Source organism: Streptomyces sp. NPDC051677 (genome assembly GCF_044453465.1).
Classification (GTDB): Bacteria; Actinomycetota; Actinomycetes; order Streptomycetales; family Streptomycetaceae; genus Streptomyces.
The window spans coordinates 1-56,938 of sequence record NZ_JBITCT010000049.1; the positions used below are offsets into that span (position 1 = coordinate 1).

The window sequence follows — 56,938 nt, forward strand, 5'->3', positions numbered from 1 at the left end:
GGGCAGAACCCGCCCGTGACGGCCAACTGCCCGCTACACTCCCACCGCTCGACGTTTCCCCAGGTCAAGCCACGAAGTACTGCTGGAGTACTAGCCGAGCGAGGTTGGGCGAGCGCCTGCGTCGATTTCCCGGGCGAGGCGCTGCGCGTACTTGGTGAGAACGTGGCGCAGGTCTGCGTAGTGGCGCAGCGGATCGGGGCGGGAGTACTGGAACCATGCGGTGTTTCGCCGTGCGGCCCATTGCAGCTGGATTTCGGTGGGTTGTGTGGCTTCGAGCGGGCGCGGAGCGAAAAGGTGCTCGCCTCGCGTCACCAGCGTCCAGACGAACACCGAGGCATCCTGACGCTTGCGGTCGTTGGTCAGGGTGCGGAACTGGGTGAGGGTGGGCGGGAGTTCTCTGACCAGGGCATTCCAGGCGTCGATGCTGAGTACCCACTCGTGAAGTGCTTGTCGCCTGCGCCGGTAGTCAACTGGTGGTTGACGTGGTGATTGAAGCTCTGAGGCAAGAGCGCGGAGAGCCCTGTCCACCTCAAGAGGGTCGCAGCCTGCCCGTGCTGAGCGCCGATTTGCGCGTCCGGTGAGCAGGTGCGTCGGGACGGGCGTGATCCCGAGGAACTCCGCGGCGTCGTCGTATGTACCACCCATGGCCCACTGAACCAGTCGGACGGCGGCCGCTCTCCGCACGGTCTTGGATTCTGAGCCCGCGCAGCTGGCCAGGTAGCGCTGATACCAGTCCGGCTCCAGGAATGCCGGAATGTGCTCGGCTTGGTAGCCGTTTCGCTGCGGTGCGCGCGTGCCCCCGCGGCCGTTCACTCGGGGGAACACCCGGGTTGCGGGCTCAGCGGCGTGCCGAAGTCGCTCAGAGCAGTCGTTCTTGTGCTTGTCATAGAGAACTGCCCATGGTGTTCGGCTTGAGGGCATGCCGAAGGCGGTGCGCGTGATCTCCGACAGGAAGTCAGGTAGGTCGTCTCTGGAAAGCAGGCGATCTGCGGCCATCATCAGAGCTCCGCAGACAACGGGGTCGCGCGGCGGCGTGTCGCGGACTTGCTGGTTGCGCCACCCGCCTGATCCGTCATGCAGTTTCTGCGAGTTGGAGTCGATTCGCTCAGCGGTCTTGGCGTCGAGGAGGTACCGGCTATGAGGCCATGTCGTGCTGATCAGTGCGGTGGCCAGTCGGAGATCCGTGAAGTACTCGGACGCGTCCGAGGTGCGAGTCGGTGATTTCAGGCGACCACGGAGGGATCTCTGGAAGCGGAGGATGTCCGCAGTCGGTTGTGGCCGGTCACGCGCAGGGGCGGTGTGGTCGTCGAGTCTGCCGGCGCAGGCGAATGACTTCCTCCTCGGCGTCTGCGCGGCGACCGTCCACCGGCATTGCGCCGGATGCAGCGTATGGTCATTGGCTCGTTGGACCAGAGGGCCCTGCGCGTCGTGCGGCTGGCCGCAGTGCGGGCATTCGGGTTCCAGATACATCCGATGCTTGGTGCAGACGAAGACGATGGGCAGGTGCCAGAGCTTGAGCCATGGCCCGCCGTGTAATCGCTGGGCCGCGGTGCCGTCGCCCGCCAGGCAGGAGGGGCAGAAGCGGGGCGAGCCGACATAGAGCCATGCGTCTGGTCTCATCAAGCGCCCTGGCCCGGGCAGAGACCGGGCGATCGGAGGATATCGGTCCCGCCACTGCGCCAACGTCAGCGCGGAGACTTCCCTGGCCGTCTGTCCCGTGAGACGGGCGAATGCCTCGGCCTGCGGCTTGGGAAGGTCCAGCAGCAGACTGCCCGGGAAGCGATTGGGGGTGTCTGGCCTGATCCAGCCCGCCGCGCGGATCAGGTGCAGAGGCGAGAGGCCGAGTCGGTGCCCGAGCCGAAGCAGATAACTGACCAGGGATTCTCCCGATAGCGGTTCGAGACTCCGGGGCAGTGGACGCATCACGGCGCCATCCGTCAGGCACCCGCGCGGGCTGCCGGGCCAGGGTCATCGAAAACCTTGTTCCGGGGTCGTTTTGCCTGCGTAGTCTTCTTGGCGGCGGTCTGCGGGTCGGGCGGGATGACGGGTTCGTCCGGAGGTTGCTCGGGCTCGTCGCGGCGGAGCACGATCTCGTCCAGCAGGCCCTCGTCGATCATTTCCTTCCCGGACTCCATGGCTTCCTGGGCGCCGTCTTCGAGCAGGCGTCCCAGCAGGCCGATGACACCGCCGGTGCGACGCATCAAGTACTCCGGCATACCGCCGCCGGTGAGCATGCCCTGCGTCGCGTTCATCAGCCGCAGGTGCTTCTCGATTCCCTTCAGGTGATTGACGAAGGCCGCGATCTGTTTCGGGGTGGTGTAGCGGAACCGGTCGATCTCGATCAGCTCGAAGCGGTGTTCCGTCTGGGTGACCTCCAAACCGTGGATGCGGGTCGACTCCAGCGGTGGCATCTCCCATTGCAGGGTCTTCTTGTTCCACTTGGCCTCACGTAGCAGCCCGATGCCGGAGATGTTGACCCCGGTCAGGATCAGAGTGACGTCCAGGCTCATAAAGGCCCGCATCAGGTCGAGGACGTCCTGGTCGTCGGCTCGGTGCATTCGCAGCCGGCTGATGTCGTCCAGAATCAGAGCTTTGACGCCATGGTCATAAAGGGAGTCGGCGACCTGCCGTACCAGTTCCGGCAGCGTGGCCGACTTGCGCGTCGGGGCCCGGAAGAAGCCTAAGAGCGATGCGCAAAGGCTTTTCGGGGTTGCTGTCACCGGGGTCGAGACATAGACGACCGGTGCGTGGAGATCACGGGTGCCCGGCAGAGCCTGGGGGTTGAGGTGGCCGTGCAGTTCCAGCCACTGCTTTTCGAAGACGGCCCCGGCTGAGCAGACGGACGCGGTCTTGCCGTAGTTGCCCCAACCGCTGATCATGACGCCGGCGCGGGTCGGGTCGTTTTTCTTCCTCGTGTTGCCGCTCAACCGGCGCCGGATCAGCTTGCCGACCTTGTCGTGCATGGGGGTGTCCTGCAGCGGGAGGTTCGCATTCGTCAGCTCCCGGTAGAGGTCGTAGTCGTACTGGCGGCTCGCCGGGAGCATCGACCACCGCTGCGGGGAGATCGCCGCAGCGGGGACGAGTAGGTCGTAGTGGGTGCGGTAGTGCTGCCAGCCGACGTAGGTGTCCAGGGGCGGGCGGCTGCCCAGGATCAGCTCGGCGATCCTGGCTCGTGAAGGCAGACCGTCCAAGGGATCATCGTAAGAGATGGCTCGGGTCACGTGTCGTCCTCCTGGACAGGTGTATCGGCTTCCGAGTCGTCGGGGGGCGGAAGCCGGAACATGGGACGCCGGTTCAGGGCCTCGTGCAGCGTTGCCGGGGCCACGGGCTTGACGTCGGCGAGGGCTTTTTCGCGTCGTCGACGGCGGTCGGCGTCGACCGCGTGGTCGATCGTGCGGGCGTGCTCGGCCCAGGCCGCGGGCATCCCAGCCGGAGCCGGCTCATCCGCGATGACGGGTGCGGCGGGGCGGTCAGCGGCCGCAGCCTGTGCGCGGGTGATCTCGCGGGCCTGGGCGACGCGCTGCTTCTTGCCGGCCTTCTTCTTGGCCTGGCTGGGCCATTGGTCGACTGGGGTGACCGAACCGAGGATCCCGAGCAGATGTTCCAGGAGCTCGCTCTCGGAATGGATCCTGATCTTGTTCTCCCTCACATGTGTCAGCAGGGCGTCGGCAGTCTTGTCCGAGAACGCAGGGATCTCACCTTCGGGCGGCAGTCCTCTCCAGCGCAGAATGTGCCAGGTCTCGTGGTCGGCAGGGTCCTGGAAGAACACCTGCCGGCGGTCCCTCCGGTCACTGCGGACCACCCACTTGCCCGCGTGCTTGCCGCCCCGGGCGGAGGGCTGCTGGAAGCGCGGCTCGTCGAAGACCGGGTGGTGATACCAGAGCCCGAGGATCTTCACCCCGCGACGGGGATGGATCTTCACGTGGTGCTTGCGCAGGACCTTGTAGTAGAAGCTCGGTTCGGGGAAGTCCAGGTCGAAGCCGCCCTGCTCCATCGCGGCAGCGAACAGGGCGTTGGGGCTGTGGTCCTCGCCCGGCGCCCAACTCGGGGCGTATTCACCCAGTTTACGGTTCTGCCAGATCTGGACGATCCAGGTCGCGATGATGTGCTCGGCTTGCGTGAGCGTGAGGCTCGCATCGCGTTCCGGGTCGGCCCCGCGGTCCGCGACGTCACCGCCGGTGAATCCCAGCAGGTGCTCGAAGAGCATGGTCTGGATGGTGAGGAACTGGCGCTCGACCGCGAACTTGTCGGTCTGCCGCAGGACGCGGGCAGGCAGGATCCGGCAGCCGATCTCCGTCTCGGCTTCCACCAGGTCGTGATTCTTGTAGGGGCCGCCGTGGTCGGTGGTGACCGTCTCCGGGGCGAAGAACGGCAGAGCGGCGACCCGGTGTCCGGTGAACTCGGCGATCACCTCGGCCGGCACTCCTGCGTAGGGCCATTCCATGTCCTCGCCCCAGCCGTCCCGCATCGGAAGCGGCAGCATCACGTCCCGCAGCAGCATCGCGATGTCGACCGAGGTGTCGGACTGGAGCGTGAGCCGGAAGGCCGGCAGCCCGTGCGTGTAGAGATCGAGTGCGAGGGTCAGCGTCGCGGTGATCGCGTCGCCGAACACGGTCTCGCGCAGCTTCACCGGCATCGGGGTCGAGTCCAGCACCAGAACCTGGCCCGGCCGGTGGACCACCATCCGGCCGGAGACCCCGGCCTCCGCGGCCGCCTCCGCAGTCCGCCCGTAACGCGGCCGGGCTCCGCCGTGCCCGAACCACTCCTTCCAGACGGCCGCGAGCGTCCAGCGGGAAGGGATCTTCTCAGCGGGAAACGTCGGGAACCGCTCACGCATGTACTGGTGCATCAACCGGTGCTTGGCACCCTGGCTCAGGCGGGCGCGGGGGCCGCACTCGGCCTTTACTGCGAAGATCGCCTCCCGGACCTCCTTCGTGATGGTGCGGTGCCCGCTGCGTCGCCGTGTCCAGCGCCCGTCCGCGCAGGCCAGCAGGAGACTGTCGCCCGCCAGTCCCGACAGACGTACCAGCGTCCGGTAACTGAGGTGCTGCAGACCGCACCGGACCGCCTCCGGACGGGGCATCGCCTCTATCTCCGCAGCCTTCGTGTACCGACGCTGAGTCAACGTCGTGCGGACCGGCTCGTAGGCCAGCCGGGGCTCACCCGGCAGGGCCCGAGCCGGGTGGCCCTCCCGGAACCCCGTCTCGGCTTCCAGCACGTGCGCCGCCCGCAGCCGGGCCCGCTCTAACTGGTCCTTGGTCAAGTCGGCCAGTGTCCTCGGCTGCCGGGCGACCGGTGGCGGGCGCCCCGACTCGACTGCCGGAAGAAGCCGCAGGTCAGCATTGTTGATGAGCCACCGGAACGAGCGGGTCTCCGTGCGACCGTCGTCATCCACGAGGACTAGCCGGCCGAGTTGGCCGTGGACGTCGTCAACCGTCCACTCGACGCCATTGAGCGCGACCCGCCTACCCGGCGCGATCTGCAAGAACCCCCTCGCTGCCATCACACCGCCCAGATCAGTGAGCTGTCGCGCAAGGGACTGCCCAGGTCAACGCCGAGCTCGCGGTGCCAGAGCAGCCGGACGATGTTCGCCCGGCCCACGGAAGGCACGCTGGTCGCCTCCGCCAGCTCGGAGAACGCCATCGCCCGCCCCTGCTGCCCGCTGATAGCGGTGAGCAGCTGCTCGCGCATGCCGAGAAGGTCTCTCACCGGCCGCCGGCGCGAGGACAAGTGATCAAGGACGCTCCAGACATGCGGTCGCCAGCCCGCGACCACCGAGTACCGCCAGCCGCAGGCAGCCGCCACTTCCCTGGCCGCCGCGAACTTCAGCGCGTCCTCTTCCTTGATCAGCTCCATCGGGCGGACGTCCAGCAACCACATCCCACCGCCGATCACAGCCAGGAAGTCCGGGATATGCCAGGCGCGCCCGCCCACATGCTCGAAATCCAGACGGAACGGCTGCGACAGCACTTCCGATGCCCTCAAGAAGTCCAGCGCGACCAGCAGGCTCACTTCCTTCAGCGACTCGAAGCCATGCTTCCCGCCCGCTGACGCCATCGCCTCCAGGCCGGGGCGGTGCCGCTGCTTCGCCCGCCACGTGAACCCCCGCATCGGCCGGGACGACATCACCGGTACGTGAGCCATGTCCCGGACCGGCCAGCAGGCCTCGTCGGCGCCCACCTGCCACGTCGAACTCCACCGACGCGGCCAGTCGTCCCCGAGCCGCAGCCGATTCCGCAGTCCGGCGTCCCCGTCGTACGCCGTGACAAGGTGGTCCAGCTGACTTGAATCCGACGGGATCTTCGCTCTCGCTGCCTCGCCCACTCATCCAGAGAAGCACCACTCGACCGGCGACGGGGGCGTTTCGCCGGTACTGCCCGCAACGCAGCGTGACGGGACCAAGATTTGCCAACCAGCGTTCTCCATGTGCCAACTAAAATTCTCCGTCGCACCCGCAACGCAGCGTGACGGGACCAAGATTTGCCAACCAGCGTTCTCCATGTGCCAACTAAAATTCTCCGTCGCAATGCCAGGCGCGCCCGCCCACATGCTCGAAATCCAGACGGAACGGCTGCGACAGCACTTCCGATGCCCTCAAGAAGTCCAGCGCGACCAGCAGGCTCACTTCCTTCAGCGACTCGAAGCCATGCTTCCCGCCCGCTGACGCCATCGCCTCCAGGCCGGGGCGGTGCCGCTGCTTCGCCCGCCACGTGAACCCCCGCATCGGCCGGGACGACATCACCGGTACGTGAGCCATGTCCCGGACCGGCCAGCAGGCCTCGTCGGCGCCCACCTGCCACGTCGAACTCCACCGACGCGGCCAGTCGTCCCCGAGCCGCAGCCGATTCCGCAGTCCGGCGTCCCCGTCGTACGCCGTGACAAGGTGGTCCAGCTGACTTGAATCCGACGGGATCTTCGCTCTCGCTGCCTCGCCCACTCATCCAGAGAAGCACCACTCGACCGGCGACGGGGGCGTTTCGCCGGTACTGCCCGCAACGCAGCGTGACGGGACCAAGATTTGCCAACCAGCGTTCTCCATGTGCCAACTAAAATTCTCCGTCGCACCCGCAACGCAGCGTGACGGGACCAAGATTTGCCAACCAGCGTTCTCCATGTGCCAACTAAAATTCTCCGTCGCACACGGGCGATCTTATGCGCCCCCACCGGATTGTATAAACGTGCATAGCGACGTATAGTCATGCCATCCAAGAGGAGGGTGGACATGGCGGTACGTGCGGCGGTGGCCGGAGCGAGCGGGTACGCGGGCGGAGAGGTGCTGCGCCTGCTCCTCGCGCACCCCGAGATCGAGATCGGCGCCCTGACCGGCAATTCCAACGCGGGCCAGAAGCTGGGCACGCTCCAGCCGCACCTGCTGCCGCTGGCCGGCCGCGTGCTCGAGGAGACCACCCCCGAGGTCCTCGCCGGCCACGACGTCGTCTTCCTCGCCCTCCCGCACGGCCAGTCCGCCGCGGTCGCCGAGCAGCTCGGCCCGGACGTGCTCGTCGTCGACATGGGCGCCGACTTCCGGCTGCGGAACCCGGCCGACTGGGAGCGGTTCTACGGCTCCGCGCACGCCGGAACCTGGCCCTACGGCCTCCCCGAACTGCCGGGCGGCCGCGCAGCGCTGGAGGGGTCCAAGCGCATCGCGGTCCCCGGTTGCTACCCCACGGCCGTCTCGCTGGCCCTGTTCCCCGCGTACGCGGCAGGCCTGGCCGAGCAGGAGGCCGTGATCGTCGCCGCCTCCGGCACCTCCGGTGCCGGCAAGGCGCCCAAGCCCCACCTGCTGGGCTCCGAGGTCATGGGCTCCATGTCCCCGTACGGCGTCGGCGGCGGCCACCGGCACACCCCCGAGATGATCCAGAACCTCAGCGCGGCGGCGGGCGAGCCGGTCACCGTCTCCTTCACCCCGACCCTCGCGCCGATGTCCCGCGGCATCCTCGCCACCTGCAGCGCCAAGGCGAAGCCCGGCGTCACCGCCGAGTCCGTCCGCGCCGCCTACGAGAAGGCCTTCGCCGACGAGCCCTTCGTCCACCTGCTTCCCGAGGGCCAGTGGCCGGCCACGGCGTCCGTCCACGGTTCCAACGCCGTTCAGGTACAGGTCGCCCACGACGAGGCGGCGGGCCGCATCATCGCGATCAGCGCCATCGACAACCTGACCAAGGGCACCGCGGGCGGCGCCCTGCAGAGCATGAACATCGCCCTCGGACTCGACGAGACCACCGGGCTTTCCACGATCGGAGTCGCACCGTGAGCGTCACGGCAGCCAAGGGATTCCAGGCTGCGGGCATCGCCGCCGGAATCAAGCAGAACGGCAACCCGGACCTGGCCCTCGTGGTCAACGACGGGCCCCGCCGCGCCGCCGCGGGCGTCTTCACCTCCAACCGCGTGAAGGCCGCGCCGGTCCTGTGGTCCGAGCAGGTCCTCAAGGGCGGCCAGGTCTCCGCGGTGATCCTCAACTCCGGCGGCGCCAACGCCTGCACGGGCCCGAAGGGCTTCCAGGACACCCACGCCACCGCAGAGAAGGTCGCCGACGTGCTCGGCCACAACGCGGCCGAGGTCGCCGTCGCCTCCACCGGCCTCATCGGTGTCCTGCTCCCGATGGACAAGCTGCTCCCGGGAGTCGAGACCGCCGCGGCCCAGCTCTCCGAGCACGGCGGCGAGAAGGCCGCCATCGCCATCAAGACCACCGACACCGTCCACAAGACGTCCGTCGTCACGAAGGACGGCTGGACCGTCGGCGGCATGGCCAAGGGCGCGGGCATGCTCGCCCCCGGCCTCGCCACCATGCTGGTCGTCCTCACCACCGACGCCGACCTCGACAGCGAGACCCTGGACAAGGCGCTGCGCGCCGCCACCAGGGTCACCTTCGACCGGGTCGACTCCGACGGCTGCATGTCCACCAACGACACCGTGCTGCTGCTCGCCTCCGGCGCCTCCGACGTCACCCCGGAGTACGAGGAGTTCGCCGCGGCCGTCCGGACCGTCTGCGACGATCTCGGCCAGCAGCTGATCCGGGACGCCGAGGGCGCCAGCAAGGACATCAAGGTCGAGGTCGTCAACGCGGCCGGCGAGGACGACGCCGTCGAGGTCGGCCGCGCCATCGCCCGCAACAACCTCCTCAAGTGCGCCATCCACGGCGAGGACCCCAACTGGGGCCGCGTGCTCTCCGCGATCGGCACCACGAAGGCCGCCTTCGAGCCGGACCGGCTCAACGTCGCCATCAACGGCGTCTGGGTCTGCAAGAACGGCGGCGTCGGCGAGGACCGGGACAAGGTCGACATGCGCTACCGCGAGGTGCACATCGTGGCCGACCTCGCCGCGGGCTCCGAGACCGCCACCGTGTGGACCAACGACCTCACCGCCGACTACGTCCACGAGAACAGCGCGTACTCCTCATGAGCAACGTCACGCGGAAGCACACCGCGCTCCCCAAGGCCCAGATCCTCATCGAGGCGCTGCCCTGGCTGACCCGGCACAACGGCAAGACCGTCGTCATCAAGTTCGGCGGCAACGCCATGATCGACGAGGAGCTGAAGGCCGCCTTCGCACAGGACGTCGTCTTCCTGCGGCACGCCGGCCTCAACGTCGTCGTCGTGCACGGCGGCGGCCCGCAGATCAGCGCCGCCCTCGACAGGCACGGCATCGTCAGCGAGTTCAAGGCCGGCCTGCGCGTCACCACCGAGGACGCCATGGACGTCGTACGGATGGTGCTGGCCGGGCAGGTCCAGCGCGAGCTGGTCGGCCTGCTCAACCAGCACGGGCCGCTCGCCGTCGGCCTGACCGGCGAGGACGCGCACACCATCACCGCCACCAAGCACCGGCCCGAGATCGACGGCGAGTTGGTCGACATCGGGCGGGTGGGCGAGATCACCGCGATCGACACGGGCGCCATCGAGGCACTGCTCGCCGACGGCCGCATCCCGGTCGTCTCCTCGATCGCCCGTAGCCAGGACGACGGACATGTCTACAACGTCAATGCTGATACGGCGGCTGCGGCACTCGCTGCTGCTCTGGGCGCCGAAACCCTCATGGTCCTCACGGACGTCGAGGGCCTCTACGAGGACTGGCCCCACTCCGACGAGGTGATCAGCCGTCTCACCGCTTCCCAACTGGAGAAGCTGCTGCCGGAGTTGAGCTCCGGCATGGTGCCGAAGATGGAGGGCTGCCTGCACGCCGTGCGAGGCGGCGTGAACACGGCCCGGGTCATCGACGGCCGGGTCCAGCACTCGATCCTGCTGGAGATCTTCACCGACGAGGGCATCGGCACGATGGTCGTGCCCGACGAGAAGCCGGACGCACAGCCGGACGCACAGCCGGACGCGGAGTCGCACGCACAGGGGGAGCCGTCATGAGCAACGAGGAACTGACCGCGCGGTGGCAGACCGCGCTCATGCACAACTACGGCACGCCGCTGCTGCCTCTGGTGCGGGGCGCGGGCGCCAAGGTGTGGGACGCCGACGGCAAGGAGTACCTCGACTTCGTCGGCGGCATCGCCGTCAACGCGCTCGGGCACGCCCACCCGGCCGTCGTCGACGCCGTGAGCCGGCAGATCGGCTCCCTCGGCCACATCTCCAACTTCTTCATGGCCGAGCCGACCGTCACGCTCGCCGAACGGCTCCTGGCGCACTTCGGCCGGGACGGCAGGGTCTTCTTCTGCAACTCGGGCGCCGAGGCCAACGAGGCCGCCTTCAAGATCGGCCGGCTGACCGGGCGCACCCACGTCGTCGCCACCGAGGGCGCCTTCCACGGCCGGACCATGGGCGCCCTCGCGCTCACCGGCCAGCAGGGCAAGCGGGAGCCGTTCCTGCCGCTGCCCGGCGACGTCACCCATGTGCCGTTCGGCGACGCGCAGGCGCTGGCCGCCGCGGTCACCGAGGACACGGCGCTCGTCGTCCTCGAGCCCATCCAGGGCGAACTGGGCGTCGTCGTGCCGCCCGTCGGCTACCTCAAGGCCGCCCGCGCGATCACCGCCGCGACCGGCGCGCTGCTGGTCCTGGACGAGGTGCAGACCGGCATCGGCCGCACCGGGCACTGGTTCGAGTACCAGGCCCACGAGGGCGTGCTCCCCGACGTCGTGACACTGGCGAAGGGTCTCGGCGGCGGGCTGCCGCTGGGCGCGACCGTCGCCTTCGGCCGGGCCGCCGAACTGCTCCAGCCCGGCCATCACGGGACGACCTTCGGCGGCAACCCGGTCGCCTGCGCCGCCGGACTCGCCGTCCTCGACACCATCGAGAACGAGGGGTTGCTGGAGAACGTCAAGCAGCAGAGCGAGAGGTTGCGGGACGGAATCGAGGGTACCGGCCACCCGTTGATCGATTATGTCCGGGGCGCGGGCCTCCTCCTGGGTATCGTGCTCACCGAGCCCCTCGCGCCCCAGGTGCGCGCGGCGGCTCAGGAGGCCGGCTTCCTCGTGAACGCGCCCGCCCCCGACGTCGTCCGGCTGATGCCGCCGCTGAACCTCGGCGACGACGAGACGGAGGCGTTCCTCGGGGCCCTGCCCGGCATCCTCGACGCAGTGAACGGGGACGGATCCGGAGAATGAGACGACGATGAGTCAGGCGCAGGACCATGAGCAGGCCGGGGTCAACGGGCCGGCCGTGCCGCAGACCCGCACCGCGCGTCACCGCCGGATCGTGGACATCCTCAACCGGCAACCGGTGCGGTCGCAGAGCCAGTTGGCGAAGCTGCTGGCCGACGACGGGTTGAGCGTCACCCAGGCGACGCTGTCGCGCGACCTGGACGAGCTGAACGCGGTGAAGATCCGCAACAACGACGGCGACCTCATCTACGCGGTGCCCAGCGAGGGGGGTTTCCGGACTCCCCGGGCACCGCTGGGGGAGTCGGCGAAGGAGGAGCGGATGCGGCGGCTGTCGCAGGAGCTGCTGATCTCCGCGGAGGCCTCTGCCAACCTCGTGGTCCTGCGCACCCCGCCCGGGGCGGCCCAGTTCCTTGCCTCGGCGATCGACCAGGCCGAGCTGCACGACATCCTCGGGACGATCGCGGGCGACGACACGTTGCTGCTGATCAGCCGGGAGCCGACCGGGGGCCAGGCGCTGGCCGACCACCTGCTTCGGCTGGCTCAGAACGGCCACTGACGGGGGCGGTCACGTGGGTACGCCGACTGCGCCCCTAGGGAGTCGCAGTCGGGCGCGCTGCCAGGCGGCGTGGTGGGGCGCAGGCGGTGCCCTGCGAGCGGGGGCGAGCGAAACTCACCCCCGCCCAGCCTCAACCCACCCCGCCGGCCTCAGCTCACCCGAGGCGTCCCGCCAACCCTCCGGTGCAGCGCACCTCGTCGCCCGCGGTGATGAGCAGTGCCTCCACGTCCGGCAGCGACTCCAGCCACCCCAGCGCGTCCCGCGACCCCATCGCAAAGGCGGCCGTGGCCCAGCAGTCCGCCCAGGTCAGCTTGGGCGCGACCACCGTGACGGCCACAAGATCCGTCACCGCGGAGCGCCCCGTGCGCGGGTCGACGATGTGCGCGCCCCGCTCCGCCGTACCCGACGTGGCGACCGCCAGCTCCTGCGCGCCCGCCGCCGACACGACCGCCGCCAGCCCGCCCGGCCGCAACGGATCGGACACCCCGACCCGCCACGGCCGCTCGGGCCCGGGAACGCCCAGCAGCTGCACATCGCCGCCGCCGTTGACGCTCACCCCGCTCACCCCCGCCGCCGCGACCAGCCGGGCCGCGCGCTCGGCGGCCCAGCCCTTCACGATGCCGGTCGGGTCGAGACGGCCCTCGTAGCGCATGCTGAACCAGCCGTCGCTGAGCCGTTCCGCCTCGGCGCCCAGCTCCAGCACCTCGGCCACCTCGGGATCGCACTGCCCGACGGTCAGCTCGCCGCGCACCAGCCGGGAGACCTGGCTGTCCTCGCGGTAGGTGCTGAACACCTCGTTCACCCGGTGCAGCGAGGCGATCGCCTCCTCCAGTGCCGCCCGCACCGCCCTGGCCTCTCCGCCGCGGACGTCGAAGGAGAAGACGGTCCCCATGACCTCTTCCGCGTGACGGACCACGGCGGGAGCCTGCGCCGACTCGGCCACGGTGTCCGTCACCGGGCCTGGTCCAGCGCCGACTGCAGGGATTTCTTGTAGCCCTCGCTGGTGTAGGTGGCGCCGGACACGGAGTCGATGTCGGCGCTGCCGGCCGCGACGGCTTCCTGGTTGAGCTTGGGGACGGAGAGCGCGGTCTTCTGGTCGCTGGTGCCGCCCTTGGGGGCCTGGACGGCCTCCGCCTTGGTGATCTTCCCGCCGGCGACGGTGATCCGCACCTGGACCGGACCGTACTGCGTCTGCTGGACGCTGCCGGTGACGGTCTTGGCCTGCGCGGCGCCCGAAGCGGACCCCGAGCCGGACGACCCCGAGCCGGACGACCCCGAGCCCGATGCCGAACCCGAGCCCGACGCCGAACCAGACCCCGCGCTCGCCTTCGCCTTGTCCAGCGCCGACTGCAGGGACTTCTTGTAGCCGTCGCTGGTGTAGGTGGCGCTGGACACGGAGTCGATGTCGGCGCTGCCGGCCGCGACGGCTTCCTGGTTGAGCTTGGGGACGGAGAGCGCGGTCTTCTGGTCGCTGGTGCCGCCCTTGGGGGCCTGGACGGCCTCCGCCTTGGTGATCTTCCCGCCGGCGACGGTGATCCGCACCTGGACCGGACCGTACTGCGTCTGGACCGCGTCCCCGGTGAAGCTCCCGGCGGCCTGCGCGCTGCCGGACCCGGAGCCCTGGGAGGAGCCCGCGCTCGCGTTCGCCTTGTCGATCGCCGACTGCAGGGACTTCTTGTAGCCCTCGCTGGTGTAGGTCGCGCCCGACACGGTGTCGATGTTCGGGCTCTGCTTGGCGACCACGGCCGCGTTCAACTGGGGGACGGCCAGCTTGGTCTTCTCGTCGCTGGTGCCCCCCTTGGGCGCCTGGACGGCCTCCGCCTTCATGATCTTGTTGTTGACGACGGTGATGCGGACCTGGACGTTGCCGTACTGCGTCTGGACCGCGTCCCCGGTCATCGTCCCCGTCACGGGCGCCCCGGCCCCGCCCTGGGCCGCCTCCTGCGCCGTGCCCGAGCCCGAGCCCGAGCCCGCCGCCTGCGCGGAGGCGGGGTCGGAGGACGGCTTCAGCGACAGCAGCAGCACGATCCCGGACACGGTGGCGGCGGTGGCCAGCACGACGCGTCGAAGAGGGTGGCTCTTCCTCATCTCTTCCTGAGCTCCTGATTCCCGTTGGCAGCGAGGTTCCCGTACGTGCGGGTCGCTCACATCTCGAACGACTCGTGATGGATACGGCGGGCGGGGACCCCGGCGCCGCGCAGTGCCTCGTACACCCCTTGGGCGAAGCCGTTCGGTCCGCACATGAAGACGTCGTGGCTGTCGATGTCGGGGATCTTCCGCTGCAGGGACTCCGTCGAGATGTCGGGACGCTCCCCGTCGGGGCTGTTGACGGCGTACATCAGCCGTGCCCCGCGCTCGTCGGCGATCTTCGCCAGCTCGTCCCACAGGGCCAGGTCCTGGGTGCTGTTGGCCCGGTAGAGCAGGGTGATGTCACCGGGCGCGCCCGGCAGCGTCTCGAACAGCGTCCGCATCGGGGTGATGCCCACACCGCCGGCGACCAGCAGCACCTTGCCCTGGCTGCGCCGGGAGGCGGTCATCGCGCCGTACGGGCCCTCGGCCCAGACCTTCGTGCCGGGCCGCAGCTCGCGCAGCGCCGCGGTGTGGTCGCCGATCGCCTTGACCGTGATCCGCAGCAGCTCGGGGCGAGGGTTCGCCGACAGCGAGTACGGGTGGGAGCTGAACCGCATCCCCGGCGCGAGGAACCGCCACCGGAAGAACTGACCGGCCTCCGCGCCGATGCGGTGCAGCTTGCGCCCACCGATCAGGACGGACACGATGCCGGGCGTCTCCTCGATGACCGCCTCGACGTACATGCGGTGACGCAGGTTCAGCCGGAGCGGGACGACGATGCGGTACCAGACGACCAGCGCGGTGACCGACCCGTACAGCGCGTACCAGACGGTCTTCGCGGTCGGCTCGATCGCGAAGTCGTTGCCGGTGGTGATCTGGTGCCAGAACGTCAGGAACACGGCCCCGTACGTCAGCAGGTGGATGTGGTACCAGGTGTCGTACGGGATCTTGCGCCGCACCGGGCCGATCGACACCAGCCCGATGAGCAGGAACAGGCCGGTGCCGATGGCGGCCTTGCCCATGTCCGGCAGCTGGTTCACGGAGTCGATCGTCTGCTGGACGATGTCGCCGAGCGACTTGCCGGCCTGCAACGCGTAACCCCACATGATGAGGAACACGTGCGCGAAGACCAGGCAGAGCGTGTACCGGCCGCTCATCGCGTGCCAGCGCGCGACCCGGTCCGAGCCCACCCGCCGCTCCAGCGCCGGCACCCGCGCCATCTGCAGCACGACGAGCGCCATCAGGTACCCGGCGAGCAGACCGGTGATCCGTCCCGCGTTGAGGATCTTGCTGTTGGTGTCCGCGATGTTCGGCGTGTTGGCCCACCACAGCCACAGCACGCCTGCCGCGCCCGCCCATACGGCGAGCAGCAGCGGGACGGCCGGGGATCGGCGCGGGCGGATGCGGCGCATCGTCTGGCGGCGGGCGGCACGTCCGCCTGCGATCGTGGTGGTCACGGTTCCTCCGTGGGACTTGACCCTTGACCCACAGATACGGGCGCAAGCCGCGGAGTGTTCAGCCGATCACCCGGAGGACGCGCACGCGGACACCGGGACCACCGACGTCACCGAACGGCCGGGCACAAGCGTCCGCTTCTCGCCCTCCACGCGCAGCACCACACCGTCCGGTCCCGAGCCCAGCAACTCCCCGCAGCGTTCCCCGCCCGTCGTCGTCACGACCCGCACCAGATGGTCGGGCTGAGTGCCCGTCGTGGTCCAGACGACGACCACGGCGGCGGTCACCAGCGCCACCCCGGTCACACAGCACACGGCGGCCCACCGAAGCGAACGCGTCACCCGTACGATCTCCCGCCGGGTCCACGCGCGCAGCGCCTGCCCGGCCAGCAGCACCTGCTCGCCGGGGCTGCCGTGGGCGGCCCGCACCGCCAGGACCGAACCGGCCACCAGCAGCAGGAAGGCGAGCCCCACCAGAGCGCCGGCGGTCTGCCGCGCCACGTCGGGAACCTGGTTGAGGTCGTCCCGCCCCTTGAGCGTGACGAGGACCGCCACCAGCGCCGCCAGCCCGGTGAGGCCCGCCCGCCACCCTTCGGCCTGCCGCCTCAGCTCCGGCAGCTGGTGGAACTCCAGCTCCCGGGCGAGCTGCGTCCAGCGCCGGTCCGACTGTGCGCTCATCCGCCGTCCGCCACGCTCAGCGCCGCCACCCGCCAACTCGCCCCGCAGCCCACGAACGGGGCCTCGGCGGGCAGGTCGGGATGCGGGTGGCCGCACTCGCAGTAGTGCACCTCACGGAGCAGCGCGGCCTCCTCGCTCTGCGCCTGCGCGGACGCCGGGTCCGTCCCTCGTCGCCGGGAGAAGATCCCCTTGGCGCCGGTCCCGGCGAGCCCGTACGGGTACTCGGAGACGGTGCCTCCCTGGCAGCGCGGGCAGGTGCCCTCGATCCGCAGCCCCGGCCCGCCCTCGGCGGCCCGCCGGACGAAGACGCCCGTGGCCAGGCCCACGTAGGTCTCCAGATACGCCGTGCCGTGGTCGTGGTTCACGTGCGGTGCCTCACCCATCGCCGTCACCGTCCCCCTCGATGTCCTTCTCGACGTCCGTCTCGTTCTCGTCGACGACCAGGTCGAACATCGGCGCGTACAACCGCAGCCGCCCCGCGATCCACTCCTCGCTCTCACCGGTGGCCGCGGCGGCCCGCCGGACGTGCCCCCGGCTCACCCGTCCTCGGAGCGCGGGCAGCATGCCGTCCAGGTCCTCCGTGAGCAGGACCAGGTCCTGCCAGTGCGGGAGGACCTCGGGCACGGGCGGCAGGACGCGCGGCTCCGCGCACAGCGGAAGGTACGGGGTGATGCGCTCGACGGTCCGGGGCAGCGGCTCGCCCAGCCGGCCGGCGATGCTCACCAGGTCGAGCGCGCAATAGGGGTCGCGCTCGCCCGTCACCCGGTGATCTTTCCCCAGTGCGACGAGGTCGTGCTCGGCCGGCATCAGGTCCTGCAGCGCGACCCGCGCGTCGGCGGGGAGTTCGGGGACGAGAGCGCCGATCGAGCGCAGCGGCAGCAGGCGCTCGTAGGCCGCGGCCGCGTCGGACGCGAGCCGGCGGGCGTAGGCGGCCAGATTCAGGGGGGTGAGACGGCTCCAGCGCGCGGTGGCGGTGGAGCTGGTGCGATCGTCGATCGGGTGGCTGAGGAGAGCGATGGTCATGCCTCTGGTGGGGCGCAGGTCGGCGAGGGCTTCGGGCAGCGACGGCATGGTCAGCCCGTAGCGCTCGGCGTACTTGTCGGCTGTCGTCCAGACCTCGCGGAGTGTCTCGTTGAGGCGTTCCGCCGAGTAGAAGAGGGCTCCGGAGGTGATGTCCGAGGCGGGGTTGTCCTCTTCCTCCAGGGAGGGCTCCTTGCCCGAGAGGATGTAGCGGTCCCGCAGCGGCAGACGATTCCAGTCGACGGCGAGGGCGATGTCGTCCGGGACTCGGACTCCTGCCTCCCGCAACTCCTCGACCGCGACGGAAGGCTCCCACTCCTGTCCGGGGACGTGGCCGGGGACGTCGCGGGCTATGGACAGCGATTCCAGGTCCACACCCCGCTCCAGGGCGCAGTCGATGGCCTGGAGGCGCCGGACCAGCACCGCCGCGTCCCAGGACGGCTCGACCCGGCCCGCCGCGGTGTCCTCCTCGTAGCGCCGCTCGTACCGCAGGCCGAGCTTGTCGGCCTGCTGCGCGAGTTGCCGCTCGGCGTCCGCGAGATCGGTGTCCATGCTCTCGGCGAAGTCCACGGTCGCCGCCCAGAGCAGCTCACGGCCGCCCTCCGGGAGCCTGACCGTGAAGAGGCGGACGACGTCGTCGAGAATCTCGTCGTCGGCGAGGACGGCCCACGGAGCCACCGCCTCGCTCGTCGGAGCGGTCCAGCCCAGCCAGGCGAACTCGGCCAGTCGCCGCAGCACTTCGTCCACCGGCCGGCCGGACTGCTCGGCGACGTCGCAGACGAGCAGCGGTTCGTCGGCCAACTGCCAGACGGGTTTGGCGTGCGGCGGGGACGAGCGGTGGAAGACGCTCTGAAGGTCGTCCTGAGTGCAGACATGGTCCTGGAAGGCGTGGGGGACCTCCGGGGCGGGGGACGGCAGCAGGGGAGCGAAGCGGCCGAGGCGTTCCACCAGCTCGCCCAGGGGCGCCGAGAGCTGGAGCGACGCCAGGATCAGACCACCCCAGTGACGGGAGCCGTCGCCGTCCGACACCTGCGCCCCGTTGTCACCCGCCAGGGACTCCATCAGGACGCGGTCGCTGTCGTCGGGTATCCAGTCCAACGACTCGAGTCCGCGGGGGAGCGGCGCGAAGGTGCGGTGTACGACGCGCAAGGCCCTGCGCCGGCGCTGGACGTCCTCGACGCTCGTTCGCTGTGTCGCCGAGAGGGACACCACCTCGCACCAGGTGGCCAGTGGCGACCTCACCAGTTCGGCGTCCCCGGCGGCGGGGACCGGGTACCCGGTGAGTTCCACGGGTCCTGCGGCGCGACGGTTGTCGGGCGGCAGCCCGAGGGCCACGGCTCGCCAGGGCACGCACAGGGCCTGACGGCCCGTCAGGCGAACCTCGCCGACGATGTGCTGGTCCAGGTGGAACCAGCCCACGTGGTCGAAGTCCACGGGTTCGCCGTCCCAGTCCTGGACGTGAACGCCCTTTCCCCGCCACTGCGCATCGAGAACCCGCGCCGCGGCCTGGTTCTGGTCGTCGAGCTGCCCCAGCCAGGCCAGGGACAGCGTCGGCCATGCCGCGAGCTTCGCCGCGCCCTGCCGCCACAGCGACTCGACCCACTCCGCGTCGAAGTCCTGCAGCTCCTTGCGGCTCACGCTGAGCCTGCCCGCATGGGGTCCCGTCAGGTTGACCACATGGCCGAACGGCGTCCGGTCGGTCACGATGCCGTCGCACAGGATCGCTCCCGGCCCGTTCACCCACCACAGCGCGCCCGGTACGGCCTCCAGGGCGTCGGCGGGGTCGGTCCCGAGGGCGGGCTGCAGGACTCCCGGTTCCCAGACGTGCTCGTGTCCCGTGCCCTCCCGCGCCTCCAGGGGGAACTCGCTGACCCGGACCAGCTCCCGGAGCACCGTCACGCACGACAGCCGCCGATTCCTGCTGTCGTCGTCGCGCAGATACAGCCGCACGCGGGTGCCGCCCTCGGCGACGCCGTCGTCCGAGCCGTCGTGCTGCTGGATGCGGAAGAGGCTTCCGCTGCTGGGGATCTCGACCCGGAACGCGTGCTCCGCCGGGATGCCGTCCGGGCTGACCTGCCGGGTCACGAGGGTCATCTCGTCGGCCAGCATGAAGTAGCTGAACACGCCGATGCCGAAGCGGCTGTTGGGGTACAGCCGCAGGGCCGGGTCGTGGCGCAGCCACCGGGACTGCTCCTTGCGGAACGACGCGGACCGCTCGAAGCGGCTGCCGGCCCGCGTGAAGGTCTGCTTGAGCTGCTCGGCGCTCATGCCCACGCCGTTGTCCCGGCACTCCACGTACCGGCCGCGCTCGTCGCTGCCCTGGGTGAAGACGATCCGCCCGGTCCAGTCGGCCGGCCGGCGGCCGGTGCTGCCCAGGTACTCCCAGCGCATCGCCCGGTAGCGGCAGGCGTCCATGGCGTTCTGGTACAGCTCCCGTAGCGCCAACTGCGGTTCGCCGCCGTAGAGTTGCTCGCCCATCAGCAGGTCCCGCACTTCGGTCTGCGCGAGATGGAAACGCAACAGGGGCACCTCGTACGCCGGTTGCCCGCCGCTGCGCTGCGGCTGCAGATCGCGGTCGGTGACCCGGCCGGGCACGGCGGCCAGCAGCCCGGCCTCGGACTCCGGCATCCGGTCGGCCGTCTCCCCGATGCGGGCGGCCAGTTGGTCGGCCGCGTCGACGGTCTCCAGGAGCGCGGCGTGCACCGCCTGATGCGGACAGGGCGCGTCCAGATGCAGGGCGCTGCCCTCGCGGTGCCAGCTCAGCTCGTGCGCGATCGCCACCGTCTGCTGCGGCAGCACCGGGTCGGAGACGGCCAGATGCTCGGCCACGATGTCCGCGAGGGCGCGCACGTCCAGCGCCAGGGTCGCGGCCAGGCGCAGAAGTGCGGCCAGCGGGCGGATGCGCAGCTGCTGGTGTCCACCGGGCAGCAGCACCTTGCGCGGTGTCCAGCCGGCCAGTTCGTCGAGGGGTTCGTCGGGGCCGACCGCGCCGGCCGCCGCTCGGAGCAGCTCCGCGAGATCCTGCACCCTGCCGTCGGCGACGCCCAGCCGCGCGGCCAGGGCCTCGGCCGGCGGTGCGGGCACGACCTGGTCGTCGGTCTGGAAGCGGTCCGCGATCCAGCGGTGCACCAGCCACATGGTGAGCGCCGCGCTGTCCTGCGTGCGGTCGCGGGCCTGGCAGTCGGCGAGTTTGCGCGCCACGCGGCCGTACTGTTCGACGATCTGCTCGTAGTGCCGTCGATGGGCGTTCGCGGGCGTGCGCCGCCCGAGCGTGTCCGGGCCGAGCTCCGCCGCCTGGCTGAGCCGCTCGGCCCAGGCCACCTCGTGCAGGAACGGGGCGGCGACCAGGGTGACCACCTCGACGGGGGACAGCGTGGCCCCCTCGGGCAGCAGCAGGGGCAGCCGGTCGCACAGCAGCCTGACCGGGAAGGCGTCGTCGGACCACGGGTCCGGGCAGGGCATGCGCCGCTGGGCCAGATGGACCGTGCGCGCGCAGCCCTCCACGAACTCGCTCAGCGCGTCCTGCAGACCGTCCACGTGGGCGGTGGCCTCGGGCGCCAGATGCCGCCACAGCGGTGTGGTGCGGGCGGCGTCCAGCCACGCTTCGAGAAGGGGACGGCCCTCGCAGATCTCCGTCTTCCTCGTCTGCTCCTCGGCGTGGCTGCCGTAGTGGAACAAGGGGACCTGGGGCACCCGGTGGCGCCACGCCGCCTCGGTGGTTCTCGCGCGGGCGGCGGCGAGCACGTCCTCGACCGTGCGGGCGGGCGTGAGCGGCCCCAGGGCGTCGGCCAGGCCTCGGGCGAAGAAGCTTCCCTCTGAGGTGTAGCCGCTGCGCTGGCCGGCCGAGCAGCCGGCCATCACCGCGAACCCGCCGCTCGGCGGGCCGGTGTCGGCGCGGTTGGCGAACGCCTCCCCGTCGCTCGCGGTGTCCGTGCGGCAGGCGTCGATGAACCACAGCACGGTCCCCGCGGAGCAGTCGCCGAGGAGCGGGTTGATGTTGACGGGCAGCAGCGAATCCAGGTACGGCTCCCGCCAGTTGCCGTCGGTCGGGGGTACGGCGTCCGCGGGGACGAGGTAGTCGGTGCGGTTGACGCGCAGGCCGTGCCCGGTGAAGTAGAGCAGGAGGGTCCCGCCCGGCGGGCACTCCCGGGCCGCCTCGTAGATCGTCGACCTGATCTGGCTGCGCCCGGCGTCGTGGAGGGTCTCCACCTCGTAGCCCGAGGCCTTCAGGGCGGTGCTCAGCAGCCGCAGGTCTGCCTCGACCGGTTCGGCCAGTGACTCCAGGTCGGTGACCGAGGGCGTGTCCCCGATGCCGATCAACAGAGCCCTGCGTGCCGCTTCCATGTCCCCGTTCCCCTCCCCGAGCAGGAGAACATGATGGCACCGCGCACCGACAACCACCCTGCGGTGGCTCAATACCGGCTGATCGCCGTGGGGCCGCCGGCCGTGCCGATCGCGATGTGCGGCCGCTCCCACGGCCTGGCCCAGGCCAGCATCCGCCGCATCGCCCCCTCCGGCACGGACACACAACCGGCCGTCGCCCCACGGCCGTTGACATGCAGGAAGATCCCGGCCCCGCGACCCCGCACCGGCGCACCGTAGTTGAACCCGATGACCAGCGCGTACGCGTACTGCGTGCGGTACGTGACGAGGTGTTCGGACTCGGCGGCACGGCAGTCGGCCGGCCGCGGCTCGGTCCACCGGTTGTAGGCACGGGAGCCGTTGTCCTGGCACCACCAGGAGCCCTGGCGCACGGGACGGTACGGGTACGACGTCCCGCGCGGCGCCGCCCGGATGCCGAAGGCGAACGGCAGGCCGTACAGGCCGGTGGGCGTGGTGTTGGTGCCTTGCCTGCGCGAGGCTCCCTCGACCAGGCCGTTCGCGCCGAACCGGGCCGGCGTGGAGCCGGTCGGCGTCCATCGCCCGTGCCGCAGGTCCCACCAGGTGAGCGTGCCCGCCGTGGCGCCGGCCCCCGGGGCCACGGCGGTGATCAACTGCGTGCCGCCGCCGGTGTCCGCCATCCGCGCGGGCAGCGGCGGCTGAGCGCCGGTGCCCGGAGCCGCACCGAGCAGCAGGAGGGACGCACAGACGGCGGCGGCGACGACACGAGGGCCCATGATCCAGACGCTAGAGGGGGCCGGCGACGCCGGCAGGCCGGACTGGGCCGACCGTGCGCGGCGCCGCCTGTCCCGTCAGGTCACCGGACCCAGCGGGTTGAGCTGGTCTGCCCGGCCCTCGAAGGCGTACAGCATCACGTCGGTCATCTCGAAGACGTCGTTCGCGTTGCGCTCCTCGACCGGGCTGAGGAAGGGACGCCAGAAGGGGTCGCGCACGATCGAGTGCCGGCTGCCCTCCATGGCGCGGTGGAACACCTCGGCGACGATGCGGCCGCCGACGCCGGTCAGCTTCCCGCCGCCCTTCACCTCCGATTCGCGCAGAACGTAGAACCACAGCGGGGCGTGCTTGGCGACGGCGTCCACGAGCCCGGCGGAGAGCTGCGCACCGCCGCCCTGCGCGAAGTCGGCCTTGGTGAGCGGCTCCACGTCGACCTTCCGGTCGATGAAGTGCTCGGCCATCTGCTGTCCCGTCGCGAGCCGCAGCATCGACGCCCGGGTGAGGTTGCGGAAGGCGAGGTTCAGCTCGATCTCCGGGGGCGCCGGCTGTCCCCGGCCGCCGAAGGAGCCGAGCGGCAGGTTGGCGAGCGGATTGACGAGCAGACTGTCGATGCGCTTGGCGAGGTTGAACTGCGCCTCGGGCACCTGGAGATCGGCCCGGTCCGGTACCGCCTCCTGGAAGGCGAACAGCCGCCGGAAGTCGGCGATCCAGTTGGTGGGCAGGCGCTCGAAGTCGCCCGCCTCCGGGTCCGCCGCGTCGGCGGGAGGCGGCGAGAGGATGCCGCTGGTGCCGCTGAACCGGAACAGCAGCTCCAGCGTGCCCCGGCCCTGGTCGAAGATCCGGTTCCAGTTGTAGCGGCCGCGGACCATGCTGTGGCCCAGCCGGTAGGCGGCCACGGAGAACTCGATCGGCATGGTCGGCAGGTCCTGCTCACGCGGCGCCGGCTCGAACACCCGCCGGCCGTTGCTGAACACGTCGTCGACGATCTCGGGGTCGACGATCCTGCGCAGGAAGTCGTGACGCAGCATCCACTGGTAGTGCTTGACGACCGTCTCGCGCGCCGACTCGAACAGGACCGCGCTCGACACGCCCTTGCCGACCAGGTCGGCGACCACCCGGTTGTGGAACCGGATGAAGGCGGTGTGGATCTGGGCGACGATCAGGTTCTCGTCGTTGCGCGGGTCCGGGATCAGCGCCCGGCGCCGCTCGGACTTCAGCGAGCCCGTGCCCGCCCGGGGCAGGTCGAACCCGGCGAGGGGCCGGCCCACGATGGAGGTGTCGTTCGGCACGCCCTGGGTCGTCCCGGTCTTCAGCCTGAGCCCGTCGTCCTCGTAGAAGCGGCGGTCGAAGCGGTGCTCGGGCCCGAGGCCGTAGAGGGAGTCGAGGTCGAGGGCCGGGGAGCGGCCCTGCAGGAGCTGGCGGACCGTGATCTCGTCCTCCAGGCGCACCGCGGTGGCGTCCAGGGTGAGGTCGTGGTCCACGAACTGGCCGAGGTAGGTGAACCCCGACGGGACGCCCGGCTGGTCGGGCTGGTCCCGAGCGGGGTCCGTCATCGCCTTGGCCAGCTCGGTGCGGGCGGCCCGGTCGAGCTGGTGGGCCGGCCTGGACTGGGGGCCAAGCCGGGAGAAGCGGAACTTGCGCAGGTCCGCCACGGTGGAGGCGGTCAGCGGCTGCGCGGGCTCGCCGTCCTGCGACTCGGCGAGGATGCCCTCGCCGACGACGTAGAAGGAGGAGCGGACATGGCGTTTGCTCTGTGGTTCGCGTGCGGGTCGGAACATGAATCCCCCATGTTGTTCACACCTGCGCACGTGCGCGCACGTGTGAGGCCACGCTAGGGGACGAGAGCGGCGGAAGGGGGAATTCCGTCAAATCGGACGCAAGGGCAACGGCAGTCCGGGCAGTCCGGGCAGTCCGTCCAGGCTCATGGCGATGTGCTCCTCGCTCTCGAAGGACGCGTTGAGCGATGCGTCGTACGCTATGAAGGACACCGCGAACCCGCACGTCGAGTACGGCGGACGAGCCCTTGAGGCCCTTGGTGGAACGCCACAGCGGCCGCCCCGGCCGGCGCTTCTCGGGGCGGCCGCTGTGCCTGTCACGTCACTTGTTCAACGTGCAGGCGGCCAGCGCGTCGAGACCCTGCGGCTTGGTGCCCTTGCGACCGATCGAGATGGCGATGCGGTCGATCGTGGACACGCGCTTGTCCTTCAGCGGGCCGAGAATCGCGTTCTGCACGAAGTTGGCGCCACCCTGGCCGACGGTGTTCTGGAGCCGGGTGTTGGCCTCGTTGATCTGCGTCTGGAGGAGCGCCAGGTTCCGGTCCACCTCGGCCTGTGCGGTGGCGGGGATCGCGGGCAGCTGCGAGGCGACGTCGGGGCAGCTGATCGTGCCGACGCCGGCCGCGTCGCCGCCGGCATTGCCGGCATCGCCGGCCGCGTTCCCCGCGCCCTCGCCCGCCGCGTCGTTCCCGGTGGCCGGCGCGGTGGCTGCGTCGCCCGCGCCCTGGCCGGCGCCGGCTTCCGCGCCCGCACCTGCCTCGGCGCCCGCCCCGGTGCCGGTGTCGGCGACACCGCCCGCGTTGAGGGTGCACGGGGCGAGCGCCTCAAGGCCCTGCGGCTTCTCGGCGGTGCGGCCGATGGCCGTGGCGATGCGGTTGACGGTCGAGATCCGCTTGTCCTCCAGCGGGCCGAGGATCGCGTTCTGCACGAAGTTCGGGCCGCCCTGCCCCACGGTGTCGACGAGCCGCTTGTTGGCCTCGTTGATCTGCGTCTGGAGCAGGGCGAGGTTGCGATCGACCTCGGCCTGTGCGGTGGCGGGGATCGCAGGCAGCTTGGAGGCCACGTCCGGGCACGTGATGGTGCCGGGGCTGGCGAGGGTCTTGGCGTTGGTCGTGCTGCCGCTGTCGGACGACTCCCCGGCGAGGGCCTGGTTCACGACCACCGCACCGGTCAGGGCCAGAGCGGCGGCGCCGCCGATGATCGCCACGCGACGCTTGTTGTACTTGGGAAGAGCCCTGGACATGGGGATGCCTCACTTGGGTCAGGAGTGGGTTTACAAACGCGGCGCCAGCGTCGGTGTGAAGTACGGGCAAGCGGTTGCCGTTGTTCAAGGAGGCTTCGAATTCTCTTACCGAACTTTGCCGGGACCCTCAGAATTGACGAATCATGCATAACTCTGCATAATCATGCAGGACGTTCAGTGCGGCGATGAGGAGCAACGCAAGTGAGCAGCAACAGCGGTGACGTACGGCTCTGGGGCGGCCGTTTCGCCGACGGTCCCGCCGAGGCCCTGGCCAAGCTGTCCGCGTCCGTCCACTTCGACTGGCGGCTCGCGCCCTACGACATCGCCGGTTCGCGCGCCCACGCGCGCGTGCTGCACAAGGCGGGCCTGCTCACCGAGGACGAGCTGACCCGGATGATCGCCGGACTCGACCAGCTGGAGGCGGACGTCGCCGACGGCTCCTTCGTGGGCACCATCGCCGACGAGGACGTCCACACCGCCCTGGAGCGCGGCCTCCTGGAGCGCCTCGGCGCCGACCTCGGCGGCAAGCTGCGCGCGGGCCGCTCCCGCAACGACCAGGTCGCCACCCTCTTCCGGATGTACCTGCGTGACCACGCCCGGATCATCGGCGGCCTCGTGGCCGAGCTCCAGGACGCACTGATCGGCCTGGCGGAGGCCCACCCGGACGTGGCGATGCCGGGCCGCACCCACCTGCAGCACGCCCAGCCGGTGCTGTTCGCCCACCACGTCCTCGCCCACGTGCAGTCCCTGTCCCGGGACGCCGAGCGGCTGCGCCAGTGGGACGAGCGCACGGCCGTCTCGCCGTACGGCTCGGGCGCCCTCGCGGGCAGCAGCCTCGGTCTGGACCCGGAGGCGGTCGCGAAGGACCTCGGCTTCGAGCACGGCAGCGTCGGCAACTCCATCGACGGCACGGCCTCCCGCGACTTCGTCGCCGAGTTCGCCTTCATCACCGCGATGATCGGGGTCAACCTCTCCCGGATCTCCGAGGAGATCATCATCTGGAACACGAAGGAGTTCTCCTTCGTGACGCTGCACGACGCGTTCTCCACGGGCTCGTCGATCATGCCGCAGAAGAAGAACCCGGACATCGCGGAGCTGGCGCGCGGCAAGTCGGGCCGCCTGATCGGCAACCTGACCGGCCTCATGGCCACCCTCAAGGCCCTCCCGCTCGCCTACAACCGCGACCTTCAGGAGGACAAGGAGCCGGTCTTCGACTCCTGCGACCAACTGGAGGTCCTGCTCCCCGCCTTCACCGGCATGGTCGCCACCCTCACCGTCCACCGCGAGCGCATGGAGGAGCTGGCCCCGGCCGGCTTCTCCCTGGCCACCGACATCGCCGAGTGGCTGGTCAAGCAGGGCGTTCCGTTCCGCGTGGCGCACGAGGTGGCCGGCGAGTGCGTCAAGGCCGCCGAGGCCGAGGGCAAGGAACTGGACGAGCTGACGGACGAGCAGTTCGCGAAGATCTCCGCCCACCTGACCCCCGAGGTCCGCACCGTCCTCAACGTCCCGGGCGCCCTCGCCTCCCGCGACGGCCGCGGCGGCACGGCGCCGAGCGCGGTCGCCGTCCAGCTCGCCGAGGTCAAGGCCGACGTGGCGGCGCAGCACAGCTGGGCGGACGCCAAGAAGCGGTGACCACCGCGCTCGCGCGTTAACCCCCGCTCCCCGGCCGGCCGGGGAGCGGGGGTTAACGCGCGAGCGGGACTTCACGGCCCCGGTGCGCCGACTGCCGGCCCGGGGCGTACAGATCACCTACCTGGCTCAAGGACCCCGACTCGGGCCGAACCGGCGCGTCAGCCGCCACGGGTGGCCCATGACTTCGAGACCGAAGGCCGTCCTGGACAGTGGGTGATCCGTTTCCCCCGGCAGCCGCCCACGTGCTCCGTGCCGCTCGTCGATCCCGGCGCGGAAAAGGGCCGTGTAACGCCGGGAGTGAAACGGCGGGGGTGGAACGGCGGGGTGGAACGCCGGAGGCGCGGGCTCACGTTTCGTCACCGGCATGCGGGTTAGGTTGGTGGCAGCCGCAAGGAGCCACCGAACGGAGCCCGCGATGCCCTTCGCCCGCCTCGCCTCAGCGACGACCCCCACCTGCCACATCGGCCTGGGTCTCGCCGCCGTCGGCCGCCCCGGCTACATCAACGTCGGACGCGACCAGGACCTCGGCGCCGACCGCAGCGTCAACGCCCTGCGCACCCGCACCCACGAACTCCTGGACGCCGCCTACGCCCAGGGCGTCCGCTACTTCGACGCGGCCCGCTCCTACGGCCGCGCCGAGGAGTTCCTGGCCGACTGGCTGAAGGTCCGGCCCGACGTCGACGACATCGTCGTAGGCAGCAAGTGGGGCTACACCTACACCGCCGACTGGACGACGGACGCGGAGCAGCACGAGGTCAAGGACCACAGCCTCGTCGCCTATGAACGTCAGCGCGCCGAGACGGACGAACTCCTCGGCGACCGGCTCGACCTCTACCAGATCCACTCGGTGACCCCGGACAGCCCGGCCCTCACCGACAAGGAACTCCACGCCAAGCTCGCCGAAGCCGCCGCCCAGGGCCTCACCGTGGGCTTCTCCACCAGCGGCCCCGCCCAGGCCGACGCGATCCGCGCCGCCCTCGCCGTGACGGTCGACGGCGAGCCCCTCTTCCGGACCGTCCAGTCGACGTACAACGCCCTGGAGACCTCGGCCGGCCCCGCCCTCGCCGAGGCGCACGACGCCGGACTCACGGTGATCGTGAAGGAGGGCATGGCCAACGGCCGCCTCGCGGAGCCCTACGCGCCGGACGCCCTGAAGGCCGTCGCGGGAGAAACCTCCCTCGGCTGCGACGCGGTCGCCCTCGCCCTGATCCTGCGCCGGCCCTGGGCCGGCGTCGTCCTCTCCGGCGCCGCGACGGCCACCCAGCTCGCCTCCAACCTGCACGCCGCGGTCGTGGACCTCGACGACGACCAGCTCGACCGGCTGTCCGCGCTCACGGAGGACCCGAAGACGTACTGGGAGCGGCGCGGCAGCCTGCCCTGGCACTGAGAACCCCGCTCGACCGACGCATGTGAGTCACTCGCGCCTATGGTGAGACACGAATGTCTCACATGGGTTATGGTTGTCTCATGGCCGTCGACCGTGACCACGTACTCCGCAGCGCTGCCGCCCTGCTGACCCGCAAATCCACCGCGACGATGGACGAGGTCGCCAAGGCGGCCGGGATCAGCCGCGCCACGCTGCACCGGCACTTCGCCGGGCGCGACGCACTCGTCCGCGCCCTGGAGGCCCTCGGCATCGCGGAGTGCGAGCACGCCCTGGACGCGGCCCGGCTGGACGAGGGCCCGGCCGACGCCGCCGTGCGCCGTCTGGTGGACGAGATCGAGCCCGCCGCCGGCCTGCTCGCCTTCCTTTACACCGAGAACCAGCTGTTCGAGGGCGAGGAGCAGAACCAGGGCTGGACCCGGATCGACGACCGCATCTCCGCCCTGTTCCGGCGCGGACAGCTGACCGGCGAGTTCCGCATCGACCTCACGCCCGCCTGGCTCACCGAGGCGCTGTTCGGCCTGCTGGCCTCCGGCGCCTGGCTGGTGCAGAGCGGCAAGGGCGCCCCCAAGGACTTCCCGCACATGATCGCCGAGCTGCTCCTCGGCGGCGCACTACGGAGAGAGGAACCATGACCAGCACCCTGCGGCCGGCGAGCACGACCGAGGCGGTGAAGCGGCCGGACCGTTGGCTCGCGCTCTCCGTCCTCGTTCTCGCCGTGCTGCTGGTGGCCGTCGACGCGACCGTCCTCGGTCTCGCGACCCCCTTTATCAGCGAGGACCTCAAGCCCTCCGGCACCCAGCTCCTGTGGATCGGCGACGTCTACTCCTTCGTCATCGCCGGCCTGCTCGTCTCGATGGGCAGCCTCGGCGACCGCATCGGCCGCAAGCGCATCCTGCTCGGCGGCGCCACGGCCTTCGGCCTGATATCGGTCCTCAACGCCTACGCGACGACCCCGGAGACGATGATCGCGGCCCGCGCCCTGCTGGGCGTGGCCGGCGCGACCCTCATGCCCGCCACCCTCGCCCTGATCCGCAACCTCTTCCACGACCCGCGCGAACGCAGCCTGGCCGTGGGCATCTGGGGCGCGACGGCCTCCGCGGGCACCGCGGTCGGCCCCATCGTGGGCGGCTTCCTCCTCCAGCACTTCTGGTGGGGCTCGGTCTTCCTCATCAACCTGCCCGTGATGGTCGTCCTGGTCCTCGTCGGCATCAGGACGCTCCCCGAGTCCCGCACCCCGAACCCGGGCCCGTGGGACCTGCTGAGCGTGGTCCTGTCCCTGGTCGGCATGATCGGCATCGTCTACGCCGTCAAGGAGGCCGCGACGCACGGCCTCACCTGGACCTCAGCGGGCACGGGCCTGCTGGGCGCGGCGGCCCTGCACGGCTTCGTCCGCCGCCAGCTGACCCTTGAGGCGCCCCTGCTGGACATGCGCCTGTTCCGCAACCGCGGCTTCAGCGGCGCGGTCCTGGCCGACCTGCTGACCATCCTGGGCCTGTCCGGCCTGGTGTTCTTCCTCTCCCAGTACCTGCAACTCGTCCAGGGCAGGCGCCCGTTCGAGGCCGGTCTGGCCGAACTCCCCGCCGCGATCGGCGCGGTGGCGGCCGGCCTGATCGCGGGCCGCGCGGCCCGCCGCTTCTCGGTACGGGCCGTGGTCTCCGGCGGCCTCGCGGCGATCGGCCTGGCGCTGGCCGCCCTGACGACGATCACCCAGTCCACCGGCTACCCCCTGCTGGGAGCCGCCCTGCTGGTGGTCGGCGTGGGCGCCGGCTTCTCCTTCACGGTGACGGCCGACGTCATCCTGAGCTCGGTTCCGAAGGACCAGGCGGGCGCGGCCTCCGCGGTCTCCGAGACGGCGTACGAACTGGGCGCGGCCCTGGGCATCGCCGTACTCGGCTCGATCGTGACGGGCGTGTACAGGGGCTTTTCGGCCCCGGCGGGCACACCGGAGGGCGCCCATGAGTCACTGGGCGGCGCGGTGGAGGCGGCGGGTCGGCTGCCGGCCCCAACGGCCCAGGAGCTGCTGTCCTCGGCACGCGAGGCCTTCGTGGACGGCCTGACGCTGGCGGCGGGCGCGGGCGCGATCGTGCTGCTCGCGACGGCGGCAGCAGCGTGGTTCATGCTGCGCGGGCAACGGCTGGACAGCGGACGTCCGGAGCACGGCGAACTGCACGACTGACCCCGCCCACGCACGCGCACCCGCACCCGCACCCGACAACGAAACCGCTACGCCGCTTCCTTGGCCTTGGTCGCGTACATGTCCACGTACTCCTGCCCGGACAACCGCATGACCTCCGTCATCACGGAGTCCGTCACAGCCCGCAGCACATACCGGTCGCGGTCCATCCCGTCGTACCGCGAGAACTCCATCGCCTCACCGAACCGAACGGTGACCCGCCCGGGCCGGGGCATCCCCGCCCCGCCCGGCTGCAACTTGTCCGTGCCGATCATCGCGAAGGGGACGACGGGCGCGCCCGTCATCAACGTCAGCCGGGCGATACCGGTACGCCCCCGGTACAGGCGGCCGTCGGGCGACCGCGTCCCCTCGGGGTAGATCCCGAAGACCTTCCCCTCCTCCAGCACCCGTCGCCCGGTCATCAGCGCGGCCACGCCCCCGCGGCCGCCGTCGCGGTCGACCGGGATCATGCCGACCCCGGTGAAGAACCAGGCCATGAGCCGGCCCTTGAGGGTCTTGCCGGTGACGTACTCGTCCTTGCCGATGAAGAAGACCTGCCGGTCGCACACGAGGGGCAGGATCATCGAGTCGATGAACGTGAGGTGATTGCCGGCCAGGATGACGGGGCCGTCGCCTGGAATGTGCTCCGCGCCCTCGACCCGAGGGCGGAACATCAGGCGCATGACCGGTCCGAGCACTGCCTTGATGAGCGCGAAGCGGGACAACGAGCCCTCCGATGTCAAGGGAAAACGGTATGAGTCTGTGCAGGTGAGGACGATACTCGCGGCTCGGGTCCCGGCGCACATCGGGTCACCCAGGTCTTACGCACTGTTGACGTACGTTTACCTGGACGGCGCAATCCCCGCCCGCCCGTCATCTGGGTGGAATGGCGGGAACAACGCGGTGAAACCGGGGGAGTCGTGGGTGTCGTCGTCGCTCTCGCCGTACTGCTGCCGCTCGTGCTCGCCGCCTCCGTGACGGTCCTGGCGCGCAGGGACCGCCGCCGCAGGGTGCGCCTGGCGAACCGCTTTGCCGCCCCCGGAACGCTTGGCGCACTGCGCGCCCGGGACGACCGCAGCCGGTACTGACCGCCTTCCCCGGCGGCCCCCGCCCATTCCTCCCGTCCGACGGTCCGTCAGGTGGCCGTACGGCACACGCCATCCAGCGTCACCCGCGTGTTAGGACCGAGGTCTCCCGACGGTCATGTCCACGCCCCTACGATCGGGCCGCACGAACGAGGCGACGGTCAGGAGGCCCCTCATGGGAACGCAGGACACGCAGGAGTCGAACCAGCAGGCGAGCGTGAGCGGAACCGGACGGCGGGCGCTCCTCGGCGCGGCCGTGCTCGGCGCCACCGGAAGCGTCCTCGGCCTGTCGGGCACCGCGAGAGCCGCCGAGACGCGGACCGGCGGCGGCCATGGCGGCGGCCTGAAGAGCCTGCCCGTGCCGACGATCATCGGTCACCGCGGCGCCAGCGGCTACCGCCCCGAGCACACCTTCGGCTCCTACCAGCTGGCCCTCGACCTGGGCGCCGACATCGTCGAGGCCGGCGACCTGGTCCCCACCAAGGACGGCCATCTGGTCTGCCGGCACGAGCCGGAGATCGGCGGCACGACGGACGTCGCCGACCACCCCGAGTTCGCCGGCCGCAAGACCACCAAGGTCCTCGACGGCGTCTCCACCACGGGCTGGTTCACCGAGGACTTCACCCTCGCGGAGCTGAAGACCCTGCGCGCGATCGAGCGCATCCCGGCCAACCGCCCGCACAACACGCTCTACAACGGCCGCTGGGAGATCCCCACCTTCGAGGAAGTCCTGAAGTGGCAGGACGAGCAGACCCGCAAGCGCGGCAAGCAGGTCTGGATCTACCCCGAGACCAAGCACCCCACCTACTTCCGCAAGCTGGGCCTGGGCCTGGAGGAGCGGGTCGCCAAGCTGCTGCACAAGTACGGCAAGGACAAGAAGAACTCGCCGGTCATCCTGCAGTCCTTCGAGCCGACCAGCATCCAGCGCCTGAACAAGCTGGTCGACAACCCCCTCGTGGTCCTGCTGTCGGCCGCGAACACCCGCCCCTGGGACTTCGTCGAGGCGGGCGACCCGCGCACGGTCGCCGACCTGATCACCCGGGCCGGGCTCAGGGAGATCGCCGGCTACGCCCAGGGCATCGGCCCCACCCTCGACCTGGTCATCCCGAAGGACGCGGCCGGCAACCTCACCACCCCGACCTCCCTGGTGAAGGACGCCCACGCGGTCGGCCTGATCCTCCACCCGTACACCATGCGCAACGAGAACCCCTTCCTGCCCGCGAACTTCCGCAAGGGCACGGACGCCGACGGGTACGGCGACCCCTTCGGCGCCTTCCGCACCTACTTCGCGACCGGCATCGACGGCGTCTTCACCGACAACGCCGACACGGGCCTTCTCGCCCGCGCGGACTTCGTCAACGGCTGAGTCCCCGTTGGAGTGACAGTCGGCCGCCCGGGCAACCAGCCGCCCGGGCGGCCGCATCGTTCGGCATATGACGCACGACCTGCTCACCGCCCTGCGCCCCCTCCTCGCCGCGGAAGTCTCCGCCGAGGCCCACGCCACCGCCACGGAACCCGGCGACCTGGAACAGGCGGTCTGGCTCCGCCTCCTGGAGCACCTCGCCTCCGACGGCCCGCCGCCCGACCCGCAGGGCTGGCTGCGCAGGGCCGTCCGCGCCGAGGTCCGCCGCACCCGCCGTACGACCCGCCGCGAGCAGCCGTACGAGAGCGATCCCGCCGAGGACTCCGCCCGCGGTCCCGAGCAGCTCGCCCTCACCGCCGCCCGCCACCGCGCCCTGCGCGAGGCCGTGCACCGACTCCCCGGCCGCTGCTCCCGGCTCCTCCAAGCGCTTCTCTCACCCGAGGACCTCACCTACCGCGAGATCGCGGGGGAGTTGGGTATCTCACAGGGCAGTCTCGGCCCGGAACGTTCCAGATGTCTGGGATGTCTGCGGCGTTTGCTGACGCCGGAGGTTGCGGCCCACGAAGTGCGGGGATAGGAGTGAAGGACCACAGGCGATCAGGTGAGCGGGAGGCGTGCGCACATGGGCATGAGCGTGACCATCTCGGGGGCGACCGAGCAGGATGTCGAGCAGATCTTCAGGCTGCAGTACCTGTGCTTCCAGAGTGAAGCCGCGCTGTACGGCAACTACCGCATCGACCCGCTCGTCCAGAGCCTCGACTCGGTCCGGCAGGAACTCGCCACCGACTGCGTCTTCGTGGCCCGCCTGGGCGACGAGGTGGTCGGCTCCGTACGCGGCAGCCTCACCGAGGACGGCGCCGCCGCCATCGGCAAGCTCTGCGTCCACCCTCGTCTCCAGGGGCACGGCATCGGCGCGAGACTGCTGCGCGCGGCGGAGTCGGCGCTCGCCGAGGAGCGCGGCGCCAAGAAGTTCCGCCTCTTCACCGGCCACCGCAGCGAGGGCAACCTCCGCCTCTACCGCCGCGTCGGCTACGAGACGGTCGGCACCTCCGAGGGCACGGACGGCGTGCCGATGATCGTCCTGGAGAAGCAGGCGGGGGAGTACGCGGCTACTGCGTAGCGGCGGTGGCGGCGGTACGGGACCTGCGCAGCCAGTACAGCGCGGACAACGGCAGCAGCACGGGGATGAACACGTACCCCATGCCGTAGTCCGACCACACGGTCGCGTCGTGGAAGGCCGACGGCTCGATCAGGGTCCAGGTGCCGACGATCAGCACGCCCGCGAGTTCGGCGGCGCAGCACACCTGCGCCGCCCTCCGGGCCCTCTCCCCGCCCCGCACCAGCGAGTACGTGATGAACCCGTACACCACACCCGCCACCGCGGACAGCGTGTACGAAAGCGGCGCCCGGTCGAACTCCGTCGCGATCTGGTACGCCGACCGCGACACGGCTCCGACCACCATCACACCGTAGAACCACACCAGAAGCATCCCGGGCCCGCCGATGAGCCGGGCCGGCTTCGCCTCCTCCACCGCCGCCATCTCAGCCTCCCCAGATGTCATAGAGCCGCACCTCCAGCACGGCGAGCACCACACCGCCCGCGGCGACCGTCACCGAACCCCAGCGGGTGCGCTCGGCCAGCGACATGAACCCCGCCGTCGGCACACACGCGAACGCGCCCAGCAGATACGCCACGAAGATCGTCGTGCCCTGCTCCGGCTTCTCGCCCCGCGCCAACTGCACGATCCCGACCACCAACTGGACCGTGGCCAAAGCCGAGACCACGGCCATCCCGATGAAGTGCCAGTCCTTCGTCGGCTGGTCCCGGTAGGCGGCCCAGCCGCACCAGGCGGCGAGCAGCAACGCGGCGGCGCCGGTCACCAGCGTCAGGGCATCAAGCATGCAGTGACCTTATTACGGCGTAATCGACACCCCGCGGTCGGCCCCGAGGCCCGCCGGGCGACGGTGGCGTCGACCACAGGCCGCCGCGCCCGTCAGGCGCTCACGTGCGAACCGTCCACGGCTGTCCAGCATTCGGACATCGAGGTCTCGGTCAGGACCGTACGTCTGGTTTACTGATGCTCATGACCACGACGAGCAGCCGCATCCCTGCGACCGAGGCGACCATGACGCCCGGTGCTCGTTGTATGTGTCGAATGTGCGCCTTCTAGAGGGCCCCCGCACCCCCCGAGCTCGCGCCCCGAAGCGAGACGCCGTGGCACGTCCGTACGCCGCATGTCTGCCGTACAGGACACCAGCCGCGCCCCGCGCACATGTTTCTCCCCGGTTCCCCGCCACAGCGAGAACCGTGTCGCGTCCCTGACAGCCTGCCTCCGTGCGCCCGGGCACACCCACGCCCGCGCACTCGACAGTGACGGAAATCCACGTGATCACCACCACGGACCTCACCAAGGTCTACCGCTCGCGCGGCCGTGAGGTCACCGCCCTCGACGGCGTCGACCTGCACGTCCGCGAAGGCGAGGTGTACGGCGTCATCGGCCAGTCCGGCGCCGGCAAGTCCTCGCTGATCCGCTGCATCAACCTCCTGGAGCGCCCCACCGCCGGCACGGTCACCGTCGCCGGACAGGACCTCACCGCGCTCGCCGGGCGCGGACCCCGCGCCGGCAAGGAGCTGCGGCAGGCGCGCAGCCGGATCGGCATGGTCTTCCAGCACTTCAACCTGCTGTCCTCGCGCACCGTGCAGGACAACGTCGAACTGCCCCTGGAGATCCTCGGCGTCTCGGGGAAGGAACGTTCCCGCAAAGCACTGGAGCTGCTCGACCTGGTCGGTCTCGCCGACAAGGCCAAGTCCTTCCCCGCCCAGCTCTCCGGCGGCCAGAAGCAGCGCGTCGGCATCGCCCGCGCCCTCGCCGGCGACCCGAAGGTGCTGCTCTCCGACGAGGCCACCAGCGCCCTCGACCCGGAGACCACCCGCTCCATCCTCCAGCTGCTGCGCGACCTGAACCGCCAACTGGGCCTGACCGTCCTGCTCATCACCCACGAGATGGACGTCGTGAAGTCGATCTGCGACTCCGCCGCGCTCATGGAGAACGGCCGCGTCGTCGAGTCCGGCACGGTCAGCGAACTGCTCGCCACCCCCGGCTCCGAACTGGCCGCCGCGCTCTTCCCGGTGGGCGGCGAAGCCACTGGCGAGGACCGCACCGTCGTCGACGTCACCTTCCACGGCGAGACGGCCACCCAGCCCGTGGTCTCCCAGCTGTCACGCACCTACAACATCGACATATCGATCCTCGGCGCCGCCATCGACACCGTCGGCGGCCTCCAGGTCGGCCGCATGCGCATCGAACTGCCCGGCCGCTACGAGGACAACGTCGTGCCGATCGGCTTCCTGCGCGAACAGGGCCTGCAGATCGACGTCGTGGGCCAGGAGCCCGCATCCGTGCTGGTGAAGGAAGGTGCCAGGTGACCTGGTCGGAGATGCAGCCCCTGCTGTCCCAGGCGTGTTGGGACACCCTCTACATGGTCGGCTGGTCCACGCTCATCGCCGTCGTCGGCGGCCTCCCGCTCGGCGTCCTGCTGGTCCTCACCGACCGGGGCGGCCTGCTGCAGAACGTCGTCGCCAACAGGGTGCTCGGACAGGTCGTGAACGTCGCCCGCTCGATGCCCTTCATCATCCTGATGGTCGCGCTGATGAACTTCACCCGCACGATCACCGGGACGACCATCGGCCGCGAGGCCGCGATCGTGCCGCTCGCCATCGGCGCCATCCCGTTCTTCGCGCGCCTCGTCGAGACGGCTGTCCGCGAAGTGGACGGCGGGCTCGTCGAGGCCGTGCAGGCGATGGGCGGCAACACCTGGACGATCGTGCGCAAGGTCCTCGTCCCGGAGTCCCTGCCCTCCCTCATCGCCAGCACCACCACCACGATCGTCGCCCTCATCGGCTACTCCGCCATGGCCGGCACGGTCGGCGCCGGCGGCCTCGGCGACATCGCCATCCGCTACGGCTACCAGCGCTTCGAGACCGAGCTGATGTGGATCACGGTGGCGATCCTCGCCGTCGTCATCTCCCTCATCCAGTTCGCCGGCGACTACGCCGCCCGCTCCCTGCACCGCCGCGGCGGCCGCTCGGGCCCCGCGCCCAGGCTCCGTCTGCTGAAGGCGAAGGAGCCCGCGGCCGCGGACGTCAGCAAGGCGGCCGCGGACGTCAGCAAGGTCGCGTAAGCGCCCAAGAGGCGTCCCACCCCACAGACCCCCCGCTCACCCCACGCGGGGTCGCACCACCTCAGGAAAGGCACTTTTCGTGCGTAACACCGCCAAGATCACCACCGCAGTCCTCGCCGCCGGAGCCCTCACCCTCGGACTCGGCGCCTGCGGCTCGGACAAGGGCTCCGACTCCGCCTCCTCCGACGGCAGCGGCCCGCTGGTCGTCGCCGCGAGCCCCACCCCGCACGCCGAGATCCTCACCTTCGTCAAGGACAACCTGGCGAAGAAGGCGGGCCTCGACCTGGAGGTCAAGGAGTTCACCGACTACGTCACGCCGAACACGGCGACGGAGGACGGCTCGGTCGACGCCAACTACTTCCAGAACCAGCCGTACCTCGACGACTTCAACAAGAAGAACGGCACCCACATCGTGCCCGTCGTCACGGTCCACCTGGAGCCGCTCGGCCTCTACTCCCACAAGGTCAAGAGCGCCGACGCCCTCAAGAGCGGTGCGACGATCGCCGTCCCCAACGACAGCGTCAACGAGGCCCGCGCCCTGAAGCTGCTCGCCGCGAACAAGCTCATCACGCTCAAGGACGGCGTGGGCAACGACGCCACCCCCGCGGACATCACCGCGAACCCGAAGAAGCTCACGTTCAAGGAGCTGGAGGCGGCCCAGACCCCGCGCTCCCTGGACGACGTGGACGCGGCCGTCATCAACGGCAACTACGCCATCGAGGCCGACCTGAAGCCCGCCTCGGACGCCCTCGTCCTGGAGTCCGCCAAGGACAACCCCTACGGCAACTTCCTCGCCGTGAAGAAGGGCGACGAGAGCGACCCGCGCGTCAAGAAGCTCGCCACGCTCCTCACGTCCCCCGAGGTCAAGAAGTTCATCGCGGACAAGTACGCCGGCTCCGTCATCGCCTCCTTCTGAGGCGTCCGCGCGCGGGTGTGCCAGTCACCTCCGGCCGACCTGCGCACCCACGGGGTCCACTCCATCACTCGGGGTGGACCCCGTGGTGCGGTGCGGTGCTCACATGCTGCATGCTGGGCAGTTCAGCAGGCCCTGACGGCCCAGCAGGTCGGGCCCTGACGGTTTCGAAGGCTACGGAGCGGCTTCATGACGAGCACCTTCCCCACCATCTCCATCAGCACGGAGCGGTTGGTGCTGCGTCCCCTCGACGAGGACGACGTGCCCGCCCTGGCCGACATGATGAACGACGAACAGGTAGGGGCCTGGACCGCCGTGCCCCAGCCCTTCAGCGAGGCCGCGGCCCGCCGTTGGATCACCGAGTACGCGCCCGCCGAACGCAGCGCCGGCCGCGGCCTCGACCTCGCCGTCACCGAGTTCCTCACCCAGCGCCTGGTCGGCATCGTCCAACTCGCCAAGACCAACTGGCACGTCCGCTCCACCGAGCTGTCGTACATCATCGCCCCCTGGGCGCGCGGCGAGGGCTACGCCTCCGAGGCGGCGCTGGCCACCGCACAGTGGCTGCTCACCGATCAGAAGCTCGAGCGCATCGAGCTGCGCACCGCCGCCGACAACACCGCCTCCCAGCAGGTAGCCCAGAAGATCGGCTGCATCAGTGAGGGCGTGCTGCGCGGCGCCTGTATAGCGCGCGCCCGCGCCGAGGACGGCGCCTGGACCGAGGTGCGCACCGACTACATCGTGTGGAGCCTGCTCCCGGAGGACCTGGAAGGCCCCGGGGACCACTTCGCGGAGAGCGGCGGCTACCCGTCGTACACCGACTGGAACTGACCCCGAGGCCCCTGCCGGCGCCGCCGCCCGGCCCTGCCGACCAGGTACCCTCACGGAGCCCGCTACCAGCGTGAACCCCCGGGGAGACTGACGACCATGGCCGACCGCGTCACGGTGATCGGCTGGGACGGCTCGCCACTGACCGCCGCGGCCCGCTCGGCCCTGGGCGCCGCCACGCTGGTGGCCGGCGCCGCCCACCATCTGGCGCTGCCCGAAGTGCCGCCCGCGGCGGAACGCGTCCGGCTCGGCAGCGTGGCCCTCGCCGCCCGCCGCATCGCCGGCCACCGCGGCACCGCGGTCGTCCTCGCCGACGGCGACCCGGGCTTCTTCGGCGTCGTACGCACCCTGCGCGCACCCGAGTTCGGCCTGGAGGTGGAGGTCGTCCCGGCCGTCTCCGCCGTCGCCGCCGCCTTCGCCCGGGCCGGCATGCCCTGGGACGACGCCCAGGTCGTCGTCGCCCACCGGCGCACCCTGCGCCGCGCGGTGAACGTGTGCCGCGCCCACACCAAGGTCGCCGTCCTCACCTCCCCGGGCGCCGGCCCGGCCGAGCTCGGCCTGCTCATGGAGGGCGTGCACCGCACCTTCGTGGTCTGCGAGGAACTCGGCACCACCCGCGAACAGGTCAGCGTCGTCACCTCCGACAAGGCCGCCGACCACACCTGGCGCGACCCCAACGTCGTCATCGTCATCGGCGGCTCCACCGCACCGGCCGTCGCCGGCGACAGCGGCTGGATCGCCGGCCGTGACCCCGCCGCCGGCCCGCGCGGCTGGGCCCTGCCGGGCGAGGCGTACGGCGGCGGACTCGGCGAGGGGGAGTCGGAGCTGCTGCGGGCGGCCCAACTCGCCCGGCTCGGCCCGCGGGTCGGCGACCTCGTGTGGGACATCGGCTGCGGCAGCGGCGCCTTCGCGACCGAGGCGGCGCGGGCGGGCGCCGCGGTCATCGCCGTAGACCACGACCTGGACGCGTGCGGCCGCACCGACGCCTCCTCGCGTCGCCACGGCGTCCAACTGCAGATCGTCCACGGCACCGCCCCGCACGTCCTGGAGAACCTGCCCGAGCCGGACGTCGTCCGGGTCGGCGGCGGGGGAGCGGCCGTGGTCTCCGCGGTCGCCGACCGCCGCCCGCAGCGCATCGTCACCCATGCGGCGACCCGCGACGCGGCCGAACGCGTGGGCCGCGACCTGTCCGAGCACGGCTACCGCGTCGAGTGCGCCCTCGTCCAGTCCGTCGAACTCGACACGCGGGCCTGGACGGAAACAGAACGGAGCGTCGCGTTCCTGCTCACCGGAGAAATTCTGCGGCGCGAAGCGCCTCGCTGAGGGGTGGTGGTCGGGCGACGGGTGGGCACTGCCGGACCGTCGAACGTGACCCGCTCCGCCCTCCCCGTGATCCTGTTGTCGTACCGCGCGCGGTAGGCTGGCCGATCGTCGTACCGCTTCCGTTCGCCCGGCGCTTCGTCGGTCAATGTCCGGAAAACACATCCCTTTTGGGGGGTGTGTGGTACGGCAGAACCGGAGGGCGCGCAACGTGGCGCAGTCCACAGCGGAGCGTCGCGGATCAAGCTGTCGCGACGCGACGACGGCCGGGACAATGCCACTGAATGGCTTTGTCGCTTTTTCGGGCGGGTCGTTCGTGCCGCTGGGCACGGACGCTCGTTCTTCACTACGGGGCGGTCGGTGCGCCGCTCCGGGTGAGCCGGCCGCAGGAGCACTAACCGATGGGCGAGGGGTACGCATGACCGACACCGGCCAGGTCCCGGGCGAGGGGCTGCCGGAGAACGCAGGCATGGTGGAGCAGCCGGGCGCCTCCGCGCACGGTGCGTACACCTACCTCTCCGAGAGCACCGCCGAGGACGAAGACCTGTTGCTGCTGCCGGGTGCCCAGAGCGCGTGGGGCAACGAGGTGGCGCCGCCCGCGCCGGAGCCGGTGGTCGAGGCGGTGCACGAGCCGGGTCCGCACGAGACGTCCGGCCGCGACAGCGGTTCGGTCGACCTCAGCGCCGTCCGCCTTCCCGGCCCGTCGACGCCCCAGACGGCCCCGCGCCGTCCCCTGCACCTCGGCCCGCCTATCCCCGACGCCTCCGCCAGCCCGGTCCGCTCGCTCGCCGACCGCGGTCCCGCGGGCGCGCCGGTGCGACAGCCCGGCCCGGCCGCGTCCGGTCCCGAGTACCTCGACGTCCCGCCAGTGCGCGAGATGCCGCCGCAGGGCGCGGCCCCCTGGGGCGCAGCGCAGGCCACGGCCCAGGCGCCCGCCCAGGCCCAGGTCGCGCCTGGGGTGACGACTGCGGAAACGGTTGTTCCGGCAGTGGCGGTCACGGAGTCGCAGCAGACCGAGCCGGTGGGCGTGGCCCAGGCGGTCGTGACCCGCGTGGCGACCGAGGCGATCGCCGCGACCTCCCCGGAGGGGAGCGACGCCGACGGCGCCCAGCCCGCGCCCGCCGCCGAGACGTACGGAGTCGTCGACCCCGGTCAGGTGTTCGGAGCCGCGATGATGGCGGAGGCCGAGCAGGTTCCCGTCGAGGCGGTCGTCGAGGCGGTCGTCGAGGCCGGGCAGGACGCGGCCGACGTCTCCGTCCCCGTCCCCGTCTCCGGCGACGACGGAACGCCGAAGGCGCCCGCCGCGCCGGCGGACGCGCCCGCAGGGCAGGCCGTCGCCGAACAGCCGGTGGACGCGGCGCAGGCGGTACCGGAGGCGCCGGAGGCTGCGGAGGACCCGGCCGTCGCCCCCGAAACCGCGCAGACGTCTGAGCCGGTCGCGGCCGAGGCGGTCGAAGCGGCTGAGCCGGTCGCGGCCGAGGCGGCCGAGCCGGTCGCGGCCGAGGCGGCTGAGCCGGTCGCGGCCGAGGCGGCTGAGCCGGTCGCGGCCGAGGCGGCCGAGCCGGCCGAGCCGGCCGAGCCGCCCGAGCCGGCCGAAGTGGTTGAGCCGGCCGAATCGGTGGAGGCGGCCGAAGCGGTGGAGGCGGCAGAGCCGGGAGCGGTCGCTGCGACGAACCCCGTGGAGGCGCCCGTCGCCGAGGCGGCCGAGGTCGCGCAGGCGATCCCTGCCGAGGCCGAGGCGGCTCAGCCGCAGCCGCAGACGCAGGAGCCCGACGCGAGCGTCGGCGCCACGCCGGCCCCGGAGGCGCCCGCGGCGGAGCCGGTTCCGGTTCCGGATCCGGTCGCGGAGGCCGTCGTCGCACCGCAGGCCGTTTCCGAGGCCCCCGTCCCCGACCCGGTCGTGGCCCCTGAGCCCACCCCCGCCCCCGAAGCCGTTGAGGCTCCCGAGCCCGTGGCGATCGTGACCCCTGAGACGCCGGAACCGGCGACCCCCGTGGCGGAAGCTCCCGCCGTGGAGGCCGAGGCCCCCGCGCCCGAACCGGAGGTCTCCGCCGCCCCCGAGGGCGTGCAGTTCATCGACGCGCCGGCGGCCCCCGCCGAGCCGACCGCCCAACAGGCGGAGCCCGAGCCGACACCGCAGGCGGAGCCGCTGCCCGAAGCGGAGCCGGAAGCGGAGGCCGTCGACGAGTCTCCCGCCCCGCCTGTCCAAGCCGCGGACTCCGTGTCTCACATCCCGGACGCCGTTGCCCCGGAGACGGTCCCGCCGGCGGAGCCCGAACCCGAGGCCGCGCCCCCTGTCGCCCAGCCCCAGCCCCAGCCTGAGCCCGTCCTCGCAGTCACCCACGCGGAGCCGGAACCACAGCCGGAGCAGCAGCCCGTGACGAAGACGGCGGAGCCGACCGTCGAGGCACTCCCCGTGGACGCCACCCCCGCCCCGCCGGTCGCCGCTCCCCTGGACGTCCAGCCGGAGGGCCGGCCGGACCAACCGGACCTTCCCTTGGGTCAGTTCGAGCCGGTCGAGGACACGGCGCTCCCCACGGAGGAACAACCGGTCCCCGAGATGACGCCGGCCCCCGAGGAGCTCGCGGAACAGCAGCAGGCCGCGGAAACGGCCGCTGTTCCCTCGACCGGCACGGGTCCGACCGGCACGGATTCCGCCGTCATGGGTCCCACCGCCCTGGGTCTCACCGTCACGGTCCCCGCCCCGCGCGGCGCCGACCCCGCTCCCGCCCCGGCGACCCCGGACGCGGAGCACGCGAACGACATCAACGACCCCGATGTCGCACAGAGCCCGGAGGACCTGGACACCAGGGCCGCCGACCAGGAAGAGAGCCCGGCCGCTGCAGTGGAAGAAGCTCGAGAGTCCACCGGCCCCGCCGCGCCCGCGTACGACGACGCCGAGCGCGAGGCCGTACTGAAGGTCATGCGCGAGCGCCGGGACATCCGCAACGGCTTCCGCAGCGACCCGATCCCGCACGAGGTGCTGCTGCGCGTCCTGGAGGCCGCCCACACCGCCCCCTCGGTCGGCCACTCGCAGCCCTGGGACTTCGTCGTGATCCGCTCGGCCGACACCCGGCGCGCGATGCACGAACTGGCGATGCGTCAGCGCGACGCGTACGCGCTGTCCCTGCCCAAGGGCCGGGCCAAGCAGTTCAAGGAACTGAAGATCGAGGCCATCCTCGAGACGCCGGTGAACATCGTCGTCACCGCCGACCCGACCCGCGGCGGCCGCCACACCCTGGGCCGGCACACGCAGCCGCAGATGGCGCCGTACTCCTCCGCGCTCGCGGTCGAGAACCTGTGGCTCGCCGCCCGCGCCGAGGGCCTCGGCGTCGGCTGGGTCAGCTTCTTCGACGAGCGCGAGATGGTGCGGGCGCTCGGCCTGCCCGAGCACCTCGAAGTCGTCGCCTACCTGTGCGTCGGCTACGTCGACGAGTTCCCGGACGAGCCCGAGCTGATGCAGGCGGGCTGGGCCAAGCGCCGCCCGCTGTCGTGGGTCGTCCACGAGGAGACGTACGGCCGTCGCGCCCTGCCCGGCGAGGACCCGCACGACCTGCTCGCGGAGACCGTCGCCAGCGTCCGCCCGCTGGACGCCAAGGCGCTCGGCGAGGCGTGGGAGCGGCAGAAGCGCATGACGAAGCCGGCCGGGGCGCTCGGCATGCTGGAGATCATCTCCGCGCAGCTGTCCGGCCTGTCCCGGCAGTGCCCGCCGCCGATCCCGGAGCCCGCGGCCGTCGCGATCTTCGCCGGCGACCACGGCGTGCACGCCCAGGGAGTCACCCCCTGGCCGCAGGAGGTGACGGCCCAGATGGTCGCCAACTTCCTCGGCGGCGGCGCGGTCTGCAACGCCTTCGCGTCCCAGGTCGGCGCCGAGGTCTGCGTCGTCGACGTGGGCGTGGCCGCCGACCTCCCGGCGACCCCGGGCCTGCTGCCCCGCAAGATCCGCGCGGGCACGTCCGACATGACCACCGGCCCCGCGATGACCCGCGAGGAGGCCAAGCAGGCCATCGAGGTCGGCATCGAGACGGCCCGCGACCTGGTGGCGGCCGGCAACAAGGCACTGCTCACGGGCGAGATGGGCATCGCGAACACGACGGCGTCCGCGGCCCTCATCTCGGTCTTCACGGGCGCCGACCCGGCCGAGGTCACCGGTCGCGGCACCGGCATCAACGACGAGACCCTCGCCCGCAAGACCGAGGTCGTCCGCCGCGCCCTGGACCTCCACCAGCCGGACCCGGCCGACCCGATCGGCGTCCTGGCCGCGATCGGCGGCTTCGAACACGCGGCGATGGTCGGCCTCCTCCTCGGCGGCGCGTCCCTGCGTACGCCGGTGATCCTGGACGGCGTCAGCGCCGGAGCCGCCGCGCTGGTCGCACGCGCCATCGCCCCCGAGGTCCTCGCGGCCTGCATCGCGGGCCACCGCAGCGCCGAACCCGGCCATGTGGCCGCCCTGAACAAGCTGGGCCTGCGCCCCCTGGTCGACCTCGACCTCCGCCTCGGCGAGGGCACCGGCGCCCTGCTGGCCCTGCCCCTGGTCCAGAGCACGGCCCGCGCCATGCACGAGGTGGCGACGTTCGACTCGGCGGGGGTGACCGAGAAGTAGGACCCGCCGGGGGCCCGGCGGCGGCAGTCGGCGGACATACGCCGGCGGGTCTGCACCCCTGCGCGGCCCCCGGCCCCGCCGTACCCTGAGCCCACCTCTAAAATCCGCACGTCAGGGCCGCTCCAGAGCCGCAGCGCCCACCCTTGCCCGCACGAGGAGCCGCACCTCATGGCCGAACACCCCGCCTACCCCGTAGGCCTCCGCCTCACCGGCCGCAGGGTCGTCGTCCTCGGCGGCGGCCAGGTGGCCCAGCGCCGCCTCCCCACACTGATCGCGGCAGGCGCCGACATCCACCTCGTGTCCCCGGAGGCGACCCCCTCCGTCGAGGCGATGGCCGACGCGGCGGAGATCACCTGGCACCAGCGCCCCTACGCCGAAGGCGACTTGGCGGACGCCTGGTACGCCCTCATCGCCACCAGCGACCAGGAGGCGAACACCCGGGCCTCGGCCGAAGCGGAGCGGAGCCGCGTCTGGTGCGTCCGCTCGGACGACGCCGACCGGGCCACCGCGTGGACCCCGGCGACCGGGCACAGCGAGGGCGTCACGGTCGCCGTCCTCACCACGGACGCCCGTGGCCGCGACCCCCGCCACACGGCGGCCATCCGCGACGCGGTCGTCGAGGGCCTGCGCGACGGCACCCTCGTCGCCCCCCACCACCGCACCCGCACCCCCGGCGTCGCCCTGGTCGGCGGCGGCCCCGGCGACCCGGACCTGATCACGGTCCGCGGCCGCCGGCTCCTCGCCGAGGCGGACGTCGTCATCGCCGACCGGCTAGGCCCGCGCGACCTGCTCGCCGAACTCCCGCCGCACGTCGAGGTGATCGACGCGGCGAAGATCCCCTACGGCCGCTACATGGCCCAGGAGGCCATCAACAACGCGCTGATCGAGCACGCCAAGCAGGGCAAGTCGGTCGTCCGGCTCAAGGGCGGCGACCCGTATGTCTTCGGCCGTGGCATGGAGGAGCTCCAGGCCCTCGCCGCGGCCGGGATCGCCTGCACGGTCGTCCCCGGCATCTCCAGCTCGATCTCCGTCCCGGGCGCGGCCGGCATCCCCGTCACCCACCGGGGCGTCGCCCATGAGTTCACCGTGGTCAGCGGGCATGTCGCCCCCGACGACGAGCGCTCCCTGGTCGACTGGCCGTCCCTGGCGAAGCTCACCGGCACCCTGGTGATCCTCATGGGCGTCGACAAGATCGGGAAGATCGCCGAGACGCTCGTCGCGCACGGCAAGTCGCCCGACACCCCGGTCGCCCTCGTCCAGGAGGGCACGACGGCCGCCCAGCGCCGCGTCGACGCGACCCTGGCGACGGTCGCCGAGACGGTCCGCGCCCAGGAGGTCAAGCCGCCGGCGGTCATCGTCATCGGCGCGGTCGTGACCGTCGGCCCGCGGACATCCGAGTAACCGCGGGTAACACAACCGTTCCGAGCCGTTGGCACCACACCCAGGACAAGGCAGTATCACCCTGTGGCCGATCTCATCACCGTTGAGGACCCCGACGACCCGCGCCTGCGCGACTACACCGGCCTGACCGACGTCGAGCTGCGCCGCAAGCGCGAGCCCGCCGAGGGGCTGTTCATCGCCGAGGGCGAAAAGGTCATCCGCCGGGCCAAGGACGCCGGGTACGAGATGCGCTCGATGCTGCTCTCCGCGAAGTGGGTCGACGTCATGCGCGACGTCATCGACGAGCTCCCGGCGCCGGTGTACGCCGTCAGCCCGGAGCTCGCCGAACGCGTCACCGGCTACCACGTCCACCGCGGCGCGCTGGCCTCCATGCAGCGCAAACCGCTGCCCACCGCCGCCGAACTCCTGCAGACCGCCCGCCGGGTCGTCGTCATGGAGTCGGTCAACGACCACACCAACATCGGCGCGATCTTCCGCTCGGCCGCGGCCCTCGGCATGGACGCGGTCCTGCTCTCACCGGACTGCGCCGACCCCCTCTACCGCCGCAGTGTGAAGGTCTCGATGGGCGCGGTCTTCTCCGTTCCGTACGCCCGACTGGACACCTGGCCCAAGGGCCTGGACTCGGTCCGCGAGGCCGGCTTCGCCCTCCTCGCCCTCACCCCGGACGAGAAGGCCCGCAGCCTCGACGAGGCCGCTCCGCACACCATGGACAGGGTCGCCCTCATGCTGGGCGCGGAGGGCGACGGCCTCTCCACCCAGGCCCTGGTCGCCGCCGACGAATGGGTCCGCATCCCCATGTCCCACGGCGTCGACTCCCTCAACGTGGGCGCGGCAGCAGCGGTCGCCTTCTACGCAGTGGCGACGGGCCGCCCGCAGGCCTAACCCGCGGGGTCGGTCCCCAGCGGACCGTCGACGACCCACTCCGGCCGGACGTGCTGCCGCTCGTGCCCCTGTTCCTGCCGTACGACGTCGTTGTCACCGCCGAGCCCGCGCGCCGGTCCCTCGCAGCCCTGGACGAGGGCGATGCCGAGCGCGACGAGCAAAGTCACCACGACGAAGACGAACAGCCGCTGACGCAGCAGACGCGGGTTGGCGGGTCGCCGCCCGGTCCCCGTGGTCCTCGGCCCCTGTCGCCCGGCCCCGCCGCGGGGCGCCGGTCGGCTGCCGCCGCCGGGACGGGTGGGCCGGGAGCCTGGAGCCGGCCGGGCTCCGGACCGTGACGACGAGGCGCGCTCACCGCCGCCACCGCGCGGGGCGCCGGTCCCGCGGGCGGGAGCCCCGCCCCGGGACGGAACCGCACCGCGCGAGGACGGCACTCCGTTCCGCGGCGGGGGAGTGCGCGGCCCGCCCGGCTGGCGCAGCGTGCGCTCCGGGTGACCGGGGTCGGAGAGCCGTCCGGTGGGACGGTCCGCCTCGGCCGCCCGCGGCGCCGCGGGCCGCGCGTCCGACAGGCCCTGCGACTCCCGGGTCGCGATCTCCTTGAGCCGCAGGGAGAGATCGAGGGTGCTGGGCCGCTCCTCGGGATCCTTCGCCAGACAGGCCCGTACCAGCGGGGCCAGCGCGTCCGGAACGCCGTGCAGCTGCGGCTCCTCGTGCACCACGCGGTACAGCATCACCTCGGAACTGCCGTGCCCGAAGGGCGAGTCGGCCGTCGAGGCGTACGCGAGCGTCGCGCCGAGCGAGAACACGTCGGTGGCCGGAGTGACCATGGCCCCGCGCACCTGCTCCGGCGCGAGGAACCCGGGGGAGCCGACCGCCGTGCCGACATGCGTGAGCGTGGAGGCGCCGGTCGCCCAGGCGATGCCGAAGTCGATGATCCGCGGGCCCTTGGGGGAGAGCAGGATGTTGGAGGGCTTCAGGTCCCGGTGCACGACCCCGGCCTCGTGCACGGCGAGGAGCCCCTCCGACAGCGCGGCCCCGATCGAGGCGAGCTCGGCGGCCCCGAGCGGCCCCTCGTCGTTGACCTTGTCGTGGAGGGACGGCCCGGGCACGTACTGCGTGGCGAACCACGGCCGGTCGGCGTCCAGATCCGCCGCGACCAGTCGTGCCGTGCATCCGCCCCGGATCCGCCGCGCCGCCGAGACCTCGCGCGCGAACCGCGACCGGAACTCCTGGTCCTCCGCCAGATCGGGCCGGATCACCTTCAGCGCGACCCGCTGCCCCTTCTTGTCGGAGCCCAGATAGACGACGCCCATCCCACCCGCGCCGAGCCGCCGGTGAAGCCTGAACGAGCCGACGACGCGCGGGTCCTCGCGCCTCAGGCGCATCATCGCCATGTTCATCCCCGCTGCCCGGTCCGTTTGACGTGGCACAGCTTACGTTTCCACGGCCGTCGGCGCGCAGAGGCCGCGCCCTCTCGTCCCGATCGATTGTCCGTGCCGGACGGGAGACGTGAAAGGGGGTCAGGGGACCTGCGAACAGGCCTGCTTTGGCCGTTCTGTGACCTCAACCACGTGTCACAGAAGGGCGGTTGAACCGATGCGGGGGGACCGCGTCGAGAGGGACGCCGACGCCGGCGACCCATCCCGGACCTACGACGGGACGGCCTGCCAAGCGGGCCGCCGGGGGGACATGACAGCACGGCGAAGGCCGGTGGAAGTGAGCGAAGTCACTCCCGGAGCGGGCACCCTTCCGGGAAGACCCCGAGACCTAGGACCTTGTCTCCACCCAGGGGAGTACTCCGCAGGTCACGGCTCATCCTCCGGGAGGCCCGGCAATCGGTACGAAGGCATGACGCCCAGCAGCCGCCATCCGCCTAGATTTGAGGTCAAGCGGCGGGTGCAGCACTCGTCCCCCGAGGTCAGACACCCGCCGCTGCCAACGACAACTGATCAGGTCAGGAGAGGGACCATGGCCCACACGGCACCGCGGACGATGATCCGCACGCAGGGGCGCACCACACGCCCCCGCCGCACGGGTCGCCGCCACCCCCTGGTGGCGACGCTGATGGCCCTTCCCCTGGCGGTCCTGCTCCTCGTCGTCTTCGACGGCTGGGAGACAGTGGCCACACAGGCGTCGTCCGTGGGAGTGATGCTGGGGCGCTGAGCGGCGACCCCAGGCCCGGAAGAGCGGTCCGGGCGGGGACATCCACCCATGAAACCCCGTGGGGACGGGGGTGCGGCGGACGGCAAATAATGCAGGCGCAGCTGGGGAGCTGCGCCTGCATTGCTTTTCCCGGCCGCACGACCGCCCGGCGGCCTCACCTGCGTACCCTCGCGAGGAGACCGCCCGCCGTCGCCCAGGGAGCCCTGTGACCGCCCACCCCCTGCTCACCGAGCTCACCTTCCGGGCCCGAGCGCAGGCTCACCAAGCCGACGCGGCCTGCCCGTGCGGCGCGGCCACCCTCGCCGACCGCCCCGACGCCACCGTCGTCCGGCACGCCGGCACGGTCGCGAAGGCGCATGCCCCCGGCACCGACCCGGCCGACCTCGCCCCCCGCCTCGCCACGGCCGCTCGCCTCCCTGACGTCCTCCTCGCGCCCCTGGCGCCGACCCCGGTCCTTCTCCACGGCAGACCGGTCACGTTCTGGCCATACGGCGCCCCGGTGGATCCGGACGACCCGGACGCGGCCCCCTGGGAATGCGCGGGCGCCCTGCTCGCCCGGCTGCACCGCACGCCCGCCCCGACCGCTCTGCCCCCGATGCGCGGCCCCGCCAAGGCCGCGCACGCCGTGTCCCGCCTGCGCGCCGCCGGATCGCATCCCGCCGTCGCCCTCGTTCTGAACGCCTGGCGTGCGTTGCCCGCCTGGGCCCGCGCCGAGGCCCCCATGCCCGATGCGACGACCCTCTGTCACGGCGACCTCCACCTCGGCCAGCTCGTCCGTCACCCCGCTCCCGACGGCCCCTGGCGCCTGATCGACGTCGACGACCTCGGCGTCGGCGTCCCGGCCTGGGATCTCGCCCGCCCCGCCGCCTGGTACGCCTGCGGGTTGCTGCCGCCCGACGAGTGGACCCGCTTCCTGAGCGCGTACCGAGCCGGGTCCGGCCCCGCCGTCCCCGGGACCGGCGACCCCTGGCCCGCCCTCGACGTCCCGGCGCGCGCACTCACCGTGCAGACGGCGGCACGGGCTGTGACCAAGTCGGTGGCGCAGGAACGGCCGCTGGACGAGGTGGAGCAGTGTCTGATCGACGCCTGTGCCCGAATGGGCTGCGAACCCCCGCAGTTGGCGGCAGGCTTCGCGAAGTAGGGTGCAACCGACCGCGGCCGGACAGTGTCTGTCCTGGCGGTACGCGAAACAGGACCGACCGGCGAGGAGTTGAGCCGAACCATGCAGTGCCCGAAGTGTCACGCTCAGATGCACACGTACAACCGCAACGGCGTCCAGATCGAACAGTGCAGCAACTGCCGCGGGATCTTCCTCGACTACGGCGAGCTGGAGGCGCTGACCCGGGTGGAGGCCCAGTGGTCCCAGCCGGCGCCGCCGCCCCCGGCCGCCCCGCAGGCGTACCCGTCGGCCCCGGTCGCGCCCGCCTGGGGCGCCCCGCACGGCGGCGGTCACGGTGGTGGGCACTACGGCGGTCACCACGGCGGCCACAACCGGCACAAGAGCTTCGGTCACATGCTGTTCTCCAGCTGACCCGACGCACGGAAGAGCCCCCGACCGCGAAGGCGGCCGGGGGCTCTCGGCGTGTGGACGATACTGGGATTGAACCAGTGACCTCTTCCGTGTCAGGGAAGCGCTCTCCCGCTGAGCTAATCGTCCGGGATGGTGTGGTGCTGCGTGCGCGATACTGGGATTGAACCAGTGACCTCTTCCGTGTCAGGGAAGCGCTCTCCCGCTGAGCTAATCGCGCGGGACAGATCTCAGACCTTCCGGTCAAGATCCAGTGGACGATACTGGGATTGAACCAGTGACCTCTTCCGTGTCAGGGAAGCGCTCTCCCGCTGAGCTAATCGTCCTTGGAGGTGGAGACGGGATTTGAACCCGTGTAGACGGCTTTGCAGGCCGTTGCCTCGCCTCTCGGCCACTCCACCAGGAGTGTAGGGGCCCGGGAAGACCCCTTCTTCCTTCGAGCGGACGACGAGGCTCGAACTCGCGACCTCAACCTTGGCAAGGTTGCGCTCTACCAACTGAGCTACGTCCGCTTGTCGTTTCGTTCCGCTCTCGCGGCCCGGCGACGAGTTGAACTCTAGCGGATTCCGGGGCCAGTACAAAAACGCGTTTGCGCAGCGTGCTGCGCTGCGCCTGCTCGCGGACCTGGTCAGGCCCCTCGGGCGGGACAAGCGGGACATGCCCGACCCGGCCCCGACGGACTCGCCATAGACTCGACAACGTGCTCGACCTCCGTCCTCTCGCCCGTTTCGGCGGCCGCGTCGCCACCGGCCTCCTCGACGTCACCAGCGACCCCGCGGCCCTCGACTCCGCCGGTTTCTGGGCCGTTTGCGCCGACTTCGAGGGCCGTTTGACCTGCGCACGCTTCGCCGACGTACGCGAGGAGCCGGTGCCCGCTCCGGTCCCGGGGGCCTGGCGGGGCCCCGCGGCCGGTGACTGGACGTCCTCCCTCGACCGCGCCGGGTACACGGCCGGTGTGCGCCGCATCCGCGAGCACATCGCCGCCGGCGAGGTGTATCAGGCCAACCTCTGCCGCGTCCTGACCGCTCCCGTGGCGGCCGACGCCGACGTGGACGCGCTCACCGCCCTGCTGGCCCGGGGCAACCCGGCACCGTATGCCGGAACGATTCGGCTGCCTGCGCACGGCATAGAGACGGCCACCGCCTCCCCCGAGCTCTTCCTGCGCCGTACCGGGCGGGTCGTCGAGTCCGGGCCCATCAAGGGCACCGGGCGCACCGAGGCGGACCTCCTCGACAAGGACTACGCCGAGAACGTGATGATCGTGGACCTCGTCCGCAACGACATCGGGCGGGTCTGCGCCACCGGCAGCGTGACCGTTCCCGACCTGTGCACCGTCGAGAAGCACCCGGGTCTGGTCCACCTCGTGTCCACGGTCCGCGGCGAGCTGCGCGACGGCGACGGCTGGCCGCACCTGCTCGACGCCGCCTTCCCGCCCGGCTCGGTCACCGGGGCCCCCAAGTGCAGCGCCCTGGGCATCATCGACGCCCTGGAGACGGCGCCCCGCGGCCCTTACTGCGGCGGCATCGGCTGGGTCGACGCCGACCGCGGGACCGGCGAGCTGGCCGTCGGCATCCGCACCTTCTGGATCGACCGCGCCGCCGACGGCGCGGCCGTGCTGCGCTTCGGCACCGGCGCCGGCATCACCTGGGGTTCCGACCCCGAGGCCGAGTGGGAGGAGACCGAGCTGAAGGCGTCCCGACTGCTCGCGGTAGCGTCGGGAGCGTACGAGGTGAGTGAAGGGACGCTTACGTGAAGATCTGGCTCGACGGCGGGCTGCAGGACATCGAGTCCGCCCGTGTCTCCGTCTTCGACCACGGGCTGACCGTGGGCGACGGCATCTTCGAGACGGTCAAGGCGGTGGACGGCGCGACGTTCGCGCTCACCCGCCACCTCGACCGGCTGACCCGCTCCGCACGCGGCCTCGGCCTGCCCGACCCCGACCACGACGAGGTCCGTCGGGCCTGCGCCGCCGTCCTGGAGGCCAACCCGATGCCGCTCGGCCGACTGCGCATCACCTACACCGGAGGCCACGGCCCTCTCGGCTCCGACCGCGGCGACCACGGGCCCACCCTCGTGGTCGCCCTCGGCGAGACCACCCGGCGCGCCGACTCCACGGCCGTCGTCACGGTGCCCTGGACCCGCAACGAACGCGGCGCGCTCACCGGCCTGAAGACGACCTCGTACGCCGAGAACGTCGTCGCCCTGGCCCGTGCCCACCAGCACGGCGCCACCGAGGCGCTGTTCGCCAACACGGTCGGACAGCTCTGCGAGGGCACCGGGTCCAACGTCTTCGTCGTCCTGGACGGGGAGATCCACACCCCGCCGCTCGCCTCCGGCTGCCTCGCGGGCATCACCCGTGAGCTGACCGCCGAGTGGACCGGCGCCCACGAGACCGACCTTCCACTGGACGTCCTGGAGCGGGCGGACGAGGTGTTCCTCACCTCCACCCTGCGCGACGTGCAGGCCGTCCACCGCATCGACGACCGCGAACTGCCGGGCACGCCGGGGCCGGTGACCGCCAAGGCGATGCGCATCTTCGCCGAGCGGGCCGGGGACGACCTCGACCCGTGAGGCCGTGAGGCCGTGAGGCCGTGAGGCTCGCAGCGTCGAATCCGCAAGACCGCGGAAAACAGGCTGACGTGGCTCTCCACGACGGGTAGAAAGCCCCTGATGACCACGACTCTGCGGCCGACCGAGCCGCTTCAGCGCGCCGCCGACGGGGCCCTGTCACGCCACTACCGGGTGTGCGTGAACAGCCGTCCCGTCGGAGCCGTCCACCTCTTGACGTCCCCGGCCTTCGGGCCCGGCGTCGCCCAGATCGAAGACCTGCGCATCGAGGAGCCGGACCGCGGGCGCGGCCGGGGCATGGTGGCCGCGCTGGCCGCCGAGGAGGTGACCCGCGGCTGGGGCTGCAAGCGGATCGACGTCAGGGTGCCCGCAGACGCGCAGGCCGCGCTGCGGCTGGCGACGACGCTCGGCTACGTCCACCGCAACCGCGGCATGGAGAAGCCCCTCGGCGCCACCGCTCCCCGGCTGCCCGAGGGCAGCCGGGGCAGGCCGATGACGGAGGCCGAGTACGGGCCCTGGTACGAACGCGGCATCGCGGAGTACGCCCGGGACTGGTGGGAGCGCGGGGTGCCCGAGGACGAGGCGTGGGCCAAGTCGCGGCGGGACCAGGAACAGCTGCTGCTGCAGGGCCTGGCGACGGAGAACATGCTGTTCAGCGTCCTGGAGCACGAGGGCGCCCGGGTCGGGACGCTCTGGGTGTCGCTCGCCGACGACAGGGCGTTCGTGTTCGACGTCGAGACCGACGCGGCCTTCCGCGGCCGGGGCCACGGCCGCTCCCTGATGCTGCTGGCCGAGGCCCAGGCGATCGCGGCCGGCAAGCGGCTCCTGGGCCTCAACGTCTTCGCCGACAACACCCCGGCCGAGCGGCTCTACGAGTCGCTGGGGTACGTGCCGGTGAGCTACTCGATGTACAAGAGCCTGCTCTGAACCGACCTGCGCGGCGCCGGCCTCACGCCTGCTCGGCCAGCAGCCGGTCGGCGATCTCCTCGATCCGCTCCCGCAGCCCGTCCTGGCTCTTGCCGCCGTCGAGACGCTCACCGCCGATGACGTAGGTCGGGGTCCCGGTGACGCCGATCGCCTTGCCCTCGGCCTGGTCGGCGTCCACGATCAGGATGTGCCGGCCGTCGATCAGCGCGGTGTCGAACTCCTCGGCGTCGAGCCCGAGTTCACCGGCGACCTCGACCAGGAGGGGCTCCCCCTTACGGTCCAGCTCCGCCACCCGCCCCAGCACGGCCTCGACGTACGGCCACCCCTGCCCCTGCTCCAGGGCCTCCTCGGCGGCGAAGGCGTGCTGGTGCTTCTCCAGCGGGAAGTGCCGCAACCGCAGCTCCAGCCGGTCGCCGTAGCGCTCGCGCAGGGCGTGCAGGTCGTCGAGGGCGCCACGGCAGTCCGGGCACTGCAGCTCGCACCAGACGTCGAGGACGACGGCGGCAGGGGCGGGGGAGGAGGTCGGGGACGAGTCGCTCATGACGTCAGTCTCCCAGCCCCGGCCGGACCGCCCCAATCCGGATCACCGCCCGCACCCCAGGCAGACGTGCTCGTCCCCGGCCGAGCCCCTGAGGGAACCCCGAGGGAACCTTGAGGGAGGAGTACGTGCGGCACCTGCGGAGGAGTCGACCCGGAGATGTCCCTGATGTCCGGCCGGAGCATGGCCCGTGGGCGGTGTGCAGGTGCAGGATGGAAGGGACGAAGCGCCGGGCTGCCCGGCCGTGGCGCCGAGTCGCTCTGACCCTTGCCCGAGTGAGCCACGCCTGGAGGACCGGATGATCGCCGAGACAGTCTGTTCCGCCGTCGCCGCGGCCGGCCTGGGCATCGCGGTCGTCACGGCCTACCGCAAGCGCTTCCTGTCAGCCGCCCGTATCGCGGCCTACGCCCTGGTGCCGCTCGGGCTGGTGATGACCGGCGTCGTCGAATGGGTCGCCGACACCGCGTTCAGTCCCACGGCCTGGGCGGGCTTCGTCGTGCTCGGCGGCGCCTGGGCCCTGTTCGCCACGACCCGTGCCGTGGAGCGCCGCCGCGGCGGCACCCGCAAGGAGCGCAAGGCGGCGGCCCGCTCCGCACAGTCCGGGGCAGTGGCCCCCGCCGCCTCGGCGCCCTCGCTGGGCCAGGCCTCCCGCCCCGCGTCCCGTCCCGCAGCCGCACCACGGGCGACCGGCGGTTCCGACGACTTCAGCGACATCGAGGCCATCCTCAAGAAGCACGGCATATGAGGCACGCACAGAAGGCGGGGCCGGACCCGCGCCGGCCCTGTCCATGACGGCGTCAGGCTCTGCGTCCGCGACGGCGGCCTAAGGGCTGTCCCGTCATCCCTGGCGGGCGCGCGACGACAGCTACGGCTCCCCCACGCTCCGCTTCGCTCGCGCGGGAGGGACCCCCACCGCCGCGTCGTCGGAACGTCCGCATACATCCAGTATGCGGACGTCCCTCCGCCTGGCGATGCGCCGCATCTGACGCCGCACCCTGATCCACCAGGGACGACGGGACAGCCCTTAGCGTTGAAACGACACAGTCGGCCTGACCCCGCGCGGAAGTGATCACGGCCTGAAACCGACGTCACGGAATCCGGCGAACTCCCGCTCAATCCGTGCGTGTTGATCGCGCCGGGGGTCTCACCTGCGTCATCATCGCCCGCGAGATGCTGGACACGACACAGAGCGACGCCGCGCCGCCCAAGGACGAGCCGCGCGGGTGCCTCTTCGCCCTTTCCCAGCCACCGCTGATGATCTTCCTAGCGGTGATCGGGTGTCTGCTGCTCATGGCTTCGCTGCACGACCTGCTGCTGCTCTGAGCCGTACCCGCGGTCCCCGGCGTCACCCGCCGGGGCCGCGTCGGCATCCATCGACCCGGAGGACCCCCGTGAGCCTCGACGGCGCCTGCCCGGGACCCCTCAGCCCGCGGCCTCCTTGCGGCGCGCCCGGTAGGCGGCCACGTGGAGGCGGTTGCCGCAGGTGCGACTGTCGCAGTACCGGCGGGACCGGTTGCGGGAGAGGTCGACGAACGCGCGTCGACAGTCCGGGGCCTCGCAGCGCCGCAGCCGCTCCTGCTCCCCGGCCACCACGAAGAAAGCCAGCGCCATCCCGCAGTCGGCCGCGAGATGGTCGGCGACGGACGCGCCGGGTGCGAAGTAGTGCACATGCCAGTCGTAGCCGTCGTGATCGGTGAGGCGCGGCGTCGTGCCCGCGGCGGCGACCAGCTCGTTGATCAGACCGGCGGCGGTGCGGGGATCCGAGGCCGAGAAGATCGCGGCGAACCGCCCGCGGACCTTGCGCACCGCGGACAGGTCGAACTCGGAGAGCACGCCGACGTCACTGAAATCGTGCGTTCGTACGAAATTCTCGAGGGCGGCGACATCCGGCAGCGCGTCCGGGACCGTGTCGTCCTCCGGTGCGGTGTTCACCAGATCCACCACGGCATCGAGCGCACACCGGGTGTCGTGGGTGATCAGCACATTTCGCTCCCTGGC

49 protein-coding genes, 5 tRNA genes and 1 pseudogene are annotated in these 56,938 nt (G+C 71.5%); 29 read left to right on the plus strand and 26 right to left on the minus strand.

What is annotated here, in order from left to right; translation table 11 throughout:
• Positions 1-90 precede the first annotated feature (90 nt).
• The 5 genes from ACIBAF_RS39475 to ACIBAF_RS39495 all read right to left on the minus strand — a co-directional run bounded on the left by ACIBAF_RS39475 (position 91) and on the right by ACIBAF_RS39495 (position 6,793).
• Positions 91-1,923: a TniQ family protein gene (locus tag ACIBAF_RS39475; protein ID WP_399470030.1), complete on the minus strand. Its 1,833-nt coding sequence runs from the start codon at positions 1,921-1,923 to the stop codon at positions 91-93.
• A 14-nt stretch (positions 1,924-1,937) separates the two neighbouring features.
• Positions 1,938-3,221, minus strand: a complete 1,284-nt coding sequence (locus ACIBAF_RS39480; protein WP_382167926.1) for a TniB family NTP-binding protein — start codon at positions 3,219-3,221, stop codon at positions 1,938-1,940.
• Positions 3,218-5,503, minus strand: a complete 2,286-nt coding sequence (locus tag ACIBAF_RS39485; RefSeq protein ID WP_399469932.1) for a transposase — start codon at positions 5,501-5,503, stop codon at positions 3,218-3,220. The genes ACIBAF_RS39480 and ACIBAF_RS39485 overlap by 4 nt, the downstream gene beginning before the upstream one ends.
• Positions 5,503-6,324 carry a TnsA-like heteromeric transposase endonuclease subunit gene (locus ACIBAF_RS39490; RefSeq protein ID WP_382167924.1) on the minus strand — a complete coding sequence of 274 codons (822 nt, stop codon included), beginning with the start codon at positions 6,322-6,324 and terminating at the stop codon, positions 5,503-5,505. Before ACIBAF_RS39490 ends, ACIBAF_RS39485 begins: the two co-directional genes overlap by 1 nt.
• A 184-nt stretch (positions 6,325-6,508) precedes the next feature.
• A complete protein-coding gene (locus ACIBAF_RS39495) occupies positions 6,509-6,793 on the minus strand; it encodes a hypothetical protein (protein ID WP_399469934.1) in 285 nt (94 codons plus the stop codon).
• A gap of 429 nt (positions 6,794-7,222) precedes the next feature.
• On the opposite strand from ACIBAF_RS39495, the gene argC reads away from it, so the two are divergent.
• From argC to ACIBAF_RS39520, 5 genes are read left to right on the plus strand one after another with little or no spacing between them, the layout of a single operon-like run.
• Positions 7,223-8,251, plus strand: a complete 1,029-nt coding sequence (gene argC / locus ACIBAF_RS39500; protein WP_399469935.1) for an N-acetyl-gamma-glutamyl-phosphate reductase — start codon at positions 7,223-7,225, stop codon at positions 8,249-8,251.
• Positions 8,248-9,399 (plus strand): bifunctional glutamate N-acetyltransferase/amino-acid acetyltransferase ArgJ, encoded by a 1,152-nt coding sequence (gene argJ / locus ACIBAF_RS39505; protein ID WP_399469936.1) that lies wholly within the window; start codon positions 8,248-8,250, stop codon positions 9,397-9,399. Before argC ends, argJ begins: the two co-directional genes overlap by 4 nt.
• Complete coding sequence (argB, locus tag ACIBAF_RS39510; RefSeq protein ID WP_399469937.1) at positions 9,396-10,352, plus strand: acetylglutamate kinase; 957 nt, start codon at positions 9,396-9,398, stop codon at positions 10,350-10,352. The genes argJ and argB overlap by 4 nt, the downstream gene beginning before the upstream one ends.
• Positions 10,349-11,542 (plus strand): acetylornithine transaminase, encoded by a 1,194-nt coding sequence (locus ACIBAF_RS39515; RefSeq protein WP_399469938.1) that lies wholly within the window; start codon positions 10,349-10,351, stop codon positions 11,540-11,542. The genes argB and ACIBAF_RS39515 overlap by 4 nt, the downstream gene beginning before the upstream one ends.
• A gap of 7 nt (positions 11,543-11,549) precedes the next feature.
• Complete coding sequence (locus ACIBAF_RS39520) at positions 11,550-12,095, plus strand: arginine repressor (protein WP_389768755.1); 546 nt, start codon at positions 11,550-11,552, stop codon at positions 12,093-12,095.
• Positions 12,096-12,249: 154 nt separating this feature from the next.
• Here ACIBAF_RS39520 and ACIBAF_RS39525 read toward each other — a convergent pair whose 3' ends face one another.
• The 10 genes and pseudogenes from ACIBAF_RS39525 to ACIBAF_RS39570 form a co-directional block, all read right to left on the minus strand.
• Positions 12,250-12,987: an FAD:protein FMN transferase gene (locus ACIBAF_RS39525; RefSeq protein WP_399470032.1), complete on the minus strand. Its 738-nt coding sequence runs from the start codon at positions 12,985-12,987 to the stop codon at positions 12,250-12,252.
• 59 nt (positions 12,988-13,046) lie between these two features.
• Positions 13,047-14,183: an FMN-binding protein gene (locus ACIBAF_RS39530; protein WP_399469939.1), complete on the minus strand. Its 1,137-nt coding sequence runs from the start codon at positions 14,181-14,183 to the stop codon at positions 13,047-13,049.
• A gap of 56 nt (positions 14,184-14,239) precedes the next feature.
• A complete protein-coding gene (locus ACIBAF_RS39535; protein WP_399469941.1) occupies positions 14,240-15,622 on the minus strand; it encodes a ferric reductase-like transmembrane domain-containing protein in 1,383 nt (460 codons plus the stop codon).
• A gap of 66 nt (positions 15,623-15,688) precedes the next feature.
• Positions 15,689-16,297 (minus strand): hypothetical protein, encoded by a 609-nt coding sequence (locus ACIBAF_RS39540; protein ID WP_399469943.1) that lies wholly within the window; start codon positions 16,295-16,297, stop codon positions 15,689-15,691.
• Positions 16,294-16,680, minus strand: a complete 387-nt coding sequence (locus ACIBAF_RS39545; RefSeq protein WP_399469945.1) for a hypothetical protein — start codon at positions 16,678-16,680, stop codon at positions 16,294-16,296. The genes ACIBAF_RS39540 and ACIBAF_RS39545 overlap by 4 nt, the downstream gene beginning before the upstream one ends.
• Positions 16,673-21,661, minus strand: coding sequence for a caspase family protein (locus tag ACIBAF_RS39550; RefSeq protein WP_399469947.1), 4,989 nt, complete (start codon positions 21,659-21,661; stop codon positions 16,673-16,675). Before ACIBAF_RS39550 ends, ACIBAF_RS39545 begins: the two co-directional genes overlap by 8 nt.
• A 68-nt stretch (positions 21,662-21,729) precedes the next feature.
• Positions 21,730-22,434 (minus strand): L,D-transpeptidase, encoded by a 705-nt coding sequence (locus tag ACIBAF_RS39555; protein ID WP_399469949.1) that lies wholly within the window; start codon positions 22,432-22,434, stop codon positions 21,730-21,732.
• 75 nt (positions 22,435-22,509) lie between these two features.
• On the minus strand, positions 22,510-24,210 hold the full coding sequence (locus ACIBAF_RS39560) for a heme peroxidase family protein (RefSeq protein ID WP_399469951.1): 1,701 nt from the start codon (positions 24,208-24,210) through the stop codon (positions 22,510-22,512).
• An 87-nt stretch (positions 24,211-24,297) separates the two neighbouring features.
• Positions 24,298-24,435: pseudogene (locus ACIBAF_RS39565) on the minus strand (pyridoxamine 5'-phosphate oxidase family protein); the annotation flags it as partial.
• 94 nt (positions 24,436-24,529) lie between these two features.
• Positions 24,530-25,450 carry a hypothetical protein gene (locus ACIBAF_RS39570; protein ID WP_399469953.1) on the minus strand — a complete coding sequence of 307 codons (921 nt, stop codon included), beginning with the start codon at positions 25,448-25,450 and terminating at the stop codon, positions 24,530-24,532.
• Positions 25,451-25,651: 201 nt separating this feature from the next.
• Here ACIBAF_RS39570 and argH point away from each other — a divergent pair, with 201 nt between their 5' ends.
• The 4 genes from argH (at position 25,652) to ACIBAF_RS39590 (ending at position 30,645) form a co-directional block, all read left to right on the plus strand.
• The gene (argH, locus tag ACIBAF_RS39575) at positions 25,652-27,082 is read left to right on the plus strand and encodes an argininosuccinate lyase (RefSeq protein ID WP_399469955.1); all 1,431 of its coding nucleotides are present in this window, start codon (positions 25,652-25,654) and stop codon (positions 27,080-27,082) included.
• 415 nt (positions 27,083-27,497) lie between these two features.
• Positions 27,498-28,469 (plus strand): aldo/keto reductase, encoded by a 972-nt coding sequence (locus tag ACIBAF_RS39580; protein WP_399469957.1) that lies wholly within the window; start codon positions 27,498-27,500, stop codon positions 28,467-28,469.
• Between the two features lie 80 nt (positions 28,470-28,549).
• Positions 28,550-29,101 (plus strand): TetR/AcrR family transcriptional regulator, encoded by a 552-nt coding sequence (locus tag ACIBAF_RS39585; protein WP_399469959.1) that lies wholly within the window; start codon positions 28,550-28,552, stop codon positions 29,099-29,101.
• Positions 29,098-30,645, plus strand: coding sequence for an MFS transporter (locus tag ACIBAF_RS39590; protein ID WP_399469961.1), 1,548 nt, complete (start codon positions 29,098-29,100; stop codon positions 30,643-30,645). The genes ACIBAF_RS39585 and ACIBAF_RS39590 overlap by 4 nt, the downstream gene beginning before the upstream one ends.
• Before the next feature lie 47 nt (positions 30,646-30,692).
• Here the strand turns inward: ACIBAF_RS39590 and ACIBAF_RS39595 are convergent, their stop codons facing one another.
• Entirely contained in the window at positions 30,693-31,367 is a 675-nt protein-coding gene (locus ACIBAF_RS39595) for a lysophospholipid acyltransferase family protein (protein ID WP_399470034.1), read from the minus strand.
• Between the two features lie 195 nt (positions 31,368-31,562).
• On the opposite strand from ACIBAF_RS39595, the gene ACIBAF_RS39600 reads away from it, so the two are divergent.
• From ACIBAF_RS39600 to ACIBAF_RS39615, 4 genes are all read left to right on the plus strand, one after another.
• Positions 31,563-31,730 carry a hypothetical protein gene (locus tag ACIBAF_RS39600; protein WP_399469963.1) on the plus strand — a complete coding sequence of 56 codons (168 nt, stop codon included), beginning with the start codon at positions 31,563-31,565 and terminating at the stop codon, positions 31,728-31,730.
• A gap of 172 nt (positions 31,731-31,902) precedes the next feature.
• Positions 31,903-33,093: a glycerophosphodiester phosphodiesterase gene (locus tag ACIBAF_RS39605; protein WP_399469965.1), complete on the plus strand. Its 1,191-nt coding sequence runs from the start codon at positions 31,903-31,905 to the stop codon at positions 33,091-33,093.
• Between the two features lie 67 nt (positions 33,094-33,160).
• On the plus strand, positions 33,161-33,667 hold the full coding sequence (locus tag ACIBAF_RS39610; RefSeq protein WP_399469967.1) for an RNA polymerase sigma factor: 507 nt from the start codon (positions 33,161-33,163) through the stop codon (positions 33,665-33,667).
• A gap of 45 nt (positions 33,668-33,712) precedes the next feature.
• Complete coding sequence (locus tag ACIBAF_RS39615; protein WP_399469969.1) at positions 33,713-34,210, plus strand: GNAT family N-acetyltransferase; 498 nt, start codon at positions 33,713-33,715, stop codon at positions 34,208-34,210.
• Here the strand turns inward: ACIBAF_RS39615 and ACIBAF_RS39620 are convergent.
• Positions 34,200-34,631: a hypothetical protein gene (locus ACIBAF_RS39620; RefSeq protein ID WP_399470036.1), complete on the minus strand. Its 432-nt coding sequence runs from the start codon at positions 34,629-34,631 to the stop codon at positions 34,200-34,202. The two genes, ACIBAF_RS39615 and ACIBAF_RS39620, sit on opposite strands and share 11 nt — an antisense overlap.
• Before the next feature lies 1 nt (position 34,632).
• Complete coding sequence (locus ACIBAF_RS39625; RefSeq protein WP_399469971.1) at positions 34,633-34,992, minus strand: hypothetical protein; 360 nt, start codon at positions 34,990-34,992, stop codon at positions 34,633-34,635.
• Positions 34,993-35,476: 484 nt separating this feature from the next.
• Between ACIBAF_RS39625 and ACIBAF_RS39630 the strand changes: the two genes are divergently transcribed.
• From ACIBAF_RS39630 to ACIBAF_RS39665, 8 genes are all read left to right on the plus strand, one after another.
• Complete coding sequence (locus tag ACIBAF_RS39630) at positions 35,477-36,517, plus strand: methionine ABC transporter ATP-binding protein (protein ID WP_399469973.1); 1,041 nt, start codon at positions 35,477-35,479, stop codon at positions 36,515-36,517.
• Positions 36,514-37,272: a methionine ABC transporter permease gene (locus tag ACIBAF_RS39635; RefSeq protein ID WP_399469975.1), complete on the plus strand. Its 759-nt coding sequence runs from the start codon at positions 36,514-36,516 to the stop codon at positions 37,270-37,272. The genes ACIBAF_RS39630 and ACIBAF_RS39635 overlap by 4 nt, the downstream gene beginning before the upstream one ends.
• 79 nt (positions 37,273-37,351) lie before the next feature.
• Positions 37,352-38,188 (plus strand): MetQ/NlpA family ABC transporter substrate-binding protein, encoded by an 837-nt coding sequence (locus ACIBAF_RS39640; protein WP_399469977.1) that lies wholly within the window; start codon positions 37,352-37,354, stop codon positions 38,186-38,188.
• A gap of 186 nt (positions 38,189-38,374) precedes the next feature.
• Positions 38,375-39,013, plus strand: coding sequence for a GNAT family N-acetyltransferase (locus ACIBAF_RS39645; RefSeq protein WP_399469979.1), 639 nt, complete (start codon positions 38,375-38,377; stop codon positions 39,011-39,013).
• A gap of 96 nt (positions 39,014-39,109) precedes the next feature.
• Positions 39,110-40,333 (plus strand): precorrin-6y C5,15-methyltransferase (decarboxylating) subunit CbiE, encoded by a 1,224-nt coding sequence (gene cbiE, locus ACIBAF_RS39650; RefSeq protein ID WP_399469981.1) that lies wholly within the window; start codon positions 39,110-39,112, stop codon positions 40,331-40,333.
• A gap of 415 nt (positions 40,334-40,748) precedes the next feature.
• Positions 40,749-44,933 carry a nicotinate-nucleotide--dimethylbenzimidazole phosphoribosyltransferase gene (gene cobT, locus ACIBAF_RS39655; RefSeq protein WP_399469983.1) on the plus strand — a complete coding sequence of 1,395 codons (4,185 nt, stop codon included), beginning with the start codon at positions 40,749-40,751 and terminating at the stop codon, positions 44,931-44,933.
• A 168-nt stretch (positions 44,934-45,101) separates the two neighbouring features.
• Complete coding sequence (gene cobA / locus ACIBAF_RS39660; protein ID WP_399469985.1) at positions 45,102-46,334, plus strand: uroporphyrinogen-III C-methyltransferase; 1,233 nt, start codon at positions 45,102-45,104, stop codon at positions 46,332-46,334.
• Positions 46,335-46,397: 63 nt separating this feature from the next.
• The gene (locus ACIBAF_RS39665) at positions 46,398-47,216 is read left to right on the plus strand and encodes a TrmH family RNA methyltransferase (RefSeq protein ID WP_399469987.1); all 819 of its coding nucleotides are present in this window, start codon (positions 46,398-46,400) and stop codon (positions 47,214-47,216) included.
• Here ACIBAF_RS39665 and ACIBAF_RS39670 read toward each other — a convergent pair.
• On the minus strand, positions 47,213-48,616 hold the full coding sequence (locus tag ACIBAF_RS39670; RefSeq protein ID WP_399470038.1) for a serine/threonine-protein kinase: 1,404 nt from the start codon (positions 48,614-48,616) through the stop codon (positions 47,213-47,215). The two genes, ACIBAF_RS39665 and ACIBAF_RS39670, sit on opposite strands and share 4 nt — an antisense overlap.
• A 568-nt stretch (positions 48,617-49,184) precedes the next feature.
• On the opposite strand from ACIBAF_RS39670, the gene ACIBAF_RS39675 reads away from it, so the two are divergent.
• The 3 genes from ACIBAF_RS39675 (at position 49,185) to ACIBAF_RS39685 (ending at position 50,910) form a co-directional block, all read left to right on the plus strand.
• Positions 49,185-49,379, plus strand: a complete 195-nt coding sequence (locus ACIBAF_RS39675; protein WP_079663464.1) for a hypothetical protein — start codon at positions 49,185-49,187, stop codon at positions 49,377-49,379.
• 205 nt (positions 49,380-49,584) lie between these two features.
• The gene (locus ACIBAF_RS39680; protein WP_399469990.1) at positions 49,585-50,520 is read left to right on the plus strand and encodes a phosphotransferase family protein; all 936 of its coding nucleotides are present in this window, start codon (positions 49,585-49,587) and stop codon (positions 50,518-50,520) included.
• Positions 50,521-50,601: 81 nt separating this feature from the next.
• On the plus strand, positions 50,602-50,910 hold the full coding sequence (locus ACIBAF_RS39685) for a zf-TFIIB domain-containing protein (protein WP_079663466.1): 309 nt from the start codon (positions 50,602-50,604) through the stop codon (positions 50,908-50,910).
• Between the two features lie 54 nt (positions 50,911-50,964).
• Here the strand turns inward: ACIBAF_RS39685 and ACIBAF_RS39690 are convergent.
• The 5 genes from ACIBAF_RS39690 to ACIBAF_RS39710 all read right to left on the minus strand — a co-directional run bounded on the left by ACIBAF_RS39690 (position 50,965) and on the right by ACIBAF_RS39710 (position 51,419).
• Positions 50,965-51,036: transfer RNA gene (locus ACIBAF_RS39690), tRNA-Val, on the minus strand.
• A 19-nt stretch (positions 51,037-51,055) separates the two neighbouring features.
• Positions 51,056-51,127: transfer RNA gene (locus tag ACIBAF_RS39695), tRNA-Val, on the minus strand.
• Positions 51,128-51,161: 34 nt separating this feature from the next.
• Positions 51,162-51,233: transfer RNA gene (locus ACIBAF_RS39700), tRNA-Val, on the minus strand.
• A 1-nt stretch (position 51,234) separates the two neighbouring features.
• Positions 51,235-51,308: transfer RNA gene (locus ACIBAF_RS39705), tRNA-Cys, on the minus strand.
• 38 nt (positions 51,309-51,346) lie between these two features.
• Positions 51,347-51,419 (minus strand) — tRNA-Gly (locus ACIBAF_RS39710).
• A 188-nt stretch (positions 51,420-51,607) separates the two neighbouring features.
• On the opposite strand from ACIBAF_RS39710, the gene ACIBAF_RS39715 reads away from it, so the two are divergent.
• The 3 genes from ACIBAF_RS39715 to ACIBAF_RS39725 all read left to right on the plus strand — a co-directional run bounded on the left by ACIBAF_RS39715 (position 51,608) and on the right by ACIBAF_RS39725 (position 54,402).
• Positions 51,608-52,660: a chorismate-binding protein gene (locus ACIBAF_RS39715; RefSeq protein ID WP_399469992.1), complete on the plus strand. Its 1,053-nt coding sequence runs from the start codon at positions 51,608-51,610 to the stop codon at positions 52,658-52,660.
• Positions 52,657-53,478: an aminotransferase class IV gene (locus ACIBAF_RS39720; RefSeq protein WP_399469994.1), complete on the plus strand. Its 822-nt coding sequence runs from the start codon at positions 52,657-52,659 to the stop codon at positions 53,476-53,478. The genes ACIBAF_RS39715 and ACIBAF_RS39720 overlap by 4 nt, the downstream gene beginning before the upstream one ends.
• Before the next feature lie 99 nt (positions 53,479-53,577).
• Positions 53,578-54,402 carry a GNAT family N-acetyltransferase gene (locus tag ACIBAF_RS39725; protein WP_399469996.1) on the plus strand — a complete coding sequence of 275 codons (825 nt, stop codon included), beginning with the start codon at positions 53,578-53,580 and terminating at the stop codon, positions 54,400-54,402.
• 22 nt (positions 54,403-54,424) lie between these two features.
• Here ACIBAF_RS39725 and ACIBAF_RS39730 read toward each other — a convergent pair whose 3' ends face one another.
• Positions 54,425-54,943: a DsbA family protein gene (locus ACIBAF_RS39730; RefSeq protein WP_399469998.1), complete on the minus strand. Its 519-nt coding sequence runs from the start codon at positions 54,941-54,943 to the stop codon at positions 54,425-54,427.
• Between the two features lie 295 nt (positions 54,944-55,238).
• On the opposite strand from ACIBAF_RS39730, the gene ACIBAF_RS39735 reads away from it, so the two are divergent.
• Both ACIBAF_RS39735 and ACIBAF_RS39740 read left to right on the plus strand, forming a co-directional pair.
• Entirely contained in the window at positions 55,239-55,685 is a 447-nt protein-coding gene (locus tag ACIBAF_RS39735) for a hypothetical protein (protein ID WP_399470000.1), read from the plus strand.
• A 374-nt stretch (positions 55,686-56,059) separates the two neighbouring features.
• Positions 56,060-56,263 (plus strand): hypothetical protein, encoded by a 204-nt coding sequence (locus ACIBAF_RS39740; protein WP_399470040.1) that lies wholly within the window; start codon positions 56,060-56,062, stop codon positions 56,261-56,263.
• 99 nt (positions 56,264-56,362) lie between these two features.
• On the opposite strand, the gene ACIBAF_RS39745 is transcribed toward ACIBAF_RS39740, so the two are convergent.
• The gene (locus ACIBAF_RS39745) at positions 56,363-56,923 is read right to left on the minus strand and encodes a CGNR zinc finger domain-containing protein (protein ID WP_399470002.1); all 561 of its coding nucleotides are present in this window, start codon (positions 56,921-56,923) and stop codon (positions 56,363-56,365) included.
• Positions 56,924-56,938 lie beyond the last annotated feature (15 nt).

Coding starts and splice junctions, on each gene's coding strand:
- ACIBAF_RS39475 (WP_399470030.1), bottom strand. CDS start 1,923: ATGCGTCCACTGCCCCGGAGTCTCGAACCGCTATCGGGAGAATCCCTG.
- ACIBAF_RS39485 (WP_399469932.1), bottom strand. CDS start 5,503: ATGGCAGCGAGGGGGTTCTTGCAGATCGCGCCGGGTAGGCGGGTCGCG.
- argC (WP_399469935.1), top strand. CDS start 7,223: ATGGCGGTACGTGCGGCGGTGGCCGGAGCGAGCGGGTACGCGGGCGGA.
- argB (WP_399469937.1), top strand. CDS start 9,396: ATGAGCAACGTCACGCGGAAGCACACCGCGCTCCCCAAGGCCCAGATC.
- ACIBAF_RS39515 (WP_399469938.1), top strand. CDS start 10,349: ATGAGCAACGAGGAACTGACCGCGCGGTGGCAGACCGCGCTCATGCAC.
- ACIBAF_RS39520 (WP_389768755.1), top strand. CDS start 11,550: ATGAGTCAGGCGCAGGACCATGAGCAGGCCGGGGTCAACGGGCCGGCC.
- ACIBAF_RS39525 (WP_399470032.1), bottom strand. CDS start 12,987: ATGGGGACCGTCTTCTCCTTCGACGTCCGCGGCGGAGAGGCCAGGGCG.
- ACIBAF_RS39530 (WP_399469939.1), bottom strand. CDS start 14,183: ATGAGGAAGAGCCACCCTCTTCGACGCGTCGTGCTGGCCACCGCCGCC.
- ACIBAF_RS39540 (WP_399469943.1), bottom strand. CDS start 16,297: ATGAGCGCACAGTCGGACCGGCGCTGGACGCAGCTCGCCCGGGAGCTG.
- ACIBAF_RS39545 (WP_399469945.1), bottom strand. CDS start 16,680: ATGGGTGAGGCACCGCACGTGAACCACGACCACGGCACGGCGTATCTG.
- ACIBAF_RS39550 (WP_399469947.1), bottom strand. CDS start 21,661: ATGGAAGCGGCACGCAGGGCTCTGTTGATCGGCATCGGGGACACGCCC.
- ACIBAF_RS39555 (WP_399469949.1), bottom strand. CDS start 22,434: ATGGGCCCTCGTGTCGTCGCCGCCGCCGTCTGTGCGTCCCTCCTGCTG.
- ACIBAF_RS39560 (WP_399469951.1), bottom strand. CDS start 24,210: ATGTTCCGACCCGCACGCGAACCACAGAGCAAACGCCATGTCCGCTCC.
- ACIBAF_RS39570 (WP_399469953.1), bottom strand. CDS start 25,450: ATGTCCAGGGCTCTTCCCAAGTACAACAAGCGTCGCGTGGCGATCATC.
- ACIBAF_RS39580 (WP_399469957.1), top strand. CDS start 27,498: ATGCCCTTCGCCCGCCTCGCCTCAGCGACGACCCCCACCTGCCACATC.
- ACIBAF_RS39585 (WP_399469959.1), top strand. CDS start 28,550: ATGGCCGTCGACCGTGACCACGTACTCCGCAGCGCTGCCGCCCTGCTG.
- ACIBAF_RS39590 (WP_399469961.1), top strand. CDS start 29,098: ATGACCAGCACCCTGCGGCCGGCGAGCACGACCGAGGCGGTGAAGCGG.
- ACIBAF_RS39605 (WP_399469965.1), top strand. CDS start 31,903: ATGGGAACGCAGGACACGCAGGAGTCGAACCAGCAGGCGAGCGTGAGC.
- ACIBAF_RS39610 (WP_399469967.1), top strand. CDS start 33,161: ATGACGCACGACCTGCTCACCGCCCTGCGCCCCCTCCTCGCCGCGGAA.
- ACIBAF_RS39615 (WP_399469969.1), top strand. CDS start 33,713: ATGGGCATGAGCGTGACCATCTCGGGGGCGACCGAGCAGGATGTCGAG.
- ACIBAF_RS39620 (WP_399470036.1), bottom strand. CDS start 34,631: ATGGCGGCGGTGGAGGAGGCGAAGCCGGCCCGGCTCATCGGCGGGCCC.
- ACIBAF_RS39625 (WP_399469971.1), bottom strand. CDS start 34,992: ATGCTTGATGCCCTGACGCTGGTGACCGGCGCCGCCGCGTTGCTGCTC.
- ACIBAF_RS39645 (WP_399469979.1), top strand. CDS start 38,375: ATGACGAGCACCTTCCCCACCATCTCCATCAGCACGGAGCGGTTGGTG.
- cbiE (WP_399469981.1), top strand. CDS start 39,110: ATGGCCGACCGCGTCACGGTGATCGGCTGGGACGGCTCGCCACTGACC.
- cobT (WP_399469983.1), top strand. CDS start 40,749: ATGACCGACACCGGCCAGGTCCCGGGCGAGGGGCTGCCGGAGAACGCA.
- cobA (WP_399469985.1), top strand. CDS start 45,102: ATGGCCGAACACCCCGCCTACCCCGTAGGCCTCCGCCTCACCGGCCGC.
- ACIBAF_RS39670 (WP_399470038.1), bottom strand. CDS start 48,616: ATGAACATGGCGATGATGCGCCTGAGGCGCGAGGACCCGCGCGTCGTC.
- ACIBAF_RS39675 (WP_079663464.1), top strand. CDS start 49,185: ATGGCCCACACGGCACCGCGGACGATGATCCGCACGCAGGGGCGCACC.
- ACIBAF_RS39685 (WP_079663466.1), top strand. CDS start 50,602: ATGCAGTGCCCGAAGTGTCACGCTCAGATGCACACGTACAACCGCAAC.
- ACIBAF_RS39725 (WP_399469996.1), top strand. CDS start 53,578: ATGACCACGACTCTGCGGCCGACCGAGCCGCTTCAGCGCGCCGCCGAC.
- ACIBAF_RS39730 (WP_399469998.1), bottom strand. CDS start 54,943: ATGAGCGACTCGTCCCCGACCTCCTCCCCCGCCCCTGCCGCCGTCGTC.
- ACIBAF_RS39735 (WP_399470000.1), top strand. CDS start 55,239: ATGATCGCCGAGACAGTCTGTTCCGCCGTCGCCGCGGCCGGCCTGGGC.